The sequence below is a fragment of the Stomatobaculum sp. genome (genome assembly GCF_057248925.1).
This window is the reverse complement of sequence record NZ_DBHIHF010000018.1, coordinates 1-57,671: the sequence shown is the minus strand read 5'-3', so window position 1 is coordinate 57,671 and position 57,671 is coordinate 1. Positions and strand designations below refer to the sequence as shown.

Below are 57,671 nucleotides of genomic sequence, written 5' to 3'. Positions count from 1 at the left end.
CCTATATTCCGAAGGATGCCGAATTACAGGCAAAGCCGATTGCGGAAAAACACTGGACAGTGCCCGAGGAGGAAGGGTACGAACTCTACGGGGCTTACGAACACCGCTGCAAGGACTGCGGCGGAAAGATGCGTGCTTTTTCGATGCAAGATGTTTTGAAAAATAAAGTCGACAAGATATGCCCGCGCTGCAAGACAGCCTTAAAGGTGAATGAATTTTATTGCTGGGATTAAGCGCTTTGCTACGGAGCGTAGCAAGAAAAATCTGAAATGTAAGCCCATGTTTCTTGAGTGCCGCTGCGAGTTTTTTATACTGATGCCATCAAGAAACAGGAGGTCAAAGCATGACAATCGCAGAAACAATTAAAACCCTTCGGAAGACAGCAGGCATGTCACAGGAACAGTTGGCAGAGAAGCTGCATGTTTCGAGACAGGCCGTTACCAAGTGGGAGACCGAGGGCGGCACACCGGACATCGAGAACCTTCGAGCAATCGCAGCTCTGTTTGGAATCACCGTAGACGAACTCCTCTCGGGGGAGACAAAAGTGCAAGCGGCAGCGGCGCATCGCTATGAGAGCGTCACTGAATACGATATCGATGAAGTGAAACACTACGATATGAAGTTCGGCAGCGCAAAAGAAGTATTCCTTTCCGGCCATCGGGGAGAGAAACTGCGCATCCGCCTGGTATCGAATACCCTTGCCTCGCTGCAGAGTGATTTTAAAATCAAACTGGACGATACAAAGCGGCGGCTGGATCTGGAACTGCTCCGAAAGAACGAAATGAGCGAGAGCGCCTCGAAAGAGGGGCTCAGCATCTACGCGGAACTCCCGGCGGCCTATCTCGGAAAAGTGGAGTGTGCGGTCAATGCAGAACTTGTAAGCCTCTGCTCACTGGACTGCGAGCGCATTGAGCTCGGCGGAAGGAATCGGAAATTGCTTCTCGATGCGGTTCCCGGCACCGTGGAAATTGACAGCAATCTTGATATGGAGATTCGCTGCCGAAGCCTGCCGGTTTCGCTGGAACTGAACCAGCTTTCGGCCTGCTCGAGAGTCTATGTCCCGGCGGATGCGGTCTTTTCGGCAAAGGCAAAGGGCATAGGCACACGGATTTCCTATGCGAACGAGGGGAAGGCAACAGAGCCCTTTGATACGCCCGATGCAGAAAAGCGGATTGAACTGAACGGGATTAAGAGTGAGCTGGTGATTAGCAGAGAAGCGTAAGAAAAGGGAAAAGGTAGAAGAGAAGGGCGCCGCTCCGAAGAGAGGGGCGCTCTTTGTATGTGGGTATTTCGATAAAGAGATTGAGCAAACGTGAAAAAAATGAGAGAATAAAGGCAACAAAATCGCAAGGAGGTGGAACTATGGCGAATACCGTAGAAGTTTCGAGTAACATCTGGAACTGGATCAACACATCCGTGCAAGTCCCCACTGCCGTGCGGGAGAAGTTTGAACAGTGGAGGAGCGGGGAAAAAAAGCCCACGTTCTCGCAGCTAGAGGAGTTCAGCCGCAAAATACATGTTCCGATCGGCTATTTCTTTTTGGAAAGGCAGCCGCAGGAGCACTTTAAACTGCTTGAGTTCCGAACGGTGGATAGCAGGCAATTGCAGGACCCAAGCCGTGAGTTGATTGACACACTGCGGCAAATGGAGAGCATTCAGGAGTGGATGCGAGACGATATGATTGCGGGTGAGAATGAAGAAAACCGCTATGTCGGATCGTTACGCGGGAAAAAGGGCATAGCGGAATTGGCTGCGATGGTTCGGGAGACCTTATCCTTACCAAACGATTGGTATGAAACGGTAAAGTCCGCTACAGAGTCGTTTCGACTTCTCAGAGAAGCAATCAGTAGAGTGGGCGTGCTGGTGATGATGAATGGCATTGTCGGGGGAAATACGCACAGAGCACTTGATATTTCGGAGTTTCGCGCATTCACGCTGATTGATGCATACGCGCCGCTGATTTTTATCAATGCCGCAGATTCGGAGAGTGGAAGAGTGTTTTCGCTTTTGCACGAGTTTGTGCATATCGGTCTCGGAAGAAACAGCTTCTTTAATGCGCGAGAGGGCGAGATGGTATTTGTCCGTCCGGAGGAGACACTCTGCAATGCAGTTGCGGCAGAGCTTCTGGTACCGCGCAGAGCTTTTTGCAGTGCGTGGGAGAACACGGAAGGAACGATAGAGCGCAAAGTGCAGGAGCTGAGTAAATATTTTAAATGCAGCCAGTCTGTCATTGCACGCCGTGCTCTGGATGAGGCATACCTCACGGAGGAACAGTACCGAGAACTGATTGCAAAGGCGACCATGTTGGCGAAGAAAGCACGCGGTGGCGGTGATTACTACAGGACGCAGGCTAGCAGAATGGACCATCGTTTTTTACAGGCTTTGGATGCAAGCGTGCAGGAAGGAAAAACGCTGTATACGGAAGCCTTTCGCCTGACGAATACAAATCGAGTTACCTTTGATAAGTTGATCGAGAAGGTGCAAGGTGAGAGCGTATGAAGCGGGAGATTTTTCTGATTGATACGAATGCCTTTATCTCACCGTATCAGGCATACTATCCGTTTGATTTGGCACTGTCTTTCTGGGATTTCTTGGAACAATCCATGGCAACCGGGGACATTGTCCTGTTGGATGTGGTTTATGATGAGGTTACCAAGGGTGATGATACCTTGAGTCAATGGCTTTCCGGCGTGGCACCTCAACGCATGAAACACGGACAAGCAGATATACTGGATGTATATAAGCAAATTTTAAATGATATTCAGCAGGCCAAAACGCACACGGGGCAGCCGCTTTACAATGCGAAGGCATTGAATGAATGGTCACAGAATGACATTGCGGATCCCTGGTTGGTGGCTACCGCAAAAGCCAGGGACTACACATTGGTGAGTTTTGAAAGCCCAAGCGGAGCTCTTGGAGCATCAACACTGGGGCGTGTCAAGATACCGGATGAGGCAAAGAAATTCGGGGTAAAATGCTGTAATCTCTTTGATATGATGCGGGCTTTACACTTTCAATTCAAATGAGTGAAAAAATAAAAAGACCATCTCCGGATGGTCTTTTTTGTCTGTAAAACCCCCTTCCGCTGTGCTATGATGTATAAAATGCGTAAGAAAAACGTAAGAAATGAATTCCGGACTTGGAGAAAATGCTGTAGGGGGGAGTCGGAAACGTGGCTACGTCGGTCAAAGTTCTGAATAATACGACAGAGAAGCTTCTGGATGATTTGAAGGATACCATACGCAAGGGGAGCAAGGTCTCGATTGCGGCTGCCTGCTTTTCCATCTATGCCTATCAGGCCTTGCAGAAAGAACTGGAAGGGGTTGAAGAATTCCGCTTTCTCTACACTGCGCCGAGTTTTGTGGATGACAGCGCGAGAGGGCTGGGAGACAGAGAGAAGCAGAGAAAGGAATTTTATATTCCACAGTTTTCCGGAGAGTCCGGTCTCTACGGGACGAAATTCGAGATTAAACTCCGGAATGAACTCACGCAGCGCGGCATTGCGAGAGAGTGCGCGGCGTGGATTCGGAACAAGGCGAAATTCAAAGCCAATGCGGGGGATGAGGGCATTTCCGGTTTTATGACGATAGAGTCCTCTCTTTCGACAACGGCCTATAACTCCCTTCAGGAATTTACCACCGTTGATTTGGGAGTAGAGCGCGGGAACCGTCTTGTTGAGAACCTAGTCCGCATGGAAGAGGAAGCGGGACAGGAGACCGAACTCACCAAATCCTTTGTCCGGGACTTTGAGTCGCTTTGGAACAATCGGAGCAGAATGCAGGATGTGACCGAGGCGGTCATTCAGAGAATCAGCTCCGTCTATGAGGAGAATGCGCCGGAGTTCATCTATTTTATGACGCTCTACCATGTGTTTCATGAATTTCTGGACGATATCTCCGAGGATGTGCTGCCGAACGAGGCGACCGGATTTAAGCAGAGCAAAATCTGGAGCCTGCTCTATGACTTTCAGCGCGATGCGGTGCTTGCCATCATCAATAAACTTGAGACCTACAATGGCTGTATTCTGGCAGACAGCGTGGGACTCGGAAAAACCTTCACGGCTCTCGCGGTGGTCAAGTACTATGAGAGCCGCAACAAGTCCGTGCTGGTGCTCTGCCCGAAGAAGCTCTCGGAGAACTGGAACACCTATAAGGACAATTATGTCAACAATCCGATTGCATCGGATCGCCTGAACTATGACGTGCTCTTTCATACCGACCTGTCCCGCAGCGGCGGACAGTCAAACGGGCTGGATCTGGATCGCCTGAACTGGGGCAATTACGACTTGCTCGTGATTGATGAATCCCATAATTTCAGGAACGGCATCGGTACCCACAGCAATACCCAGGACAACCGCTATCAAAAACTCATGGAGAAGGTGATACGCGCGGGCGTAAAGACCAAGGTTTTAATGCTCTCTGCGACACCGGTCAATAACAACTTCTCGGATTTAAAGAATCAACTTGCGCTTGCCTACGAGGGCAATGCCGGACAACTCGATCAAAAGTTAAAGACGAAGAAGAGCATTGACGACATCTTCCGCCAAGCCCAGAAGGCCTTTAACAGCTGGAGTAAGGAAGAGCCCGAAGAGCGGAGCACGGAGAAACTGCTCTCCGCCCTGGATTTTGACTTCTTTGAGCTTTTGGATAGTGTGACCATAGCGCGCTCCAGGCGTCACATTGAGAAGTACTACGACACGGCGAAAATCGGAACCTTCCCTGCGCGCTTAAAGCCCGTTTCCGTGCGCCCGGGGCTCACGGATTTGAATCTGGATATCAGCTACCGGAAAATCGCGGAGCAACTCCTGAAGCTTACCCTAAGCATCTATATGCCGTCGAAGTACATTCTCCCCAGTAAGCTCGGGAAATACAGGGACTTAACGCACAATAAGGGAGAGAATCTCACGCAGCGCGGGCGCGAGCAGGGCATTTGTAGGCTCATGAGCATAAATCTCCTAAAGCGTCTCGAGAGCTCGGTACATGCGTTTTGTTTAACCTTGACACGAATCAAGGACACTCTGGATACGACCATTGAGAAAATAGACCGCTATGACAGTACGCGCAGAGACGATAGCGTCGCAGATTCGGTAAACGGCATCGACTTTGATCTCGATGATGAAAACAATGACCTCTTTCAGGTGGGCAAGGAAATACACATTTCGCTTGCGGATATGGACTGGGTCAGCTGGCGGGCGGAGCTCAAAAAAGATCAAGAGATTCTGAATGAGCTCATTCAGCTGATAGCGGCGGTTACGCCCGCACACGACAGCAAGCTGCAGGAGCTCTTTAACCTGCTCTCGGAAAAAATAGAACACCCGATTAATGAAGGCAACAAGAAGGTACTCATCTTCTCGGCATTTTCCGACACCGCGGAGTATCTCTATGAACAAGTCAGTGTCTTTGTGAAAACACGCTACGGACTGGATACCGCCATCATTACGGGAAGTGTAGACGGAAAGAGCACGGTAAAACAGTTTCCGGCAACCCTCAACAATGTACTCACCTGCTTTTCTCCGATTTCCAAGGGCAGAGAACTCCTCATGCCGGACAGCAAGGTGGATATCGATGTTCTGATTGCGACCGACTGTATCTCCGAGGGACAAAACCTGCAGGACTGCGACTATCTGATTAACTACGACATCCACTGGAACCCGGTGCGCATCATCCAGCGCTTTGGGCGCGTGGACCGCATCGGCAGCCGGAATGCCTGCATTCAGCTGGTCAACTTCTGGCCGGATGTATCGCTCGACGAGTACATTAATCTGAAAGCCCGCGTGGAGAGTCGCATGAAGGCGACCATACTGACGGCGACCGGAGACGATGACCTCATCAATGCCGAGGAAAAAGGAGATCTGGCATACCGAAAGGCGCAGCTTCGGCGCATGCAAGAAGAAGTCGTGGACATAGAAGAGAGTTCGAACGGCATCTCGATTATGGACCTCGGGCTCAATGAATATCGTCTGGACTTGATGGAATACATGAAACACGACGGTGCCATCGAGACAAAGCCGCGCGGACTCCATGCGCTGGTGCCCGCAACAGAAGAACTGCCGGCGGGTGTCATTTTTGTGCTCAAAAACATTCAGGACAGTGTGAACATAGACGGGCGAAATCAGATTCACCCGTTCTATTTGGTGTACCTAAGGACAGACGGTAGCGTGGTCTGTGACTACCTGCACCCAAAGCAGTTGCTCGGCGATTTGCGTCTGCTCTGCAAGGGAAGAACAGAACCCCTGCAGGAACTCTGTGCGCGCTTTAACCGGGAAACACAGGACGGACGCGATATGAAAGCAGTCTCAAAGCTGTTGGGACAGGCGATTGATTCCATCTTGCAGGTTAAGGAAGAGAGTGATATCGACAGTCTCTTCACACCCGGCGGCACGACGGCCTTAAAGAGTCAGGTCTCCGGACTCGGCGATTTTGAATTGATTTGTTTCCTGGTAGTCCAATGAGAGAGGTGCGAGTGTGCTGAACCTTCCGAAGTCCACGGAATTGGACATGAAAATCACCAAGCAGAAGTTCTATGACAAGATAGAGATTTCACCGGAGGTCAAGCGGGCTCTTGTGGAACAAATCAAAGAGATTCGCTGGGTCAATAAGCTCTCTCCGGATACACTCAATTTACAGCCGGGAACCAAGGTCACAGAACTCGAAGTGTTTCTCATACATCTAAAGGAGCAGGAACTCGATGAACGGGTACTGCGGCAGATAGACCGGGAACTCCCGTATCATCTCCTGTTTCTGCTGGAATATGAAAAACAGTACAAAGCCGTAATCGGCTACAAAGAAGCGGCAGAGGCAGGCACGGCCGCATTTAAAGTGAACCGCTACTATGCGACCGAATGGGGCAGCGAAACGGAACTTCGCTTGGAACTCTGTGGCCTGGATATCGATGCGGTCTATGAAAATTGTGTGAGGCAAATTGCGGGGGCGGCGCTTACCGGAGCGCAGGGCAGCGATTTGCGGGAGAGCGTAGAGAACGCAGTGCAGCAAGAGAAGTTGGGGCGACAGCTTGCAGCTCTGGATGCAAGGATACGGAAGGAAAAACAGCCGAAGAAGAAGTTTGAATTGGTGCAGGAGAGGAAGGCATTACAGAAATTATTACTTGATTAGAAGTGAGGTGAAGTATATTGAATTTGTTATATAATTTGCTGCTTTCACTTAGCGCAACATTCTGGATGGTTGTCTTGTATGGGATCAAAGAGAAGTGGAGCATAGGAGCACTATCGACGTGGATGGTGGGAGTTCTATTATTGATAGTTCCGATTATTCTTTCAGCGATTTCTCTATGTATCGCAAGAAAGCTTGGAACATATTCTTTGCGAGAGTGTGAGGAAATAACTCTGGCAGATAATGAATTTGTTCCGACATATCTCGGGTATTTCTTTGCGGCGTTGTCAGCACCGGATAGAACAACTATGTCCTTTTTGTTCGGAATTGTGTTTGTGTTTACATTTTTACTTAAAACACAATATTTCAACCCGGTATACTTGCTGTTTGGATATCACTATTATCACATCAAAACGAATAGCGGGACTAAAGTGTTTGCCATTATAAAGGGAAAAGTGATTCGAAATTGCAGCGATGTAAATTTCGAATATTTAAAGCGGATTAATGATTCGACATATTTGGTGACGAGGAGGGACGCATCATGATGACGCATATATTTGCAAAGATACGAGAGAAGGGGAAGGTAAATAAATACCGAATGATACTTTCGGTTGAAGAAGAGATATATCAGCAGGTGAATGTATTAGTACCGAGTACATATCTGTACAGCCCTGAGAGTGTTCTTCAGCCGGATGAGTGGTATCGATTAGAAGGGTTTTCTGAAACGCCTTATGCAATTGATTTAATCAAGAACTCCTTTTCAAGTGTAGACTTTCCTTTATTGCAAAAAAAAGAGTATGATAAGGTAGATTTTCTGTTTGTTGATATCAAGGGCAGCATATTCTTTCAGAGAATTGGAAGAGCAAAGGCTATAAAGAAGAAGGGTGTGCTTTGGTTTGGGGAAGGATATCAATACTCAAATGATGTGGGATTATTTGTACTAAATGAATGCCCGGATGCAATTTACGTAAGAGAAGAAGATGTGCTATATTTCAGAAATCTTGAGAGAATTAACGGGATATTCAAAAGAATTACTGATTTATATAGAGAGGCTACAGAGCAAGAAGTTGAGCAGTTTCTTCAGAATGAATTTCTTGCTATCGAAGAAGGGTTTTCCGTAGCGAATGTTGGAATCACAAGCAGGAAACGCATAGCTTTAGCAACAGACAAACTATCTAAAATTGATGGCTCTAAAAAAATAAAATCACTTTCATATATTCGAGAATACTGCCCGGAACTTGTTACAGACGATCAAAGACTTAGAATTACTTCTGAAGATGATTTGAAGAAGGTGTTATATGGAATAGATGAACGCTTCTATACAACTGAGATAGGGGAGGAAAAGCGTCTTGCGAACTCAGTAATTCCACTTAATCGCTAATAGTATCCTTCATCGGAATAGAGTATAGAATTTCAAAGGAGGCCCCATGACCCATCTAAAACTTCACTCCCTCGACAAAGTCGCCGCGAACATTGACGCCATCGCGGCGCTTTTTCCGAACGCGGTGACCGAGGTGTTGCGCGACGGAAAGACAGAGCGCGCCATTGATTTTGATGTGCTCCGGCAGGAGCTCTCGGACAGCATTGTGGAGGGGCGCGAGGAGCGCTATCAATTCACCTGGCCGGACAAGCGGAAGGCCGTACTTGCGGCAAATGCGCCGATTACCGCCACCCTCCGCCCGATGATTACCGACAGTGTCGGTAAAGACGGCACGCCCGGCGGTTTTGACAGCGAGAACCTCTACATTGAGGGCGACAATCTGGAAGTCCTGAAACTTTTGCAGGAGACTTATCTCGGTAAGGTCAAGATGATATACATTGATCCGCCCTACAATACCGGCAATGATTTTGTCTATGAGGATGACTTTGCGCAGAGCGCAGTCGAGTATCTCGCAGGTAGCGGGCAGTACGATGAAGCCGGGAATCGCATGGTCACGAATACCGAGAGCAACGGTCGTTTCCATACGGACTGGCTCAATATGATATATCCGCGGCTTAAGCTTGCAAAGGGGCTTCTCAGGGACGATGGAGTTATTTTTATTAGTATAGACGAGAATGAAGTAAGTACGTTAAAGCTGATTTGCGATGAGATTTTCGGGGAAAGCAATTTTGTTTCTGAATTAATTTGGTCGGCCGGTAGAAAAAATGACTCTAAGTATATTTCTATTTCTCACGAATATGTATTGTGCTATTTCAAGGATGCGCAGTATATACGAGACAACAGAATTCTATGGAGGGAGAAGAAACAAGGCCTTGATGCTATCTATTCGGAATACGAAGCGTTAAAGAAAACATTCGGATCTGATTGCGAGTTAATTGAGAGGGAATTAAAACGCTGGTATAAAAACTTGCCAGATGGACATCCCGCAAAGGATCACGATCATTATGATAGAGTCGATGAAAAAGGAATTTTCTTTGCGGATAATATTTCATGGCCTGGTGGAGGTGGACCGAAGTATACAGTTTTACACCCCATTACCCAAAAACCTGTTAAAACACCATCGCGCGGATGGCTTACAAATGAAAAGACCATGCAGGAGTGGATCAGTCAAGGCCGAGTTGCATTTGGAAAAGATGAAAATGCAGTACCTACGTTAAAGTCGTATTTAAAGGACAGAGAATATAGTGTTCCTTACAGTGTTTTCTACAAAGACGGAAGGGCAGCATCAAAACGTCTTGCCACGCTATTGGGAGAAAAGGTATTTGAAAATCCTAAGGATGAAGAAGTTATACAGAGAATAATACAGTTTTGCGGTACTGAAGATGGGGATATAGTTGTTGATTTCTTTTCGGGATCAGCAAGCACAGCCCATGCACTATTCCTAGCAAATGTGGAGCAAAGAAAGCACAGAAAATTTATCCTGGTACAAATTCCGGAACAGATTTCGACAGAAAGTGGAGGCTCCGAAAAGGCAAAAAAAGTAGCGAAAAATGCGATTGCACTTCTTGATGCAATTCATGCGCCACATAATATCTGCGAAATCGGCAAGGAGCGCATCCGCCGCGCGGGCAAAAAGATACGCGAGGAGGCGGGAGAGGCAGCTGTCGGGCAGGACTTTGGTTTCCGCTGCCTGCGCCTTGACAGCAGCAATATGGAGGATGTCTACTACGAGCCGGAGAAGCTCGGGCAGCAGGATCTCTTCTCGCAGGTGGACAATGTGAAAGAGGGGCGCACGGCGGAGGATCTATTGTTCCAGGTCATGCTGGATATGGGCATTCCGCTCTCCTCAAAGATTTCGGAGCGCGACATTGCGGGGAAGAAGGTCTTCGATGTGGGAGAGGGCTTCCTGCTTGCCTGCTTTGACAGTGCGGTCACGGAAGAAGTGGTCACGGAAATCGCAAAGCAAAAGCCGCAGTATGCGGTGCTCCGCGACAGTTCCATGGCGTCGGACAGTGTCGCGACCAACTTTGAGCAGATCTTTGCGAGCTACAGTCCGGAGACCGAACGGAAGGTGCTGTGATGATGAAATTTAATTTCAAGATTCAGCAATATCAGACCGACGCGGTGAATGCGGTTGCGGAAGTGTTTCGCGGGCAGCCCTTTGTCAGCGCGGTTTCCTACCGCAGGGATTTGGGAACACTTCCGGTAGCGCAGCAGCAGTTGAGCCTGGTCGGCAGTGCCGATGCGCCGGAGGAGCTCAGCACCGAGGACTTGGAGAACGATGCCGGCTTTAAGAACGAAGAACTGCATCTCACGGACGCGCAGTTACTTGAGAACATTCGCGCGGTGCAGCGCGGCAACGGCCTGCAGGAATCTGCCGTTCTGGCAGCGGCGCAGGGGCGCTTGGGGCTGGACATTGAGATGGAGACCGGCACGGGAAAGACCTATGTTTATATCAAGACCATGTTCGAGTTAAACCGCCTCTACGGTTGGAGTAAATTCGTGGTTGTGGTGCCGAGCATTGCGATCCGCGAGGGTGTAAAAAAGAGCTTTGAAATCACGGCCGAGCACTTTATGGAGTGCTACGGCAAGAAGGCGCGCTTCTTTGTCTACAACAGCTCGAACCTGAATCAGCTGGATGCCTTTTCGAGCAATGCCGGGCTCAACGTGATGATCATCAACACCCAGGCCTTTGCGGCTTCACTGAATGAAGATAAGAATGTGGAGGGCCGGAAGGGCGATGCGGCGGCGCGCATTATTTTTACGGCGAGGGATAGCTTCGGTTCCCGCAAGCCGATTGATGTGATTGCGGCGAACCGCCCGATTTTAATTCTCGATGAGCCGCAGAAGATGGGCAACGAAAAGGATTCGGTCACGCAAAAGGCGCTCCGGAATTTTAAGCCGCTCTTTTCGCTTTACTACTCCGCGACGCATAAAACGAATCACAATGCGGTCTATGCGTTGGATGCCTTGGACGCCTACAACCGGCGTCTGGTCAAGAAGATTGAGGTAAAGGGCTTTGAGGTGAAGAATCTGCCCGGTACGAACCAGTATCTCTATCTCGAGGATCTTGTGTTATCGGCAAAAAAGCCGCCGTGCGCGCGCATCGAACTGGAGGTTCGGCATAAGAATGGGGTGAAGCGGGAGCTGCACCTCTTGGGGCAGGGCGATAACCTCTACTATATTTCCAAGGAGATGGAGCAGTACAAGGGACTGGTGATTTCGGAAATCGATGCGTTTGCCGGAGAAGTGCATTTCACAAACGGCTTGACCCTAAAGAAGGGGAATCTGGTTGGCGACGAGTCAAAAGAACTGCCTCGCCTGCAAATCCGCGAGACCATCATCTCCCACCTGGAAAAGGAGCGGCAGCTGTTTAAACTCGGTATCAAGACCTTGTCCCTCTTCTTCATCGATGAAGTGGCCAAGTATCGGCAGTATGATGAGGCTGGCAATGAAGTCCTGGGCGAGTACGGCCGCATCTTTGAAGAGGAATACCGCGCTTTGCTGCCGCAGTACCGTACGGATTTAGATCCCCCCTATACAGCTTATCTCGATGCGGCGGATGCCGCTTCGGTGCACCGAGGGTATTTCAGCATTGACAAAAAGGGACACTGCGTGGACAGCGCGCTGAAGCGCGGTTCGGACCTCTCGGATGATATTTCCGCTTATGACCTGATTCTAAAGAACAAGGAGCGGCTGCTCTCTTTTGAAGAGCCGACACGCTTTATTTTCTCCCACTCGGCGCTCCGCGAGGGCTGGGACAATCCGAATGTCTTTCAGATTTGCACCTTAAAGCACAGCAATAACACGACAAATAAGCGCCAGGAAGTGGGGCGCGGACTGCGCCTTTCCGTGGATCGGAGCGGCAACCGCATGGATTGGTCTGTACTCGGTGAGAATGTCCAGAAGATTAATCTCCTGACTGTCATTGCGAGCGAGAGCTATGCGGGATTTGTGGACGATTTACAGAAGGAGACCGAGGCAGAGCTTCGGGAGCGTCCCAAGAAGGCGACGCCGTCCTATTTTGCTGGTAGAACGGTGCATGCGGATGGAAAGACAACGAAGCTCAGCGAGGACCAGGCACTGGAGATTTACACCTATCTGGTTCAAAATGCCTATGTTGATAGTCATGCCGGAGTGACAGAAGTTTATCGAAGTACTGCAGAATATGCGCCTCTTCCGGAAGATTTAAAACCGTTTGAGGCAGAGATTCACCGTCTGGTGCATGCGATTTACGATCCGTCGCAGCTGGCTTCGCTCTATACGGACGGCAACAAGACCAAAATCAATGAGAATCCGTTGAACGAGCGCTTCTACAAAGAGGAGTTCCAGAAGCTCTGGACGGCCATTAACCACAAGTACGCCTATACGGTGGACTTTCAGTCCGAGGAGCTGATTCAAAAGGCCATCGCGCACATCGACCGCGAGCTCTATGTGAGCCGCCTGCAGTACACGGTCACCGCGGGCAGTCAGGCGGAGAAAATCACGGCGGAGCAGGTGAAGGAAGGCAGTAGCTTCTTCGCGGCAAAATCGCGCACCGAGACGCTTCGTACGGCGCCGCAGAGCACCCTTCGCTATGATTTAATCGGCGCGGTTGCCAAGGGAACGGTGCTCACCAGACGCACCGTCGCGGCCATTTTGCAGGGCATAGACGCGAGTCGCTTTGCGCTGTACCGGCAGAACCCCGAGGAATTCATTGCAAAGGTCATACGGCTGATCAACGAGCAGAAGGCGACCATGATTGTGGAGCACATCCGCTATGACACGTTGGAGGGAAGGTATGACAGCGATATCTTCACCGCCGAGGCGCACAAGGTGCCGTTAGACCTGGCATTCAAGGCGGACAAGGCCATTCAGGACTATGTCTTTACGGACGGCAGTGCCGAAAAGAGCGTGGAGCGCCGCTTTGCGGAAGAGATGGATAAGGCGGAAGAGGTCAAGATTTATGCAAAGCTCCCGAAGGGATTCCAAATTCCGACCCCGGTCGGCAATTACTCGCCGGACTGGGCCATTGTATTCCGTGAGGGCAGTGTAAAGCACGTGTACTTCATTGCCGAAACCAAGGGCAGCATGAGTAGCCTGGACTTAAGACCCATTGAGAAGGCAAAGATAAGCTGCGCAAAGCGGCTCTTTGAAAAGCTGTCAAACGGAAGCGTGCACTATGAGCATGTGGACAGCTATAAAAGTCTGCATGACATGATTTCGTTCTAAATATGCGACTTTTGTAGTTTGGAAAAAGAAAACAGAACCGGCGTGTTCGATTCGCGCCGGTTCTGTTTCATTTTCCGGTTGCAATTGCAGTCAATCAAGATGATCAAGCTCCTTATGATGCTTTCCCATAGGAATGACCATAGGCGCATCTGAAGTAGGATCTGTAATGACCTTACTATCAAGCCCGTATACATCTTTTATAAGTTTTTCACTAATCACATTTTCGGGTCTTCCTTCGGCATAAAGATTCCCTGATTTGAGGGCAAATATATAGTCTGCGTATCTTACAGAGAGATTGATATCGTGCAGAACCATAATGACGGTAGTCTTCTTAGTCCTGTTTAGCTCTCCAAGCAAATCAAGAATCTCTACCTGATATGCTATGTCAAGAAATGTCGTTGGCTCATCTAAAAATAATATATCAGTCTGCTGAGCAAGTGCGAGTGCTATCCACACCCTTTGACGCTGTCCTCCGGAAAGCTCATCTACCGCTCTGTCTCGAAGCTCGGTTACACCCATAGTCTGCATAGCTTCTTCAATCGCCTTAAAGTCTTTATCATCCAATCCCCGAAATACCTTCCTGTAAGGGAAGCGCCCTCTGCTAATCAAATCATAGACGGTTATTCCCTCGGGTACCAGTGGCGATTGTGGCATCAGGCTGATTATTTTTGATATTTCCTTAGACGAATACTCGGATACAGGCTTATTATCCAGATAAATATCTCCGCTCATGACTTTGTTTAATCTGCAAAAGGTCTTTAGAAGAGTGGATTTGCCACAGCCGTTTGAGCCTATGATCACGGATATTTTTCCTTCAGGTATGGTCAGATTAAGACCATTTATGATTGCCTTCCCATCATAACCGGCCACCAGGTTTTTGGCTTCTAATACGTGGTTTCCCATTAATTCACACCTCTTTTATTCATTCGAATGAGCAGATACAGCATATACGGTGCTCCTAAAAGCCCTGTGATAACACCTACAGGATAGTGTACCGGAAATGCATGAAAAGCCACCAAATCTGCTCCTAAAGTAAGTGTTGTGCCAACCAGTCCCGCAGGAATAAGACTTGATTTCCCCTTTCCTGCAAGGCTTGCGGCAATAGGTCCCGAAAGAAATGCTACAGATGCGATAGGTCCTGTGACAGAGGTTGCAAATGAAACAAGTATAACTGCACCGATTATCATTACCGAATAGGTAAATTTTGTATTTAGCCCAAGTGATACTGCGAAGTTGTCTCCCAGAGGAATGATCTCCATATGTCTTGAAAGTGAAACCAATGCAATGGTGATTGTTGCAACTACCAAAACAAGTGCAGGCACATCTTCCATCTGTACGCCATTTAAGCTTCCGCTCAGCCACTGCATGGTAGTCCCTACATCATACTCCGCAGCTTTTGCCAGTAGATAAGAAGTAACGGCTCTTAAAAGCGCTGAAATTCCTATGCCGATAAGTATCATTCTTCCATAGGTAAAATGCCCTTTAATCACTGAAAGTTTGTAAATAATGAAAGCCGTTGCAATTCCAAATATCATCGCTAACAAGGACACTATGCTTCCCCTAAGTCCAAGCACCAGTATGAGAAACACCGCTGCTGTGCTTGTTCCTGCGGAAATTCCGATTACATCCGGCGAAGCAAGTGGATTGTGTAACAATGTTTGAAATACATAGCCCGCCATTCCAAAGGCAAACCCGGAAAATACAGCTCCCATCATCCTCGGAAGCCTCACATTTTCTACTGCATAAGATACCCCGTCAATTGTTTCGCCAAGTAAAACCCTGATCACATCTCTTATGGGATAGGACACACTTCCAAAGCAAAGTTCACAGGCTGATAGAATAAGGGTAAGGCCAAGAAGGGCAAGTACAACAAGCCTCCATCGAAGAGTCCTTTTCTTATATCCTGCATTCAGTTCTGTCATAGACTCTTTACCCTCCCTTTCCGAATGGCCAGAATGAATACCGGTGCACCAAGGACGGCAGTAATGATACCCACTTCAGTCTCTCCCGGCAAGCTTATTATTCTTCCTATTACGTCTGAAATAAGCATAAGTATAGCTGAGCCTAGAAAAGAAAGAGGCAGCATTTTACTCATTTCACTTCCAAATATCAGCCTTATAATATGGGGAATGATAAGCCCTACAAAGCCTATCGGTCCTGCAAGTGCTGTAGTAGCACCACATAGTAGTACCGATGAAAGTGCGCCTATGGCTCTTGTCATCACTACATTAGTCCCAAGGGCGGTGGCGGCTTCATCCCCCAAAGCCAGATTATTCAAATACCCTGATATAAACATGGATGTGATAAAACCCACTATTAGGAAGGGACTAATGAGCATAATATTTTCCCAGGTCGCACTCCCTATGCTCCCTACCTGCCAGAACCTAAAAGCTTCCATTACCCTGTTATTTGGCAGCATAATGGTACTTACAAGTGAACCTAAGACTATGCTTACAGCCGAACCTGAAAGTGCAAGCTTTAGCGGTGTAGCTCCGTCTTTTCCCATACTTGCCACACTGTATACAAAAACTGCGGTGACGCCTGCTCCTGTTATGCCAAGCCAGATGTATTGATAGGCAACAGTAATATTAAAAAATGCTATACCGGCGACCACGAAGAGTGATGCGCCGGTATTTACACCAAGTATACTTGGATCAGCAATGGGATTCCTTGTTATACTCTGCATAAGAGCCCCTGATATGCCAAGGGCTCCTCCCGCAAGTATGCCAAATACGGTTCTCGGAATTCTTTGCGATATGATAGCAGCCTCAAGGCTATCCGGATCATTTCCGAGGAGAACGTCTACAACCTTAGAAAATGCTATGTTTTTAGCACCCAGCGATATGGAAAATACTGCCATAATAGAAAGCAGGGCTAAGCATAAGATTATAGAAAGTACAAACTTTTTATTTCCCATGTTCACTATGTCTTTTTATTTGACGACTGCATTGATTGCTTCAAGATAGTTCACAAGCTCTGCCTTGATAGAAAGCACCGAAGGATTGCAGGCTGCTGCAAGATTACCGTTGCTGTCAAGCACCACTACCCGGCCTTCTTTGACTGCCGGAATCTTAGAGAAGATTGCGTCTTTTTGCAAGGCGGCAACCGTCTTATCATCACCGTAAGTTATAATGATATCCGTATCACTGAGAGCATCAACTGCCAGTTCAGAAGATATCTGCACGTAAAATGCATTTTTATCTGTTGCCAAGGCCTCTATCTTTTCAGGAAAAGTAAAGCCTAAGTCTGTAAGGTATGCCCCTCTTGGATCTGCAGTTCTATAAACGGAAAAGCTACTGAGGTCAGCTGCATTGATATAACATATTGCTGCACTCTTGTTCGCAAGTTTGGGATATTTTGCGAAGTTTTCTTTTATAAATGCATCTGTATCTGCAACCAGCTTCTCGCCCTCGGCCGTAAGTCCTAAAGCCTCTGCGGCCTCAACGGTCTGTTCTCTCCAGGTAGTCTTCCAAGCTGTTTCTTTGAATGGAAGGGTTGGTGCTATCTCAGAGAGACGCTTATAAGCCTTTTCATCCATTCCTGAGTAAGGAGCTACTATGATATCAGGCTTGGCTGCTGCTACAGCCTCATAGTCATAGCCTTCAAGGTCGTTAAACACGTTTGGATTATCGGTTCCAAGCTCCTTAAACTTCTCTTCGGTCCAAGGTAAAAGCCCCTTATCGGTAACAGGTCCCCAGTTTGCCCTAGCGGTACCCACAGGAACAATTCCAAGGGCCAAAACTGCATCTGCATTATTCCAGTCAAGGGTAACAACCCTTTCAGGCTTTGCATGAATAACAGTTTCTCCATAAGCATGCTTCATTGTTATCGGAAAAGAAGCCGTGCTTACCGCACTTGAAGAAGATGTGTTTGATGAAGACTTAGAAGAAGCTGTCACATCGGCACTCTTTGCCGTGGCAGAACTTTCCTTTCCTCCGCTTTTAGCGCCGCAACCTGTGACTACTGCAACTGCAAGTGCCATAGGTATTGCTACATTTAATAGATTTTTTGCTCTCATAGATCTCCTTTCTCTCATGCATTTTTTACAGAAGTGTCAAAGTAAGCGCAAGAAATAAGCTTGATTACAAGTGAACACTCTCCTGCCGCATCTTAGTTAAACATAACAAACAAGACAAAAGAAATCAATATCGTAAACATACAAATATAAAAATAAGCTTATCCTCATTTGGTGCAATTTTTAACGGCCTTCCCCATAACCTCCGGATTTCCCAATGCCTACCACATTTGTGTATATTGGATACCATACTAAAACTCCTCATGAAAGAGATTGCATCTCATTCACATGTTATAAATTCTTACAGAGTATAGTTTTCAGAGGATACTTTGTTCCGGGAATGCATAACTTCTGTGGTTCGGAAAAAGAAAGCAGAACCGGCGTGTTCGATTCGCGCCGGTTCTTTTTCAGTTCACAAAAAAGGAGCGTGTTTGCACGCATTGGCGAATGAAAGTATAATGACAGTAAAATGATGTTTCATTACAAACCCAAGAGAATGCTATGCTTTTTGTCGCGTTGGTGCTATCCAATGCGGTCAATGTGAATTTCAGAATGGACGCAGAGCTCAAGCGCAATATGGAAGAACTCTGCGATGATCTGGGGATGTCTATGACGACTGCTTTTACGATTTTTGCGAAGCGCATGACTAGGGAGCGGAGAATTCCGTTCGATGTCTCGACGGATCGTTTTTATTCCGAGAGCAATATGAGATATCTGAACGGAATCGCAAACGATGTGAGAGAAGGCAGGGCGCATTTTACAGAGCATGCTCTCCTAGAGGATAAAGATAGCTGAGCTTTCTTTGGGAGGACAGAGCTTGGGCATTATGAAGATTGATTGTCTGAGTGCTGTGTAGCCCGCTATGCTATTTTGTAGCGGAAAGCACGACACGAAGTCGTATAGAGCGCAAAGGAGGTCTCCATGGGCGTTATTTATCTCTGGAAATGTAACAAATGTGAGTATTCGTTTCAGGCTTTCTTAGGATATGGGATGAATGGTGTTTTCCCCGAAGGAGTGACGAAGGCGGCGAGAGAAGGAAGGTACGGAAAAGAACTAAAGACCTTGCTAACGATGTATCCGGGTGCAGTGGTGGACGGAGAAGATGTCATTGTGCAGTGTGAGCACTGTTACCGCTATGAAGTCCGCCCGCTGTTGGCCACCTATCTTCCCGAGATGGAAGGGTGTGAGAGGGAGAAGTATAGTTTCTTTTGGGACAGTTACGGTTGTTTGGCGGAAAGCTACCGTTTTTTTCGTGATTACGAACATCGCTGCCGCTGCGGGCATAGGATGTGGCCCATTTATGAAGAGGAGTGTTTTGCGGGGCTTCCCTGCCCGTACTGCAGCGGAACCCTGAAACCCGAAGAAGCCGGCTACTGGGACTGATTCTCGTCGAAAGGAGAGAAACCGGATGCAAATCGAAACCGAACGCCTGCTGCTCCGCCCCTTTGCGGAGGCGGACGCGGCGGATTTATACAAGTATGCCCGGGACCCGGAAGTCGGCCCGGCAGCAGGCTGGCCGCCGCACGGCAGCGTAGAGGAGAGCCGGAACATCATCCGCCTGGTGCTGAGCGGTCCGGAGAGCTATGCTATCTGCAAAAAAGAAGACGGGAGCGTGATCGGCGCGATTGCCTTGTCGTTGAACAGCGATTCGAGGCTTGCGGAAGAGGAAGATGCGTGTGAGCTCGGCTACTGGATCGGGAAGCCCTTCTGGGGGCAGGGGCTTGTGACAGAGGCTTCGGAAGCCTTGCTTCGCCGTGCGTTTACGGAGCTTGGTATGCGGCGCGTTTGGTGCGCTTACTTCGAGGGCAATGAAAAGTCAAAGCGCGTGCAGGAGAAGCTCGGCTTCCGACACGAGAAGACTCTGCGGGAGGTAGATGTCCCGCTTTTAAAAGAAATACGTACCGAGCATGTGTCGTTACTCAGCCGGGAAGCCTGGCGACAGAAGAATATGTGAAAAAGCGTGCTGTCTCAAACGATTGAGAGACAGCACGCTTTTTTCGTTATTCTGCGTCTGTAATGAGTTCATGCACATGGACATTCTTTCCCGCTTTCATATCGGCAATGCGGCGTTCCAACACGGAGATGTGCTCCGCGCTGTAGAAGGGATCGCCAGATTAGAGTACCATCTGCGAGATGTTCGCGCATATTCGCTTGATGTCCACGTTCGAAGTAAAGTCGAGCTGCAGGTGGGCGCCGTTCGAAAAGGCGAGGAGCAGTTCGCTGTCGATGTCGAGGAATCCTGCGGTCTCCACGCTGAAATACTGAATCTTCGAGTAGGGATAGGAGGTATAAGATACCTTCTTGCCCGTGAGGCCCTGCACGTTTGCGACAATCAGCCGCTTGTTGGTGAAGACCACCTGATCGCGTATGGTCTGGAAGGCCTGGGTGATGTTTTCGCCCGGAATGAGAAACATAGTAAGTTCGGGGCGAATGTTGGCAACGGGGATTTCCCGCAGATTCAGTAGGTTTCCGTCACCGCGGATTCCGGAAGATATACCCGGCATACTACTTTACCTCCTGCTGTTTTGAGACAGCATAGGGCAGGCGTGGAATGGCGTCAAGCTTATTTGATTCCCATGAGCAGTGCGGAGTCGGCAATCATCATCCATCTGGCCTCGCATTTTTTGAAAAAGAGACCGTCCGCGGTGGGAATCAGGCGTACTTCCGCATACCCCTCGTCATGCAGGCTCTTTAAAAAGGCCTGCATGTCGCCGTAGGCAGAGGGATAAAAGATGTCGTGAATCACGAAGCGGCCGCCTTTTTTCAGGACACGGAGGCTCTCGCGGAGCAGGGCCTGACGGTCGCCCGGGATGTTATGGTAGACATAATTGCTGGTTACAAGGTCAAAGCTCTCGTCCGGGAAGGGGAGCTCCCGCGCATCGGCGCGGAGAAAGTGTACGTTTTTGACGCCTTCGGCGCGGGCGTTATCTTCGCATAGTTTTTGACTAAAGGAAGCGTAGTCCTGTCCCCAGCGGTCCACGCCGACAAAGCTTGCCTCCGGATTTCGCTTGGCGGCGGCTATGGTGAGCGCGCCGCTGCCGCAGCCTATGTCCAGTCCCTTGCCGCCTGTGGGAAGCTTTATCCGAGAGGCGACTCCGTCTATGATGTGCTTCGCAAGTTTGCGTTTTCCGTTGTAGGAAAAGATGCGGTAGAGCATCAGCAGGTAGGCGGAACTTAGGAAGCCCACACCCGCGCCGACAAAGCTGAGTGAAGAAAGCAGGCGCAGGGCGCGGCTTTCTTTCTTTTTGCGGCAGAGGAGTCCCACGGCAAGGAAAACAGAGCTGATTCCCGCGTTGCCGTAAATAAGACCCCGCGGCATCCAGTTTTTATAATCGGCTTTCATCTTGATGACCTTCCTTTCTTGCGGATTCGTTTTGAAGTTCCCTTATTTTTTTGCGAGCACCGTGAGCCAGGGCTTGGTTTTGTGGCGGAATATCTGCACCTCCGAGAAGCCCGCGGTCCGGAGCATGGTTTCCAGTTCTTCGGCGGTGTAGCAGTGCATGCCGTCTATGATGCGCTCGTACCGAAGGCTTTCGGCATCCGTCCCGTCTGACTCGTTGCAGATGAGGAAGCTGCCGCCGCATTTTAAGATGCGGTACACTTCAGCAAAGCACGCCGCGGGATCCGGCCAGAAATACACGGTCTCGAAGGCGGTTGCTAAATCAAAGCGGGAAGCCGCGAGGGGCAGAGACTGCACCGAAGCTTTGAGAACACGGCAGCGCCCTTTTACGATGGAGGGCTTATTATAGGCACGGGTGCGGCATACGGCGAGTGGGGAGTAATCGACTGCGTAGAGCTTTGCCATCGGATGGCGGCGCAGCAGTTCCCGCACATTGCGCCCGCCGCCGCAGCCCAGTTCCGCAATGACAAGCGGAGACAGACCCTCGATATGTGAGAGTCCCCAGTCGGAGAGGGCTGCGTGTCCCTGATTCATGGCATTTAACATGAGCTTCCCGAAAAAGCCCTCCGGTTTTCGGGTTTGCCCGATAAAGCGTTTGAATAAGCCCATTGTTTTGTCCTTTCGAAAGATGCTCCATTGTGTTAAATAGAACTAATTCAATTATAGGACGGTCTATTTCGGCTGACAAGACAGAAGATGTCGCAAATGGTATGCTCGACCTTCTGTGAGGAGAAAGTTGCCGGGCTTGCGGTGTTTGGTGTCGTTGCAGCTAAAATAGAACGCATCGAGGGAAATAGCAAATCTCCCATCTGCATGGCAAGAAAAAATCAGTTACAGCTTTATCTTTTTGAAAAACAGAGAAGTTTTAAAGATATAACTGAAGAAAATAGAACAGTCAGCTTGGGACAAAGCTATAACTGAAAGAGAGGAGCACCTTTGCTTCTTAGGCTGGTATACTAAGCACATCGGCAAAATCAAAACAGAGGAGTGTCCACAGGGGAATGAAACGCACATTTTCGTTTGCGGAAGCGAGGGAGTTACTGCAAAAGCACGAGCAGTGGGAAACAGAGCGCGGCATGCTTTCCGAAAAGGCGGAGCATTGTCGTGCGGTGGTAGAGGCGGCTGCGGATGCCTTTGTGGTCACGGAGACCATGAAGACGCTCAGGGATATCCCGGTCGAGGAGCTGAACCGGGCGCGGCGAGGTCTCTGCGTGCGTTTGCTTCGGGAGAGCGGGTATGCGAATTACGAAGATTTGATGCTGGCTTCGGAGCGGCAGCTTGCTGCCTTGAGCGGCATCAGCGAGGACGGCGCGACGCTCATTAAAGATGCGGTGGCGGAGACTGTGAGGCAGCTTAGACCCGGAATTAAGCTTCGGCTGAGCGCGGATAGGCGCACGGAAGAGACGAGCAACATTGTACTGGCGCTGTATCGCTACCGTGCGGCAGAGGGGCTCAGCCGGGATGCGCAGGCGCTCTCGGAGCGCTACGCTGCGGGAATCGGAAAGGCGATGAAAGAGCTGTCCCGCGGCAAGGGCTTTTTCCGTTGGCTCATCACGGGAAGAGCGGAGAAGGATGCCGCGAGCGAGGCTTATGTATATCTCGAGGAACTAGCAAAAGGGGCGTACGGGACAGAGCTCACAAGGCTCGGTGAAGCGCGGCGGGAACTGGAGGCTTCGAGCGCGGAAACGGCTTGGGACTCTTTCCGAACGCAGCCCATTGTATACAGCAATCTCCTCGAAAAGCTGGTGCCTGGTCTACTCGGAAACGGCGATGCGGTCTACGGCTTGCCGGAAGAGTTGGCGCGCGAGGTGGAGGCAGAGAAGCTCTTGCCGGAGGGCCTCTTCTGTGAACTTCGCCGCTATCAGGCGTGGGGGGTTAAGTACATCCTGCATCAGGGCAAGGTGCTGCTCGGCGACGAGATGGGCCTCGGCAAGACTGTGCAGGCCATTGCCGCCATGGTCACAATCCGCAATACGGGGGCCACGCACTTTGTTGTGGTCTGCCCGGCGAGTGTTCTGGTCAACTGGTGCCGGGAAATCACAAAGTTCAGTGACTTAAAGGCAATCAAGGTGCACGGTCCTTTGAGGCAGGCGGCGCTGGAAGACTGGATTACGGCAGGCGGTGTTGCGGTCACGAGCTATGAGACCGTACAACACTGGGAGCTCCCGGAGGACTTTGGCTTTTCCCTGCTCACGGTGGACGAGGCGCATTACATTAAGAATCCGGGGGCACGGCGCACGGTGCATGTGCGGAACTTGGCGCTTCGCGCGGAGCGTCTGCTCTTTATGACGGGCACGGCGCTTGAAAACCGGGTGGATGAAATGGTGGAGCTCATCGCTGTGCTGTGCCCGGAACTTGCGGCAGAAATCGGGGGCATGAAGATGCTGGCCTCCGCGCCCCGTTTTCGCGAATTGGTGGCGCCGGTCTATTACCGACGGAAGCGCGAGCAGGTGCTCACGGAGCTTCCGGAACTGGAAGAGCAGGAGAGTTGGTGTCAGCTTGGGGCTGCGGAACGGGCGCAGTATGAGGCGGATGTGCTCGGAGAAAGCTATCACGCGGCGCGACGGGTTTCCTGGACAGTCGGGGATATGTCGCAGTCTTCAAAGGCGCAGCGCCTCTTGGAAATCACAGAGGAGGCGGCTTCGGAGGGACGTAAAGTACTCATTTTCTCGTTTTACCTCGACACCATAGAGAAGGTGAGGGCGTTACTTAGGGAGCGCGTCATGGAGCCGATTACCGGCGCCATGACGCCCGCAAGGCGGCAGGAGGTGCTGGATGCCTTTGAAGCGGCGGCCCCCGGACAGGTGCTCGCGGCACAGATTGTGGCGGGCGGCACGGGACTCAATATTCAGACGGCGAGCGTGGTGATACTCTGCGAGCCGCAGCTTAAGCCTTCGCTCGAGAGTCAGGCAATCGCGAGAGCCTACCGCATGGGACAGGCGAGGAACGTACTCGTGTACCGTCTTCTCTGCGAGGACAGCATTGATGAGCGCATTATGGAATTGCTCGCGGAAAAGCAGGCGGTGTTCGATGCCTTTGCGGATAAGTCATCGGCTGCAGAGGAGTTTGAGCTCGATACCAAGACTCTCGGCAGGTTGATGGAGGAAGAGATTCGGCGCATCGAGGCCAAGCGGGGAAGCGAGGCGACGGTGCCGAGTGAGGAAGCGAAAGTTGAAACAGTCGAAGCGGAATCATGAATTCAGACACGAAAAAAGTCCCGGGAGCGATTTCGCTCCCGGGACTTTTGTATGAAATCCGATAGGCGAAAACAAAGTGTTGTTTCAGATACTGTCTGTCGCCTGTTTCGTCCGTCTTGCGAGCAGCTCGGCGTCGGCTTTCTCGACGAACTCCTGGTGGCGCGTTGCGAGTGCCTGCAAGTCCTCGCGGAGTCGCGCCTTAATCACGCGGATAATGAGTTCCTCGGACTCGTGGATACCGTAACTCGCCGAGTTGATGCAGAGGTCGTAGTGGACGGCGGAGCCCCACTTAAAGCCGGTGTAGCGGTGGTAGAAATGTTCGTGTGCCTTGTCCTCGCGCTTCACGAGTTTTGCGGCTTCCTTGAAGCTCAGCTCGTGCATTTCCATTAAGCGCTTCACGCGGCTCTCAAACGGCGCCGTGATGAAAATCGAGATGTGAGGGATGCCGGCGTTTTTCAGAATCACATCGGCCGAGCGCCCCATGACGACAAAGTCCTCTTTCCGCGCGAGCTCTTCGATGTACTGGCTCTGGTTGAAGAAGAGCGCATCGGCGGTCGGCAGGCCGTGGAAGCGGTTAAAGTTTGCTGTGAAGAGCTTTAAGCCGTGCGCGTGGCGCATCTCGTGCAGAGTCTCGACGATATCGTGTTTCTCGGTTGCCTCGCGCTTGGCCTGCAGGCGCTCCAGCACATCCTTGAAGATGGTCGCGTCGTAGTAGTTGATGTGCAGATCGTCCGCGAGCTGGAAGCCGATCTCCGTTCCGCCGCTGCCGTAGGAGCGGCCGATGCAGATCACAAGGTGGTCGTCCTTCGAGAAGGGCTTTGCGCCGGTCGCGAACGGATTTAAGAAGACGCGCTTCTGATCGGAAATATCACCCTTCGCGATTTCCTCTTCGAGCGCCTTGAGCGCCACAATAATGTCGTTGTACTCGGTGAGAAGCTGCTTTCTGGCGGCGCCTTCGGGCAGGGTGCGCGCCATGTTTCCGATCAGTGCCATATCGGAAAGAATCAGCTGTCCCTGCGGGCGGAGCGAGAGCTCGTGCTCGAGCACCGAGAGCACTTTTTCGCGGCTTCCGATCAGCGTGCGGCCGAGGGAAGAACCGAGTGTCTTGTAGACATTTTCGTCGAGCGTATAAATTTTTTCTGCCAGTGTGCGGCAGCGTGTTGTCAACTGTTCCATGCGCTACCTCCTTATAAGAAAAACACCAGGGTGTCAATCACGAAGACCGGCACCAGGAACGCGAGTGCCCAGCCGATGTAGCCGAAGAATGAGGGCATGTGAATACCGTTTTCGTCCGAAATCGCTTTGACCATGAAGTTCGGCGCGTTGCCGATGTAGCTGTTTGCCCCCATGAAGACAGCGCCGCAGGAGATGGCCTTCAGGAAAATGACCGGAATCGTGCCGACGGTCGTCGTGAGGCCGCTCGTCATGCCGAGTGTGCCCGCTGTGGTCAGGAAGACCAGGTAAGTCGGCGTGTTGTCGAGGAAGCTTGAGAGCAGGCCGGTCGCCCAGAACATCTGGAAGGGTTCGGTGATGCCGAGCTTCGGGCCCATTTCCTTGAGGATGATGAGCGCGGGCTGCATCGTGACGAAGATGCCGATAAAGAGCTCGGCGACCTCCTGGATAGCGCCCCAGGTAAAGTGGTTCGTGCGGCGAATCTCCTCGGGGGTGGTCTTGAAGGAAAGGAAGGCTGCCGCGAGAATCAGCACAATCTCAATCATGGTCGGGAAACCGAGCACTACCTCGCCGAGAATGTGAATGCCGCGGACGGTTCCCTCTGCGGTCCGGAACATCGGATTGCCGGGCAGTGTGCCGCCGAGCACCACTGCGACAATGATCATCAGCAGGAAGAGAATGTTGTGGGCACCGCGGAGTGAGAGTTCCGTGCCGGGCTTCGAGATGTCCGGGCGGTAGCCGAGCTTCACATCCTTCAGGTAATAGTGTTTGTCAAGCTGCCAGAAGACAGTGAGCAGAATCACCAGGTTGAAGACGAGTATCGGGAGCAGATGCAGGCTCCAGAGGAAGGGGACACCGCGCATAAAGCCCATGAGGAGCGGCGGATCGCCGAGCGGCGTCAGGCTGCCGCCCATGTTCGAAATCAGGAAGATGAAAAAGATCATGATATGCTGTTTCCGGCGTCTCCAGGCGTTAATCTTGATCATCGGGCGGAGCATTAACATCGAAGAGCCTGTGGTGCCGATCAGGCTCGACAGGAAGGTTCCGATCAGCAGGAACAGCGTGTTGACGAGCGGAGAACCGGCGAGATCGCCCTCAAAGGTAATATTACCGGCCACGCAGAAGAGGCCGAAGAGCATCACAATGAAGGAGAGGTAGTCGTTAAAGACGGTCTCCAGCACAGTCTCGGAAGCTTTCAGCGGACCGTACATCGCCGTAAACGGGACAATGAAGAGGAGGGACCAGAAGATGACCGCGTGGACGCGGTGCTTTTCCCACCACTCGCCGGCGACAAGCGGCACAATCGCAATGCTGAGCAACAGTCCCGCGAACGGGACGCACAGCCACAGTGGAATCGAAGTACTCATACACAAAACCCCTCTTTAATCTGTTTTTTTAACATTCAATGCGTATGCTAAAACGAAATCATAAAAAAGGCAAACCCTTTTCGGTGCAAGGGTATCGGCTTTTTGGACTTTGCTATTGCGGTACAATATAAAAGGACGAGATCCGGAAAGTGCCGAATCTCGTCTCATGTCGGTATAGGTTAAAGTCGTCTGCTACATTCCTTCAGGGCAGCAAAAGATTCGGGGCTCAAGTCGTGTTCTACCTTGCAGGCATCCCGCTCGGCAATGTCGGAGGGAACACCGAGTTTTACAAAGAGCTGTGTCAGTGTCTGGTGGCGGTCATAGATGCGGCTTGCAATCGCCTCGCCCTCTTCGGTGAGATAGATGAAGTTTTCGGCATCCATGCGCACCAGACCGTTTTCGCGGAGGTGCTTCATCGCGATGCTGATACTCGGTTTCGAGTATCCCATGGCATTTGCGATTTCGACGGAGCGCACATGTCCGTTCTCCTCGCGGAGCATCAGAATTTTTTCGAGGTAGTCCTCGGCGGATTCATGAATCTGCATGACAAAAGTCCTTTCTCGCGGCGAATTTGCGCTACGTTGTCTGTTCTTTTCTTTTATGAAACAATTATGTTTTTGCGAGTATAACACGCGAGAACAGTTAGAACAAGGAAACTTGTCAGTGAACGAGGCAAAATATTATGAGTTTGCACTAAACAAACGGAGCCGCGGCAAAACGTAGTCTGAATTTAACTCTCGGTTTCCGAAAGTGTGCGGTATTTTCGGATGACCTCCTCCTTGAATTCCTGTTCGAGCGGGGAGAGCACGGTATCCTTCCGGGTGATAATGCCGAAGGAGAGGTGCTCGGAACTCTTCAGAATCGGGACAGAAATCACCTGGTAGAGTTTGCTCTGGTCGGAGAAAGCGGCAATGCCTATGGTATAGAAAGTCGTGGTCTGAATGAGGCGCATCTGCTCCTGGCGATCGCAGACATAGATGATTTTTTGCGATTCGTTCAAGTCGATGAGACCGCTGTCGCTCGCGATGTGATAGATGAAGTCCTCGTACTGTCCCGCGTAGCGCACAAAGCCGTAGTCTTTCAGCTCGCGGATATCGATCGCCGCGGGCACCTTGCCCTGCAACACCGGGTGGTTCTCGGCGAGGCACACATAGGGGCGGAAGGTGGCGAGCGGTGTGAGGCTCAGCTTCTTGTCGGCAAAGCCCTGCAAGGTCATCTCCTGGTTGGTGGTCGAAAAGTGGAGGATGCCGATATCCGACTTGCCCTCTACGACATCGTTCAGAACATTGGAGGCGGAGGCCTCATAGAGATGGTAGTGGATGGAGCTGTCGGCCTGATGTCTGCGACAGATCTCGTTGAAGCACTCGGAGATATGAGAGAAGCGTGTCATGCTGACTTTGAGTCTCGACTGGGCGGAGGCCGCCTGTGCCACATAGCGGTTCAGCTTTGTCATCTCCGCGAGGATAATCTCGCAGTGGTGCAGGTAATCCTCGCCCTCGGGAGTGAGCCGGGTGCCGCGGCTTGTGCGCTGGAACAGCGTGAGGCCGCACTCCTCTTCGGTAATCTTCAGAATATGACTCAGCTGGGGCTGAGAGATGAACATTGCTTTTGCGGCATGGTTGATGGAGCCGTGCTTTGCAATGGCGACAATGTATTTGATATTATTTGCGTCCAAGCCTACCTCCCATTGGTTTTCTTGATAACATTATACAACATAAGACCCAAAAACAGAATGCCCAACAGTTGATATTTCTTTCGTGGATAGCTGTTATCGGTCTGAAAAATTTCCGCTTTACATACTTACATGCTAGACTGTATTAGTAAATGTGCACAAGTTGGGGTGGCGACAAAAAAACAGAATAGGGGGTTTCGCAACATGGTTATGCAGGTTTTGGATGCGATAGACAGCTTTCTGTACTATCCGGTCTTGCTGATTGTCATGGCGGCAGCGGGGCTTTATTTCACGATTCGCATGGGTTTCGTACAGGTGCGGATGTTGCCGGAGGGCTTGCGGGTGATGAAGGCAAAGCCGACGGACGGGAACGGCACTTCGCCTTTCCAGGCGCTGATGATCAGCACCGCGAGCTGCGTCGGAACCGGAAATATCATCGGTGTCTCGACAGCAATCTGCCTCGGCGGCGCGGGTGCGGCATTCTGGATGACAGTCATGGCGCTGATCGGTTGCGCGTCTTCGTTTACCGAGTGCACACTCGCACAGGTCTACAAGAAGAAGGCGGCGGACGGCACGAGCTACGGCGGCCCGGCGTATTATATTGAAGACGCCTTAAAGAGCAAGGGGTTCGCGACGATTTTCGTCGTCTTCCTGCTGCTCACCTACTCCTGTGGCTTTAACCTGCTCTGCTCTTACAATACGCAGTCGACATTCCAGACATACGGCTTCTATATGGCAAATCCGAAGCTCGCGGCGGGCATCATCGGCGCGGTGCTCGCGCTTCTGGTCGGCATCTGCGTGATGGGCGGCGGCAAGCGGATTGAGAAGACGGCGGCTTTCATTGTCCCGTTCATGGGCGTCGCTTACGTGGTGGTCACCCTGGTGGTTCTCCTCATGCATGCCGGCAGGATTCCGGCGGTCTTTGGCCGCATCTTCACCGATGCGTTCAACTTCCGCGCAATCTTCGGCGGCATTGCGGGTTCCTGTCTGGTCTTCGGCATCAAGAGAGGTCTCTACTCGAACGAAGCCGGTGTCGGTTCGGCGCCGAACGCAGCAGCGGCTGCGGTGGTTTCGCATCCGGCCAAGCAGGGCCTTGTGCAGATGCTCTCGGTCTATATCGATACGATTATCCTCTGCAATGCGACGGCGCTCATGTGCCTGGTCTCCGGCGTTGAGCCGACCGCGGAACTCGCGGGTGCGCAGTGGGTGCAGACTTCGCTCAAAGCGGTGCTCGGCGACTTCGGCCCGCTTTTCATCACGGTTGCGATGCTGCTCTTCTCGTTCACGACTTTGATCGGAAATCTTTACTACTGCGACAATGCGCTCGCATACTTAAACCATAAGACCATGCCTAGTCAGGGCTTCCTGAAGGGCTTCCGGATTTACGGCGTGATCGTGATTTTCGTCGGCGCTCTGCTCCCGATGGCAGCTGCCTGGGATATTGCGGACATCATGATGGGCGGCATGTGCTTACTGAACCTGGTGGCCTGCGTGTTGTTAAGCCGCGTCGCAATCGGCACCTATCACGACTATGTGGCACAGCGCAAAGCAGGAAAAGAGCCGGTGTTCCATGCAAAGGATATCGGTCTGAACCCCGATGAGCTGGATTACTGGAAGGATTGAGTTACGACAAGATAAGGGGAAAAATAATGGAACAGGATGTTCAACAGATTCTTGAGGAAGCGCTCGCAGAGGGCCAGAACGTACTGATTGAGGGAAAGGTTGCAAGCTACATTCCGGAGCTCGCAAAAGCGGATTCGTCGAACCTGGGCTGCTGCATTATGAATGCGGACGGCAGCATGTACAAGGCAGGCGACTACAATATTCCGTTTACCATGCAGAGCATCGCGAAGACCTTTTCGCTGATTCTTGCGCTGCAGACTTCGGGCTATGACCACACCTTCTCAAAGGTGGGCATGGAGCCGACCGGCGACCGCTTTGACAGCATACTCCAGCTCGAGTTAAAGGACTGGCGGCCGTTCAACCCGATGATCAATGCGGGTGCGATTGTGACGGCGGACTGCATTGCGGCGGCGGATCCGTTCGGGGAGTTCCTCACGCTGGTCAGAAAGCTCTGCGGCAATCCGAAGATTCAGTTGAACGAGAAGGTGTACCACTCCGAGAAGCGGACGGGCACCAGAAACCGCTCGATTGCCTATCTCTTAAAGAGCGATCACGTGCTGGACGGCGAGCCGGAGGACGTGCTGGATGTCTACTTCCGCATGTGCTCGGTCATGTGCACGGCGAAGGATCTCGCGCATTACGCGATGATTCTCTCGAACAAGGGCATTGATCCGAAGACTGGGGAGCGTCTCCTCGACGCCGATATTGTCCGCATCGTGACGACGCTCATGATGCTCTGCGGCATGTACGACGAGTCGGGTGAGTACGCGGTCAAGGTCGGCCTGCCCTCGAAGAGCGGTGTCGGTGGCGGCATTGTCGCGGTCGGGCAGAACGGCATGGGGATCGGTACCTTCGGGCCGATGCTGAACAAGAAGGGAAACAGCGTGGGCGGCGAGAAAATTTTACAATATCTCTCGGAGCACCTCGGCTACCACATCTTTGCATAAGTTCCGCCAAACAAAATTAAGGCTGTAAAAAATGCATCTTGCATTTTTTACAGCCTTTTCTATCACGGAGAGCTTTGTTATACTGAAATTATGAATACAATTGTCTCTGTTGAACATTTAGAAAAGGTTTATACGGCGCGGAAGCTTTTCGACGACACCGCCTGTTATATCGGGGAGGGCGAAAAGCTGGCGCTGATTGGCGTGAACGGAACCGGAAAATCCACCCTGCTCCGTATTGTGGCGGGGGAGGAGAGTCCGGACGGCGGCGAACTGATTGTACGAAAGGGGCTGCGGATTCGCTTTCTCTCGCAAAACCCGCGGTTTCTTACGGCGGAGACCGCGCTCGCCGCCTGCCTCCGCATTGCGGGGGGCGAGGTGAGCGGAGAAGATACGAGCGCGGCGGCAAAAAAACTGCTCGCCGCGCTCGGTGTCGGCGACGCGGAGGCGGTCTGCGATACGATGTCGGGCGGTGAGAAAAAGCGCGTGGCGCTCGCGGGCGTGCTTCTTCATCCGGCGGATCTTCTGATTCTCGACGAGCCGACCAACCACCTGGACGGCGAGACCGCGGAGTGGCTCGAGAACTACTTAAAGAACTTTCGCGGCGCGCTTCTCATGGTCACGCACGACCGCTACTTTCTCGATTCGGTCTGCACGCGCATTCTGGAGCTGGACCGCGGAAAGCTCTATTCCTATGATACCAATTATGAGGGGTTCCTCGCGCTGAAGGCGGAGCGTCTTGATATCCGACAGGCGAACGAGAGAACCAGACAGAGCATTCTCAGAAAGGAGCTCGCCTGGATGCAGCGCGGTGCGCGCGCCCGCGGCACCAAGTCAAAGGAGCGGATTGCCCGCTACGAAAAGCTCTCGGCGCTCTCCGGACCGGAAGAGGAAGCGGCGCTGCAATTTGCCTCGGCCTACTCGCGGCTCGGGAAGACCACACTCGCGTTTCACGATGTGAGCAAGGCCTACGACGGAAAATGCCTGTTTCGAGATTTCAGCTACCAGTTTCAGAAGAATGACAGGCTCGGTATCATAGGCCGAAACGGCGCGGGCAAGAGTACGCTCTTAAAGCTGATTACGGGGCTTTTGAAGCCGGACAGCGGCGAAGTCGAAATCGGGCAGACCGTGAAGATAGGCTACTTCAGCCAGGAAAACGAGGCACTCCCGGGTGAGCTCACAGTGATCGAGAGCATCAAAGAAATTGCGGAGTTTGTGCCGAGCCCAGAGGGACCGATCAGCGCGGCCAAGATGCTGGAGCGCTTTCTTTTCCCGAGCTCGCAACACTATATGAAGGTCGAGAAGCTCTCGGGCGGCGAGAAGCGGCGGCTGTATCTCTTGAAAGTCTTGATGGGCGCGCCGAATCTTTTGATTCTGGACGAGCCGACCAACGACCTTGATATCCGCACCATGACCGTCTTAGAGGACTATCTGGACAGCTTTGCGGGCATTGTGATCGCGGTGAGCCATGACCGCTACTTCCTGGACCGGACCGTGCACCGCATTCTGGCGCTCGAGGACGGAGTGATTTCGCAGTACGAGGGCGGCTATACGGACTATCAGGTCGAGAAGCTAAGGCGGGAAGCGGCCGGCGGCGAGAGCGGCAGCAGCGCGGAAAGTACGGTGAGCGCCGAAAAAGAGGCGAGCAAGCAGCGCGCCGAGGAGACGAGGCGGCAGAGAGCGCGCCGCATGACCTACCAGGAAAAGCAGGATTTTTTACACATCGAGGATGAGATTGCGGCGCTTGAGGCGCGCATTGCGGAGATTGAGACAGAGTATACCGCTTCGGCGAGTGACTTTCAGCGTCTCACCGCGCTCGATGAGGAGCGCGAAGAGGTAGAGGCAAAACTTCTCGAGCGCATGGAGCGCTGGGAGTTTTTGACGGAACTGCAGGCGGAAATAGAATCGGAAAAGGAAGCAAAGGCATGAGTGAATTGCGGCAGGAAGAAAAGGAACGCTACGCGGCCATTTTGCGGGAGGAGCTGATTCCGGCCATGGGCTGCACCGAGCCGATTGCGATTGCGTATGCGGCTTCGGTCGCGGGCAAAGTGCTCGGCGAGGAGGCACGTCGCATGGAGCTCAGCTGTTCCGGCAACATCATCAAGAACGTAAAGGCGGTCGCGGTGCCGAACGCGGGCGGACAGAAAGGTATTGCGGTCGCGGGTATTCTGGGACTTGTCGGCGGCAACCCGGAGAAGCAGCTCGAGGTCATTGCGGATGTGACGGACAGCGCGCGCGAAAAGACGCGCGAACTTGCGGCGGCGGGCTTCTGTAAGGTGCTCTTTGCGGAGAATGCGCCGAATCTCTACATTGCGGCGAAGGTCTTCGGCGATCATCATACGGCAGAAGTGATAATCGAGAAGAAGCACACCAACATCAGTCATATTTTCCGCGACGAAAAGGAGCTCGAACAGGATGAGGCGTCGCGCGCGGTCGAGGGCAATGTGTACAAGACGCCGCGCGATCACATGAATCTGAAGGGCATCATCGAGTACGCGGAGGAGGCCGATCTCTCGGAAGTTCGCGAGGTGCTGCGGCGTCAGGTGGAGTGCAATCTCGCGATTTCGCAGGAGGGCCTCGACAAGAACTGGGGCGCCAATATCGGCAGCACGATACTCGAGACCTTCGGCAGCGATGTGAAGTGTCGCGCCTGTGCGCGCGCGGCGGCGGGCAGCGATGCGAGAATGAGCGGATGTCCGATGCCGGTCGTCATTAACTCGGGCAGCGGCAACCAGGGGATCACGGTCAGTATGCCGGTTGTCGAGTATGCGCGGGAGCTGCAGGTCTCAGAGGACAGAATGCTCCGCGCGCTGATTGTGAGCAATCTGGTCTCGATTTACATCAAACACTATATCGGCGCCCTGTCCGCGTTTTGCGGTGCGGTTTCGGCGTCCTGCGGCGCGGGGGCCGGCATCAGTTTCCTCTGCGGCGGCGACTACGCGCAGATTTCCCGCACGATTACGAACACACTCGGCAATGTCGGCGGTATTGTTTGCGACGGGGCGAAGCCGAGCTGCGCGGCAAAGATTGCGAGTTCCCTGCACGCGGCGATTCTCGCACATCACATGAGCATGAGTAACCGCTGTTTCCAGGCGGGTGAGGGCATTGTCGAGAGCGATGTCGAGGAGACCATCAAGAACATGGGATATATCGGCAGAGTCGGTATGCGTGACACGGACAAGGAAATTCTGCGCGTCATGACCGACGAGGTCAATGTGGACGATTGCATCTGAGAAAGGAAGTGACAGACATGGAGAAGAGAGCGGTAATCGGTATTTCGACGGGACTTATTACGGACGACGGGGGCATTTTCCCGGGCTATCGCCGCATTTATGTGAATGAGGATTATATCAATGCGATTCTCGCAGCCGGCGGCGTGCCGGTCATGATTCCGATGAACGGCGACCGCGGGGCGCTTTCGGCGGTGGTCGACAAGCTGGACGCGCTGTTAATCACCGGCGGTGATGACATTGACCCGATTTACTACGGCGAGGAGCCGCACCGCGGCCTCGGCAAGATTGTGCCGGAGCGCGACAGCTATGACTTCACGCTCTATGAGCTTGCGAGAGAGCGCCATCTGCCGATTCTCGGTGTGTGCCGCGGCTTCCAGCTCATCAATGTCGCGGAGGGCGGCAGCCTCTGTCAGGATCTCGGCGAGCGTCAGGGGGAGACTCTGAAGCACTCGCAGGGACACAGCCCGCGTCTTGCAACCCACAGCGTGGCGGTAAAGGCAGGCTCGAAGCTCGCGGAGATTCTCGGTGTCACCTCTCACCGCGTGAATTCCTTCCACCACCAGACGGTGAAGAAGGTCGGAGACCCCTTCACCGAGGTCGCGACGGCGGCGGACGGTGTGATCGAGGCAATCGAGCTTCCGGGCGATGATTTTCTGATTGCGGTCCAGTGGCATCCGGAAATGCTTGAGCGTGTGGATCTGGTCATGCGAAAACTTTGGAGTGCATTCATTGCGGCGGGACAGCGGCATCAGACAGCGGAAAACTGAGCGAACGGGAAAGGCGGATTTTGTGAAAGAGAAGAGTCAAAAGTTAGGATTTTGGTCCATTGTTTTACTCACGATTAACGCAGTCATCGGAACCGGCATTTTCCTCTCGCCGGGCAGTGTAGCGAAACAGGTCGGTAGCATGGCGCCGGAGATTTATTTCTGTGCGGCGCTCTTTGCGGCGTGTCTCGCCGTGACCTTTGCGTCGGCTTCCCGCTATGTCGTAAAGAGCGGCGCGGCTTATGCGTACACGGAGGCGGCGTTCGGTGAGAGCGCCGGGTTATATGTCGGCGCAACGCGCTTTGTCTCGGCCAGCATTGCCTGGGGCGTCATGGCGACGGGTGTCGTGAAGACAGCGCTTCAGATTTTGCGCCTCGACACGAGCAAGATTTCCAATGTGACCCTCGGCTTCCTCTGCCTCATGGTCATTTTGCTCATCATCAACATCTGCGGCATGCAGGTGTTCCGCATGGTCTCAAACCTCTCGACCGTCGGTAAGCTCGGCGCGCTGGTGCTCACGGTGGTAGCGGGTCTCTTCCTGATTCTCACGACCGGTGTGAACCGCCTCGCGGAAGTCGAGTTTCTCACGAACGACGCGGGCGAGAAGTTAATCCCGGCGCTCACCACGAGCGGCTTCGTGACGGCTGTCATCTCGGCGTTCTATGCGTTCACGGGCTTTGAGAGTGTCGCGAGCGGCTCGGGAGACATGGAAAATCCGGAGAAGAACCTGCCGCGCGCGCTCCCGCTCGCCATCGGCATCATCGCCCTCATCTACTGCGGCATTGTCTTTGTCGCCATGCGGATTGATCCGGTGTCCCTGGTCACTTCGAAGGATGTCGTGGTGCTTGCGGCGGTCTTCCCGAACCCGCTCTTAAAGGGTCTCATTGTCGGCGGCGCGCTGGTCTCGATGTTCGGCATCAATGTCGCTGCATCCTTCCTGACACCGCGTGTGCTCGAGGCCATGGCTTCGGACGGACTGGTTCCGCCGATTTTCGCAAAGCGCACGGGCAGCGGCGTCCCGATTTATGCCTTCCTGCTCACCGTGGCGCTTGCCATTATCATCCCGATGGCCTTTCGGTATGACATGCGCGGCATCATGATTATCAGCTCGATCAGCCGTTTCGTGCAGTTTGTGCTCGTGCCGCTCGCGGTCATTACCTTCTACTACGGCAAGAACCGCGGCGAGGTGATTCCGAACCCGAAGAAAAACTTTGTGCTGGATGTTCCGTTCTCTCTGCTGTCTCTCGGCCTCACGGTCTTTCTGCTCGCGAAATTCAAGTGGGCGGCGCAGTTCTCGATTGAGGTGGGTGGCAAGACCGTGCCGAACTACTACGCAATCGTTGCCATGCTGATCGGCTATATTTTGCTTCCGGCAGGTGTCTACTTCTACCGCTCCCGCAAGAAGGCTTAATGCCGCGGGATAGGCACTGACAATCAAAAAAAGCTTGACCTCTCCCGCACATGGTGCTATATTCCCTTCAACAAAAGGGGACGCCATACGAGAGAGGTCTTTATTTTATGAGTCAGAAGTTCGCAGTCAACGGCTATTGGTACTTTTACTTTTACGGCTTTACGGTCTGAAAGTAAGAGTGCTTTTTGCTGCGAATTAAATTCCGAAATTTGAATTCGGGATGGGCGTTTTCGGGACGTCCGCGGTGAAAACACTTCACCGCGGACGTCCTTTTTTGTTCGAGTTACCCGCTGAACCAGGTATTGAAACAGAGGAGAGAGAGTATGATTATCATCATCAACAGCAAGACCAAGCCGGAAAAAGTAAACGATCTGGTAAACTGGATTGAGAGAAAGGGTCTCAAGACCCATATCACGGAGGGTGATTATCAGAATATTATCGGCGTCATCGGTGACACCTCCCGCATCGATGAGGATCAGGTGAAGAGCTTTGACATTGTCGAGGCTGTGAAGCGGGTCTCCGAGCCCTTCAAGCAGGCAAACCGCAAGTTCCATCCGCACGACACGGTGGTTGAGGTGACGCCGGAGGTCAAGATAGGCCACGGCAACTTCGGCCTGATTGCGGGTCCCTGCTCGGTGGAGAGCGAGGAGCAGATTATCTTTGTCGCGCAGAGCGTCAAGGCGGCCGGCGCAACCATGCTCCGCGGCGGCGCGTTCAAGCCGCGCACTTCCCCCTACGATTTCCAGGGCTTAAAGGCGGAGGGACTGAAGCTTCTGCTCGAGGCGAAGAAGGCGACTGGGCTTCCGATTGTGACCGAGATTATGAGCGCTGAGCACATCCCGCTCTTTGAGGATGTGGACGTGATTCAGGTCGGTGCGCGGAACATGCAGAACTTTGAACTCTTAAAGGAACTCGGCAAGCTGAATAAGCCGATTCTCTTAAAGCGCGGACTTGCGAATACGATCAAGGAACTCTTAATGAGCGCCGAGTACATTATGAGCTCGGGCAACGAGAACGTGATTCTCTGCGAGCGCGGCATTCGCACCTACGAGACGGCGACCAGAAATACACTGGACCTCTCGGCGGTTCCGGTGTTGCACGAGCTCTCGCACCTTCCGGTGGTTGTAGACCCGAGCCACGCGACGGGTGTGGCGCGCTATGTGAAGCCGATGGCCATGGCAGCGGTCGCTTCCGGCGCGGACGGCCTCATCATTGAGGTACACAACGATCCGCCGCACGCACTCTCGGACGGCGCACAGTCGCTGCGCCCGGAGCAGTTTGCGGATGTGTCCCGCGCGATTTCGCTGATCCGGAAGGCCACGATTGAGGCAAATGCCTGAGCGAAGAGGAGGAACGGTATGGAACAGGTTCTGGTGCGGGCCTCGCGGGTTTACGAGGTAATTATCGGCGCAGGCATGCTCTCGGAGCTCGGGCTTCGGACGGCGGCGCTGATTCGCGGGCGCAGGGCGGTCATTGTGACGGATTCCAATGTGGGACCGCTCTACGGTGAGCAGGCGGCCGAGACGCTCCGGCAGGAGGGCTTTTCGGTCGAGACCTTTACGTTCCCGGCGGGTGAGGCCTCGAAGAATCCGGGAACGCTCCTGGAAGTGCTGACCTTTTTTGCCAAGGCAGAGCTCACGAGACAGGATGTCGTGATTGCGCTCGGCGGCGGTGTGACAGGCGACCTTGCGGGGCTCGCGGCTTCTCTTTATCTCCGCGGTGTTCCTTGCGTTCAGGTTCCGACCTCGCTGCTCGCGATGGTGGACTCCTCGGTCGGCGGCAAGACAGCGGTCGACCTGCCGGAGGGCAAGAACCTGGTCGGAACCTTCACGCAGCCCTACCTTGTGCTCTGTGACAGCAAGGCACTCGACACGCTGGCGCCCGAAGTCTTTGCTGAGGGCATGGCGGAGGTTATCAAGTACGGTATGATACGGAGCCGTGAACTCCTCGACCTTCTGCTGAGCGATGAGGCGGCGGAGAAACTGGAGGACATCATTGCCCAGTGCGTGCGTTTAAAGCGCGATGTGGTCGCGGAGGACGAGCAGGATTTTGGCGAGCGCCAGATTCTGAACTTCGGACACACCCTGGGACATGCCATTGAGCGGGAGATGAACTATAAGCTTTTCCACGGCGACTGTGTCGCAATCGGTATGGCGATTATGACGCGGGCGCTGGTGCGGGACGGCCGCTGCCCGGAGAGCTGTGAGAAGATACTGGAGAAGCTTCTCAAAAAATATAAGCTGCCGAACAGCACGGAGCTGCCGAGCGAGCGCATCCTTGCGGCGGCACGCGCCGACAAGAAGCGCCGGGGCGAGAAGATTACGCTGATTGAGCCGAAAACGCTGGGCAACTGCGTGCTCGTGAAGACGGATTTTGCGGAACTCGCGCGGCTTCTGGAGTTGGGGCGCTGAGACGACAGCGTTTCGCGGGATAGCGGAATGACGGTGATAGCGGAAATAACGGAATACAGATTCAAGCGCAGCCAAAGCGGAGCCATCCGCTTCGGCTGTTTTTATTTTTGAACCGAAAACTTGACAGATACAGGGTGGGGGTATATTATAGCTGTAGTTCAAAGGTACCCCCCAGGGGTATTAATCGGGAGAGGAGGTGCAATGTGGCAGTGAACGAAGAGATGGCCTGTCCCCATTGCAGCGGCATGAAAAAGGTGCGGGACGGAGCTGAGCAGAGACAGCTCTTAAACCGACTGAACCGCATTGAGGGGCAGATACGCGGGGTAAAGAAGATGCTCGAGGAAGATGCCTACTGCATTGACATTCTGAATCAGGTTTCGGCGGCGAACTGCGCGCTGAACAGCTTTACCAAGGTGCTGCTCGCGGCACACCTAAAGTCCTGTGTCGCGGAAGATGTGCGCGAGGGCAACACGGAAAAGCTGGACGAGCTGGTCAGAACTCTGCAAAAGCTGATGAAGTGAGGCGGACGGTACCGGATAGGACAAGCATAAGAAAGAAGGTAAGATGAAGCAATATACAGTCAGCGGAATGAGTTGTGCGGCCTGCCAGGCGCGGGTCGAAAAGGCGGTGTCAAAGCTGCCGGGGGTGAAAAGTTGCTCGGTGAGTCTGCTCACGAACTCCATGGGTGTTGAGGGCGATGTGACGTCAAGCGAGGTCATACAGGCGGTCGAGGCGGCGGGTTACGGCGCGGCCGAGAAGGATGCGGCGGAGCAGAGTCACGGTAGCTATCAAGCAAAGCTTGCGGCCGAGGAGGATGCCTTAAAGGACAGAGAGACGCCGAAGATGAAGCGGCGGCTCATCGCCTCGATTTTATTCCTCCTGCCGCTTCTCTATCTCACGATGGGACATATGATGTGGAAGTGGCCGCTCCCGTCCTTCTTTGACGGGAACCATGTCGCCATGGGACTGCTGCAACTCCTCCTTGCGGCCGCAATCATGGTCGTGAACCAGAAGTTCTTCGTGAACGGTTTTAAGAGCCTGTTCCACGGCGCGCCGAATATGGATGCGCTGATAGCCATCGGCTCTTCGGCGGCCTTCCTCTACTCGACTGTAATTTTGTTTTTGATGACGCGGGCCGTGGTAGACGGCAATCAGGCCAAGGTCACGGAATACATGATGGAGTTTTACTTTGAGACGGCCGCCATGGTACTCGCGCTGATTACAGTCGGCAAGATGCTCGAGGCCTACTCAAAGGGCAAGACGACGAGCGCCTTAAAGTCACTGATGAAGCTCGCGCCAAAGACTGCGAGGGTCCTCCGGAACGGCGAAGAAGTTACGGTTCCGGTCGATGCGGTTCGGGTCGGGGACATCTTCCGCGTGAAGCCCGGCGAGAATATCCCGGTGGACGGTCTTGTGGTCGCGGGAAACAGCGCGGTGAACGAGGCTGCGCTGACCGGCGAGAGCCTACCGGTCGACAAGGCGGTCGGCGACGAAGTGAAGTCCGCGACCTTGAACCAGTCGGGCTTCCTCGAGTGCCGCGCGACCAGAGTCGGTGAGGATTCGACCCTCGCGCAGATCATCAAGATGGTAAGCGATGCGGCGGCGACCAAGGCGCCGGTCGCAAGACTTGCGGATCAAATTTCCGGCGTCTTTGTGCCGGCGGTCATTCTGGTGGCAGTTGTGACCACCGTTATCTGGCTTCTCGCGGGCGGAAGCATCGGCTTTTCGCTGGCGCGCGGCATTGCGGTGCTCGTGGTGAGCTGCCCCTGCGCGCTGGGCCTTGCGACACCGGTCGCCATCATGGTCGGCAACGGTGTCGGCGCGAGACAGGGCATTTTATTCAAGAACGCAGAGGCTCTGCAGGAGACCGGCAATGTGCAGATTGTGGCGCTCGATAAGACCGGAACCATTACAAACGGCACGCCGGTTGTGACGGATGTGCTGCCGAACGGCGACCGGGATAAGCTGTTCCGCGCGGCCTATGCGCTCGAGGCAAAGAGCGAGCACCCGCTCGCGAAGGCGGTCGTTGCCTATGCCAAAGAGCAGGGTATTCCTTTGGAAGAGGTCGATGACTTTGCGGCGCTTCCCGGAAACGGCTTAAGCGCGCGGCAAAACGGCACGCAGCTCTTTGCCGGAAACCTGAGCTTTGTGCGCGGCAAGGTCTCGATTCCGACGGAACTCGAGGCAGCGGCGGATGCGCTCGCGGCGGTGGGAAAGACACCGCTCTATTTTGCGGCGGGACAAGAGCTCCTCGGTGTCATTGCGGTCGCGGACACGATGAAGGAGGACAGCGCGGCGGCAATCGCAGAGCTTAAAAAACTCGGCATCCATGTGGTCATGCTGACCGGGGACAACCAAAAGACAGCCGAGGCCATAGGCAAGCAGGCGGGTGTCAACGAAGTCGTGGCGGGTGTGTTGCCGGACGGCAAGGAGGCCGTGATTCGGGCACTCCGGGAAAAGGGCAAGGTCGCTATGGTCGGCGACGGCATCAACGACGCACCGGCGCTGACGCGTGCCGACATCGGCATTGCAATCGGTGCGGGCGCGGATGTGGCCATCGACGCGGCGGATGTGGTGCTGATGAAGAGCCGACTCACGGATGTCACGGCGGCGATACGCCTGAGTCGCGCGACTTACCGGAACATTCTGGAGAACCTCTTCTGGGCGCTCATCTACAATGTGCTCTTGGTGCCGACAGCGGCGGGCGCTTACCTGCATTTCTTCGGTATCGCGATGAACCCGATGCTTGGCGCGGCGGCAATGAGCCTCTCGAGTGTCTGTGTTGTGAGCAATGCGCTGCGTCTTAACCTGTTCCGCGTGCACGATGCGCGGCACGACCGGCCGCTGCGCCACCATGTTACCGTAAACCAATCGGGGCGGCTTTTGGAAGCCGTAAGCGCCGAAAAAGGCGCGGAAGGAGATCTTATGAAGAAGGAACTTACAATCAAGGGTATGATGTGCGGACACTGCGAGGCGACAGTCAAGAAGGCGCTCGAGGCACTGCTGGGCGTTCAGAGTGCAGCCGTGAGCCACGAGAAGGGCGCTGCGGTCGTGGAGCTGAATGCGGAAGTCAGCGATGAGACGCTGAAGCAGGCCGTGGAAGAGAAGGACTATGAGGTGACCGGCGTTAAGAGTCTCTGAGCCGGAAGCTTGATTTGCAACGCGAGAGCATGACCATGGTCTCCGGGGCGGCGAAAGCCGTACCCGGAGATTTTTTTTTGAAAAGAAACGACTTGCTGCGGCAGAAGAGGGTATTTTGTCTCAGGAAAGAGTTGAAAAAGCTAGACAGTAGCGTGCCGCGGCAAGTGATGTCCGGCGGAAAGCGGTAACGGTTTTACAAAAGTTATTAAAAAGCGCTTTCACGGCTTTTATTTATAAAGGCGAAGTGCTATCCTTAGTAGAGGTTAGGAGTATATAACCCGCCGCAATCAACGGGTGGCGGCGGACGGGGAGCGCCCCGGTCCGCGCAAAGAAAGGGGGAGAAATGTATGGCGGAAGCAAGCAAACAAAATGAGCCGGAAAAAGGGAGAATGGCGGGCTTTTTCTACTATGTGACAAAGTTTGCGGCGGTGAGCAAGGCAAGCTACCAAAAGAGCGTTGTGCTGGCCTGTGTCGGGGTTCTCTGCTCCATGGCGCCGTATTTTGTGATGGGGCACATGGTAAAAGAGCTTCTCCTTGGAGAGCGCGACTATGCCGTGTTTCTTCGAGAGGGAGCTGTGATGGCACTTTTTATTGTGCTCGGTATCGTCTTTCACACACTCTCGACCAACCTGTCACACAAAACGACCTTTGCGTTGATTGCGGGGATACGGACGGCACTCTTAGAAAAGCTTGCACGCCTGCCGCTCGGAACGGTGCGCGAGACGCCGTCCGGCGCGCTCAAAAATATCATGGTCGAGCGAACGGATGCGATTGAGACGACACTTGCGCATGTGGTGCCGGAAGTTACGGCAAACCTGCTTGCGCCGCTCCTCATGTTTTTGTATCTCTGCCGCATCGATTGGCGCATGGCGCTCTTATCGCTCGCGACCCTGCCGCTTACCCTGCTCTGCCTGATGGCGATGTTTCACGACTACGAGCGCCCCTTCCGCAGAACGCAGGAGACCACCAAGGCGCTGAATGATACGGCGGTCGAGTATATCGGCGGCATTGAGGTCATCAAGGCCTTCGGAAAGGCGGAGAGCTCTTATGCCCGCTTTGCGCGCGCGGCCGAGGAGAACGCGAACAGTTTCACCGACTGGATGCAGGCGACCATCGTGCCCTTTTCTCTCGGCATGACGATTGCACCGGCAACCCTGCTTGCGGTGCTTCCGCTCGGCGCGGTGTTTGTGATGCAGGGCACGCTCGCGTTTCATGACTATGTGATGATACTGATTCTCGCCTGCGGTCTGATTACGCCGCTCATTACGGCACTCAGCTTCAGTGACAGCATCGGCAAGGCGACTTCAATCTTCGGTGAGATTGACGCTGTCCTTACGCTTCCGGAACTCTCGCGCCCCGTAGGGAGCCGCGTCATGCCAAAAGGCAGCGAAGTGCGACTTTGCGATGTGCGTTTCGGCTACGGGGAAAAAGAAGTGCTGCACGGCATAAACCTTTGCATTCCGGAGGGAAAGGTGACAGCCCTGGTCGGTCCCTCGGGGAGCGGCAAGTCGACCATCGCAAAACTGGTTGCTTCCCTCTGGGACGTCGGGGACGGCAGCATCACCCTCGGCGGCGTCGATTTAAGAGAGCTTTCGACGGAGGACTATAACCGGCAAGTTGCCTACGTTTCTCAGGACAGCTTTCTCTTTAACACGACGGTGCGGGAAAACATACGCATGGGAAGACCGGGGGCAAGCGATGCGGAAGTCGAACAGGTTGCGCGGGACAGCGGCTGCTATGACTTTATCGCAGAACTCGAGAACGGTTTTGACACCGTGGTCGGCGGGAGCGGGGCGCATTTGTCGGGCGGTGAGCGCCAGCGCATTTCGATTGCCCGCGCGATGATGAAGGATGCGCCGCTCCTCATCTTAGATGAGGCGACCTCCTATGCGGATCCGGAAAATGAGGCGCTGATTCAGCGCTCTGTGGCAAGACTTGCGCAGAATAAAACGCTGCTGGTAATTGCGCACCGGCTCTCGACCATTGTGAATGCGGATCAAATTGTTGTGGTACAGGCCGGGAGGATTGCGGCCTGCGGGACGCACGAGGCGCTGCTAAGAGAGAGTCCGCTCTACCGAAACATGTGGGAGGCGCACAGCAGCGCAAGGGACCGCGCGGAGGAAGGAGGGCTTTCCGAATGATTGCGACACTCAATAAGTTTTTTGCCTTTTGTTCCGCAAAACACCGCCGTATGTTTTATGGGGCGCTTTTACTCGGGGTATTGATTGCTTTTTGCGAAGTGCTGAAATACCCGGCAATCAACCTGATACTCCACGGTTTTTCGGAAAAGAGGATGACGGGTAAGCTGATACTTTTCAGTTTTCTGCTCCTGCTCATCGGCGTACTTGCGGAGGCAGCGTTCCGCGCCAAGCAGGCCATGCTCCAGTGCCGCGCGGGCTACGGGGAGTGCGCGAACAAGCGCATAGAAATTGCGGAAAAGCTGCGCTTTTTGCCCATGGGCTATTTTAACCGCAAGAGCCTCGGTGATATCAGCTCGGTGACCACCAATACCATGGAGCAGCTCGGCGATGTGGCAACCCTCGTGGTCATGCAGACAACCCAGGGGCTTCTCAACACAGCGCTCATTCTGTTGATGCTTTTACTCTTTGATTGGCGTATCGGTCTCATTGCCCTTACCGGCGTGCTGCTCTTTGCCCTGATTAACGCCCGCATGCAGCATGAAAATGAGTCCTTGTCCAAACAAAAAATAGCGAACGACACCAAACTCGTCGAGAATGTGCTCGAGTACATTCAGGGAATTTCCGAGGTGAAGTCCTACGGGCTCAGCGGAGAGTCCGAGCGAAAGCTGAAGGATAGCATTGCGGAATCCGCCCGCGTGATGACCGAGTTGGAGCTTGCGTCAAACCGCTACATGCCGCTCCAAAACGGGGTGCTGAAGCTGACGGGACTCGGGATTTTACTGGTCTCGCTGCGCTTTTATCTGGACGGAAGCATGGACCTCATCACCGCGGTTCTGATGATGGTTATGGCCTTTCATGTTTTCGCGGGACTTTCGAGCATGGGCTCTTATTCGGCTCTGCTTCGCATGGTGGATCTCTGCGTCACGCGGGGGCAGGAGATACTCTCTCTCCCGTCGATGGAAATCGGGGGAGAGGACTATAAGCCGCGGACAGAGGACATCGAACTTGAGACCATAGACTTTGCGTATGGGAGCCGGAAGGTGATAGACGGCATCTCGCTTCACATTCCGTCCGGCACAAGCGCGGCCTTTGTGGGTCCCTCCGGCAGTGGCAAGACCACGCTCTGCCGACTGATGGCCCGCTTCTGGGATGTGCAGCGCGGCGCGGTGCGTCTCGACGGGAAAGACGTGCGGGACTACTCGATCGACTCGCTGATGGAGAACTTCAGCTTCGTGTTCCAATCGGTTTACCTCTTTCACGACACGGTCGCAAACAACATACGCTTCGGAAAGCCGGATGCGACCATGGAGGAAGTCATTGCCGCGGCAAAACAGGCTTGCTGCCACGACTTCATTATGGCGCTCCCGGAGGGCTATGACACCGTAATCGGAGAGAACGGCGCCTCGCTCTCCGGCGGGGAGCGGCAGCGCATCTCGATTGCGCGGGCCATCATGAAGGATGCGCCCGTTATTATCCTCGATGAGGCGACCGCCAACGTGGACCCGGAGAACGAGAAGGAACTCATGGAGGCAATCGCGGCGCTCACCAGGGAGAAGACGGTCTTACTGATAGCGCACCGCCTGAAAACCGTGCGGGACGCAAATTGTATCTTTGTGCTTGACCGCGGGCGCATTGTACAGCGCGGAACCCACGAAGAACTTCTCAGGGAGGACGGCATATACCGAAGATTTGTGGAGGCGAGAAGCGAGGCGCTCAGCTGGAGAGTATGAATTCGAATACGAAAAGAGCCGCGGCGAAAGGGAACTTTCGCCGCGGCTCTTTTTTGTTCGCAGATTTTGTCCGAAACCTGTCATTTGAGAAATACAGCTGTGGTGTGAGCTTTGTTTCCGGCGTGCTACCCTGTTTTTTCGGGAAGAACTGCCATGTTTTTCGGAGGTTTTGCGGATGACAACATTTTGTTCGGCTTTCCGGTACGGGGGAGGGCTATCTGTCGCTTGACAGCCGAAAGCTGTCGGAATATAATAACCTACGATAATTATCTTTGATAATAAAAGGAGGCGCTGTGGAAGCACTGAACGAGCGGAAAATCAAGCGTATGATGGATGCGATGTATCTTGCAAAGCGCATCTGGGAACTGCAGCCGGAGCTGCCGGAGGGCATTAGCAGTACGGAGATGCGCGTTTTGGATGCGGTGGAACAGCTCGCGGCTGCGCAGAAAGCGGTCTATGTGAGCGATATTGCGGCTGCACTGAAGCTTCCCCGCCCGGGGGTCACGCGTGCGGTCAAGGTAATGACCCAGCGCGGTTATTTTGAAAAGGAGACGGACGGCAAGGACAGACGCTATGTGGCCGTGCGCCTCAGCGAAGCGGGGAAGTGCTTTTATGAGAAACACGACCGGGATTACTTTGCGGGGCTCAAGGCGAAACTCGGCGGCATAGAGGCGAGCGATGCGGAGACCATGATTGCCTGCATTGAAAAGGTCTACGCGCTGCTCCACGGGAGTGAAGAAGAGGAGAAGAGATGAGAGAAGGACGCGGAGAAGAAATCAGAGCAGAAATGAAAACAGAGCTGTCAGAACAGGCAGAAAAAGAGAGAGGAGCGGCGCAGGAAGTGAGCGGACGCCTGTCGGAAAACAGCGATTTTACCAGAGGCTCCATACCGAAAAAACTGATTCTCTTCATGCTGCCCGTGCTCGGCGCCTTGATTTTGCAGGCGATGTACGGCGCGGTCGATCTGCTGATCGTGGGGCGCTACGGCAGCACGGCGGGGATATCGGGTGTGTCGACCGGTTCCCAGATTCTGAACCTGATTACCTTCATGGTGAGCGGTTCGGCCATGAGCATCACGGTTTTAATCAGTCGCTATCTCGGTGAGAAAAGGGACAGTGAACTGGGTTCCTTGATCGGCGCTGCGACTGTCATCTTCGTCCTGATTTCGACGGCGCTCTTTGTGCTGATGGTTTTCTTTGCGGAACCGCTTGCCACACTCATGCAGGCGCCTGCGGAGGCAAAGCAGCTCACGGCGGACTATATCCGCATCTGCGGCGCGGGCATTTTCTTCATTGTCGCCTACAATGTGATTGCGGCCATTTACCGCGGACTCGGTGACAGCAATTCGCCCCTCCTCTTCGTCGGCGTAGCCTGCGCGATCAATGTGGTCGGAGATCTCTTCTTTATCGCGGTGCTCGGTATGAACGTGGCGGGCGCGGCGCTCGCAACCGTATTGGCGCAGGCGCTCAGTGTGCTCTTTTCCCTAGTGATGCTTCGAAAAAAGCAGCTCAGCTGCCGCTTTCGGCGGAGCGACTTTCGCTTGAACGAGCAGAGTGCGCGTATTCTAAAAATCGGCTTTCCGCTCGCATTACAGGAGCTGCTGACCCAGAGTTCCTTTGTCGCGATCTGCGCCTTTGTGAACCGCCTTGGGCTTGAGGCCTCCTCGGGTTACGGCGTGGCGAGCAAGTTAATCGGTTTCATCATGCTGGTGCCGAGCGCCCTCATGCAGTCGCTCGCAAGCTTTGTCTCGATGAATGTCGGCGCGGGCGATGAAAAGCGCGCGGAGAGAGCTGCCGTGACCGGTGTGTGGATCTGCGAACTTGTCGGAATCGTGGTCTTCTTCCTAGTGCTCCGCCACGGAGACCTACTCTCGGCTGTCTTTACGGCGGACAGCGCCGTCATAGCCAAGAGCTTTTCTTATCTGAAGGGCTTTGCGCCGGAAGTGCTCTTAACCCCCGTGCTTTTTGCCTTCATCGGTTACTTCAACGGGCACGAGGCGACGCTCTGGTCCATGGAGCAGGGACTCTTGCAGGTCTTTCTGGTTCGCCTGCCCTTCTCTTTCTTCATGAGCATACAGCCGAATGCGAGTCTTCGGCACATTGGCTACGCGGCGCCGCTCGCGACGGCCTTTGGCATTTTGATCAATACCGCGTATCTCTTGTATTACCGAAAGAAGTATTTGACGGAAAAGCGCTGTTAAGGCAGTGTTACAAGCGAAAAGGAATCCCGAAGTTTATCCGGGATTCCTTTTTTTCATGGGGGCGATGCTGCTGCCTTAGGGTCAGTCATAAGGTATCAGGAACGTTGAATCCGATACAGATGCAAAAAACTACTTATTTCTGCTTCTTGGTTTCTGCCGCTTTGAGGAGATTCTGATAGAACGGGAGATAGGCATCCTTGCTGTCTTCGACAATCAGCGCTTCCGGGTGGAACTGCAGTCCCATGAAGTAGGTATTGTCATCCTTCACGACAGCCTCGATGATACCGTCGGCAGACTTGGCGACGACCTTCAGGTGATCGCCGAGTTTGTCCACAGCCTGGTGGTGCCAAGAGTTGACCTCATAGGTACCCGCGCCGCCGAAGGCATCCGCCACAATGTTGTCGCCGTCAACCGTGATGTCGTGGTAGACAAAGACCTTGTGGTTCGGATCGCGGTGAATGATGTCGCTCTCGACTTTGGACGGAAAGTCCTGGTACAGCGTTCCGCCGCAGATGACATTCAGGAACTGCATGCCTCTGCAGGTGCAGAGCGTCGGGATATCCGCCTTGATGGCCGCATTGATCAACGCATAGTCGGAGACATCGCGCGCTTCATTGGTCTTCTCGAGAAGCGGATCCTTGGCCTCGTGATAGTAGGAGGGATCAATGTCCTCGCCGCCGGTCATGACAAGCGCATCCAGATCCTTCAGGGCTGCCGCTGCCTCTTCTTCCGTCTTGAACTGTGCCAGATAGACAGGTTCGCCGCCCGCCTTGATGACGGCATTGCAGTAGTCGTCTTTCGCGGTGTCGAGATTATCCTCCGACCAAGAGATGCCGACCTTCAGCTTCTTGGTCTCCGCCTTCTTTGTGCCGCCACAGGCGCAGAGCGAAACAGCCATTGCCACAGTCAGTACCAGGCTTGCAAACTGCCTCAATTTTTTCATAATAGTCCTCTCTTTTGCAGCAGACACCTCCCCTCTGTACAGGTAAATCTTAACACACACTTGTCGCTTTTTAAACAGATATTCGGGCGATAAAATAAAGATTTACGGTAAAAACGATTCAGAAAAGCAGACAGCACATGTAAAAACATGGAAAAACATTGCTGATTTGGCTGTAAAATGCAAAAATTTATTAAAAATATATAATAACCGGAGCGGAGGGAAGACGGCTGCGTTCTGCCGCGAATTTGCGCACAGATTCTTTGGGGGAACGGCGCCACAGATCCTTTCACCGTCGGCGGACGGTGGTGACTTTGCTATTTTGTTGACAATGTGGGGAGCCGTGTCGACTTTGAAAATCGAGTATCATAATAGTGCACAGAAAAAAACGAAATCAAAGGCTCTGAATTGTCGTGAGACTTGAGAAAGTGCCCGGAATGGACTACACTGGAGCAGGTACAGTTCGGACGGGAGGGAGGAAGATATGCTCTTAAAGAACGGATCCTTTTACTACGAAAAACGCCTGGTGCCGGGAGATCTCCGCGTGACGGGCGAGACCATCGCGGCATTCTCGCCGCAGACCCAAGGAGGCCTCACGCCGCTTGCAAATGAGGAAGTGCTGAACTTAGGAGGCGCGGCGGTCATACCGGCTTTTTTGGACATTCACACGCACGGCGCGGTCGGCGTGGATGCGAATGCGGCGAGCGCCGAGGACTTTGAAAAACTGGCACGCTTTTTTGCGCGTCAGGGGACGGGCAGCTTTCTCTGCTCGATTCTCACCGATACGGAAGAGCAGACGGAGCGTGCCATTCAGGCCTTCCTCGATTGGAAAAAACTGCCGCACGCGGGCGCGGATTTGCTCGGCATACACTTAGAGGGGCCGTTTTTATCCCCGAAGCATAAAGGCGCGATGCCGGAGAGCCTGCTCCGCAAGCCGGACTATGACTTGATTGCCCGCTACCAGGAAAAGGCAGAGGGGCATATTCGCTATATCACCCTTGCGCCCGAGTTGCCGGGTGCCATTGAGCTGATTCCGAAGCTCCGCGCCCTCGGCATTGTCACCGCCCTCGGGCATTCGGACGCGGATTACCGCACCGCAGAGCGCGCCATTTTTGCGGGCGCGCGCGCGGCGACGCACACAGGCAACGCGATGCGGCCGTTTGACCGCCATGAGCCCGCCATCTTCGGTGCTGTGCTCGCCTCGGAAGAGGTCTACTGCGAAATGATTTCGGACGGCCTGCACTTACACCCGGGCAGCATCTGCCTCTATTTGCAGGCGAAGGGACTTGACCGCGCAATCGCAATCACGGACTCCATCATGGCGGCGGGACTGCCGGACGGCGAGTACATGCTCGGTGTTAACGAGGTTGTGGTGAAGAACGGTGACGCGCGCTTAAAGCACGGGGCTGCCCGTGCGGGAAGCACGCTCACGATGGCGCGCGCCTTCCGGAACTTGAGAATGTTTACCGGGCGGCCGACCGCAGAGTTGGTTTCGCTGCTCTCGGAGAACGCAGCGCGCCTTCTCGGGGAGGAGAAGAGAATCGGAAATCTCACCCCGGGCAAGCAGGCGGACCTTTTGGTTTTGAAAGAGGATGAGATTCACCGCGTCATGCTTCGCGGCGCGTTTTGTAACTTTGACTGAGAACAGGGAAAGCAGAGAAGGAGGCATCATGGCAGGAAATTCGTATCATTCTTATTATGAGATCGGCAGAGAAGAACTCGAAAAGGGCGCAAAGATTCCGATTATGGTTTGCAAGGAGCCGGGAGAAGCGTTCTACGAGCTCGCGCTCGAGATGGTAACGGAGATCGAGAAAAACAATGCTGCTGGACGTCGCACGGTGTTCATTTGTCCGGTGGGACCGGTGGGACACTACCCGATTTTTGTGCGCCTGGTGAACGAGAGAAGGGTTTCGTTAAAGGACTGCTGGTTCTTCAACATGGACGAGTACCTGACCGATGAGGGCGAATGGGTTGCCAAGGAGGACAGACTTTCCTTCCGCGGCTTCATGGAGAGAACCGTATACAGCAAGATTGCGCCGGAACTCAACATTCCCGAGGAACAGCGCATTTTCCCGGATCCGCATCACCCGGAGAAGGGCGATGCGCTGCTGGAAGAACTCGGCGGCGCGGATATCTGCTTCGGCGGCATCGGCATCACCGGGCATCTCGCATTCAACGAGCCCCAACCGGAGCTTTCCCCCGAGGAGTTCGCGGCACTCCCGACCCGCGTCCGCACGATTGCGCCGGAGACCCGCGCGGTGAACTCAATCGGTGACCTTCGCGGCGCGCTCGAGGACATGCCTTCGCTCTGTGTGACCATAGGCATGAAGCAGATTCTATCGGCAAAGAAAGTGCGTCTCGGCATGTTCCGCGACTGGCATTACTCGGTGATTCGCCGCGCAGCTTACGGTGAAGTCAGCGCTGCCTTCCCGGTTACGCTCCTGCAGCGCCACCCGGACGCCAAGATGTATATGAGCGAGCGCGTCGCGAGCGGAAATTAACCTTGTAAAAAAATTTTCGGCGGAAAAGCTGGGAAATTTTTATAGGGGATAGTTTTTAGGAGTTAGAGTTTATCTGGCTGGAAAAGGCGGTAGAAGTAGAAAGGAGTCGTTGAGAGCTTATACTTGGCAAGAAAACATTTTTGTTATGTATGGTGAAGTTTAGCGAAGAGTATGGAGGGAAAATAGAGATGATGGAGAGGAGTCAAAACGGGATTAATAAGTATAATAATCTCAATGCGAATTATGTAAACGTATCTAGTGCCAGCCTTTCGGCAGGATGCAATCCTTGCTCACCTGATGAGGTTAGAGATGGAAGCCAGTGCAATCCTTGTCATCCCTGCTATCCGGATCAGATTACAGATGGTGAACAGTGCAATCCCTGCCATCCCTGCTATCCAGATCAGATTACAGATGGTGGTCAGTGCAATCCCTGTCATCCTTGTTATCCGGATCAGATTACAGAAAGTGAACAATGCAATCCTTGCAATCCTTGCTATCCGGATCAGTGGAGAGATGGGGGAAACTCCTCTGGTGGAGGGTGCTTTATCACTTCGGCCTGTGTGGAAACACTGAATTTACCCGATGATTGCGATGAGCTGCAAACCCTGCGCGTTTTACGCGATAAGCGGAAACTGTATGATCAGCAGTTCAGCGCGCTGGTGGACGAATATTATCGGATTGCACCGGCCATTGTTTCCGCGATTGATCATATGCCGGACCGTCTTGCACGTTATCGGGATATCTATGAGCGTATGGTTGTACCTTGTGTTGCAATGGTGAAGCAGAATCGTGAAAATGACGCCGTACAGCTGTATACCGATACGGTATTGGAGTTGAAGCGCCGCTATCTGGAGGAGGCATGAAGTATTATTGCATCTCTGATCACTGTCGTTGGGTCAAAGGTAGCAAGGCCAGCGCAATTTACGATTTGCGGCATGGACAGGTTTACGCTCTGAATGAGGATGCGACACAGCTACTCTCACTGGCTTTGTCCGGTAAAGCTTTACCGGAGGATAGTTCTTTTTTGGATTCTTTGGAAATGGATGGGCTCGTCAATGATCATTCTTGTGCCATTGTAGAACATCGAGTCCGCCCGGTTATCCGTTATGCATGGCTCGAATTGACCAATCGCTGCAATTGCCGCTGCCTGCATTGCTATGGTGCTTTTGGCTTGCCTTGTGAGTCTGAACTGGCAAATGAATTAAGCACAGAGGAATGGAAAAGGGTGCTTGAGCAATTAAAATTCATGGGCTGTGAGGCTTTTCAGTTTATTGGTGGTGAACCGCTCATGCATCCCGGTTTCAGCGAATTGTTGCGCTATGCAGTCGAGCTCGGCATGAAGCGGATTGATATTTTTACCAATGCCTATTTGTTGACAGAGCCGTTGGCAGACCTCATTGCTGAAGTCGGCGCGAGCGTTCGTGTGTCCCTATATGGTCATAATGCAGCATCTCACGATCATATTACCCAGCATAAGGGCAGCTTTGCTCGCCTAGATCACAGTCTTGATTTGCTACATGAGCGGAATGTGCCTGTGAACATTGCCGTAGTGATGATGCGGGAAAACCAGCATCTGCTGCCGAAAATTCGCGGGTATATCGAAGGCAAAGGACTGCGCTTCAACGGCTTCGATACCGTGCGGACAGTGAAACACAGCCCGCAGTCCAGTCATGCGGTCACCGATCCGGAGATTAACGCAAAGCGCATCATAAGCAGACCTAGATTTAAAACCTCTTCGGATGGCTTTGCTGTCAATCATCAGTGGAACAGCTGCTGGTTTGGCAAGTTTTCTATCACAGCTTCCGGAAATGTGATTCCCTGTATTTTTGCGCGTGACTTGTCCTGCGGAAATATCCGAACGGATACCAAGGAAGATATTCGAGAAAAGCTGCTAGGTTATTGGAGAGTCACTAAAGATCAAGTGGATGGATGTCGGGACTGCGAATTTCGCTATGCCTGCGACGACTGCCGACCCTTGGCTATGGGCGATGGGAATGGCCTTTACGGAAAATATCCTCGTTGTATGTATGATCCACAGCAGTGTAGCTGGGAGTAGTGCTGAGATTATTACAGTAGATGATAGCTGGCAGAACTAAGAAGAGGTGGAATTTTAGAGGAGAGTTGTTAGAATACTGGAACAGATGTATTGATGCAATAAGTGCCGTGTGTATCGGATCAACGGAGATGTGATTCAGATTGTCCAGTGCGGTTCTCACTACAGAGATAAGTAAAAAACGGCAAGAAAAAAAGCAGAGCGGAAATTCGGCTAAGCGGACAAAAAGAGTTGGTGCTAGCTCCAGAGTTCGGGGTAGGGAGTCGTCCTATGAAGTTCGCTCCATACGATTGCATCACCCCATGTCGGGATTGAACTTTCTATCTTTTTCTGCGGCGAAAGTCTTTTGTATATCTCCGCGATACTTCCGTCCGTTGGCATTACCTTTAACAGTTCCTTTGCAGAAAGCGGCTCTGGTGAGGATAAGGTATGATAAGTTGCGCAAATTGAAAATCATATAAAGAAGACATGGTTTGCACCCCTCTGGTAGAATGAAGTTGCGAGACAACACTCAGAAAGGAGACAACAAACCATGTCTGATAAGATTGTACAGTTCAACGAGGAAGTTATCAAGGGGCAGCTGAAAGAACTGGTCCGAGGTAGTGTCGAGGAGACTTTAATGACCTCCTGGAAAAAGAAGCCGAAGCTCTTACACAAGCAGCTCGTTATGAGCGCAATGAAGCGCGCCGGGGTTATCGAAGCGGACACTATGATCGAAACCTTACAACGACTTCCGGCGATGTTACGCTACATATGCCACGTTTAAAGGGAATTCCTTTTGAGACTGCTATCATTGAACGCTATCGCCGTCGTGAAAGTAGTGTTGAGGAGGCTCTTATCGAGATGTATCCGGCAGGTGTGTCTGTCCGTCGCGTTGAGGATATCACAGAAGCACTTTGGGGAACTAAAGTCTCTCCGGGAACAATCAGCGAGCTGAATAAGAAGGCCTATGCTCGCATCGAAGTATGGAGAAGCCGCCCTTTGACAGGGAAAGAATACCCATACGTCTATGTCGATGGAATCTATCTTCGTCGCAACTGGGGCGGTGAATACGAAAATGTGGCGATTCTGGTTGCGATTGCAGTCAATCGAGATGGTTTTCGTGAAGTTATTGGCGCTGCTGAGGGAATGAAGGAAGATAAATCCAGCTGGGTCAACTTTTTTCAGTGGTTGCGCGAAAGAGGCTTAAATGGCGTAAAACTCATTGTCGGAGACAAGTGCCTTGGAATGCTTGAAGCTGTAGGTGAAGTGTTTCCTGAGGCCAAGTATCAGCGTTGTACAGTCCATTTTTATCGCAACGTTTTCTCGGTTGTCCCGAGATCTAAGGTAAGTCTTGTGGCAAAAATGTTGAAAGCAATTCGTGCACAAGAGAGTAAAAAGGCTGCGCGAGAAAAAGCTGCAGCTATAGCCGCCGAGCTTCAGGAAATGAAACTGAAAGAAGCCGCTAAGAAGGTCTCTGAGAGTATCGAAGAAACTCTGACTTACTACGATTTTCCAAGCGAACATTGGATGAAGATTCGGACGAATAATACGATTGAGCGTCTGAATCGTGAGATTCGGCGCAGAACCCGTGTTGTGGGAACATTTCCGGATGGAAACTCAGCGCTAATGCTGGTTTGTGCCCGGCTTCGTTATGTTGCAGGAACCCAGTGGGGGAATAAGAAATATATGAATATGATGCACCTGGAGGTGAATGAAGAAAACGCCTCCATTGCAGGCTGACTTCATTTAATCAGAGAATGCAAACTAATTTGCGCATAAATCTTGACGGTACCTGTGTAAACTTGGCCATATCGCCAGAGCTTCGTACTACAAATGGAAAAGCAGATTAGATAATGAAAATGTCGTTCTTAACGGGCGTATAGCCAAAAAAGTGTTGCAGATCCATGAGGAGCATCCAGACATGGGATACAGGCGTATCCGTGACACACTGGAACACGATTATGATATATGTGTCAACGATAAGTGCGTCCTTCGTATTTGCCGGGAAAAGAAAATCCGGTCCATGATAAAACATCGTTATAACTGTTGCACGAAACCAGCATCAGATCCAGCCTATGTAGCAGAAAACGTACTGAACAGGGAATTCCATGCTGACAATCGAACACCGTACCGAAAGGCATTACATACAAAGGAATTATTCAAACGCACTGAGTACTAAATCCCATGAATGTTATAACTCAGCACTAGGAGAAAGAGTATTGCAATTATCAAGACAAAAGCAAAGATTGCACCTGTTTTGTCACCCGAAGAACCAGCAGAGTCGGGTTCATTTTTGAAATCATCACTTCTGTTAATTGCATAAGCGCCCTTTTTGCGCTCGATATCTTTAGATATTGCAGCGTTCGCGCAAATATCTTCGTACTCGAGTTTTTTGACTACTTCTTCAAATCGTGGACCCCATAGTTTTGCTTTTTTTCTTAAATCGTAAAACTGTGAAACCATGGATTTAATATCATTTTCACTAAATACGGAAATATAGTTATAAAAAGAACTTTCACTGCAAGTGTTAATTTTTAAAATCACGAATTCTCTAATGCCAAATTTCTTGGCCATACTGACATTATCTCTGTTTGGAGCTATGTCGAAACAGGCTCTGCAGCTCTTTTGGGACTCGGTTTTGAGGGAACTGCCATTTACCTCAGTCAATACTTTAACGCGTTCACCCGTGAAATACTCTCTCCAAACCCCATTTTCCCTGACGACATACAAATATGGTGCTTTACCAAGATTAGAATCATTTGTTGGAAGGTGTATGTATTCCATTCCAGTGTCAAAGTCTTGAATACCTAGGGAAGGTGCGAAAATGCTGATTCTTTCGGCAAACCTACCATATCCAAGGACATCAGAGACATATGAAAATGCCCCAAATCCATAAGCATCAGCCCATCCATATCCTTCAATTGCCATCTTACTTAACATCCTCTATAAAAAGACTTAAATTCATACCTACAGTTATTGCATTGACAAGGTTGGCTTTTCGAGTTGTTGTCAAAAATCGGTGCTTTAAACAGGATTTTGTGTGCCTGGGCAAAGCATACATAATACTTCAAATCTAAGTTTATGCTATCTGATAAGATGTCCGTTATAGTTGTCTAGTCTGTCCTCTTTCAATCCAATTATTGATTATGCTAATCAATGTTACATTTACCAATTTACAATCTCCTTTCAATTTGTGAACATGCGGGAATTGCCAATATCTTACTATACTATACCACATCATTTTGTCCCATGACTTCAGGATTGCTTTGTGGTATCTTGCATGGTGAGGAGGGGAATTCTGAGCACTAAACAATGCGTCCCTCAGAATTTTTGGGATATTTTGAGGGACGTCTTGTCTTACGAAAACTTTGTGATAGTTCCACCATCCGGCCAGACTACAGCATATAAGCTAAATTTCGTTTTGAGATCGGTCGCTTCAGCGTTGGCAATAGCCTTATATACTATATCACCAAATTCATCGGAACTTTCAATCATAGTCACAAATTTTCCAGTGGCAGAAGCTAGATAAAAGCTATTATCTTCGGTTGTATCATGTTCTGTATGTATTGCAAAATCTCATTTTCGGGAATACGCGATGAAGTTGCACTTATATATCCACCATTGTTGTCCCCAACTGATAGATACTTTGTAACACCCTCATCCGTACTCGTAAGTGCGAAGCAACTATCATCGTGAAGCATAATAGATAGACGTCGAATGATTCCTGCATTTTCAAGTTATCGCTGCGGCAATTACATAAATCCAATCTTACGGTTTCATTGAGGGATCTAAACGCTTTTTGGATACTGTCAAAGTCGAAGTCAAAAAGACTTCTGGTATCTAGCAGCAAGCGACAAAACTGTATACATATAGCATATATAATATCCCAAGAAAGTGGAGGAGTTATGTTCTAAGTATAGTGAATATCAAGAGAAATATCAATGCTTTTGCGACAAATCAATCGTCATTTTTACTGTGGATGATTGTAAGATGAACTAAGACAATAAAAAAGAGCCAATGACGAACTCGTGGTATGATGAAGCTACCACACACCAACACACCAGGAGGTTCG

At 52.4% G+C, this 57,671-nt stretch carries 46 protein-coding genes and 2 pseudogenes (1 of these 48 running past the window's edge); 34 read left to right on the top strand and 14 right to left on the bottom strand.

Annotation, left to right across the window (positions count from 1 at the left end):
- From ACO4XG_RS07840 to ACO4XG_RS07800, 9 genes are all read left to right on the top strand, one after another.
- Nucleotides 1-233, top strand: the end of a protein-coding gene (locus ACO4XG_RS07840; RefSeq protein ID WP_308509619.1) for a hypothetical protein. It extends 241 nt beyond the left edge of the window; the window shows 233 of its 474 coding nt (coding positions 242-474); the start codon falls outside the window, past its left edge; it ends in the stop codon at nucleotides 231-233.
- 110 nt (nucleotides 234-343) lie between these two features.
- Nucleotides 344-1,222: a helix-turn-helix domain-containing protein gene (locus ACO4XG_RS07835; RefSeq protein ID WP_308509618.1), complete on the top strand. Its 879-nt coding sequence runs from the start codon at nucleotides 344-346 to the stop codon at nucleotides 1,220-1,222.
- A gap of 59 nt (nucleotides 1,223-1,281) precedes the next feature.
- The gene (locus ACO4XG_RS07830; RefSeq protein WP_308509626.1) at nucleotides 1,282-2,499 is read left to right on the top strand and encodes an ImmA/IrrE family metallo-endopeptidase; all 1,218 of its coding nucleotides are present in this window, start codon (nucleotides 1,282-1,284) and stop codon (nucleotides 2,497-2,499) included.
- A complete protein-coding gene (locus ACO4XG_RS07825) occupies nucleotides 2,496-3,026 on the top strand; it encodes a DUF4411 family protein (RefSeq protein WP_308509617.1) in 531 nt (176 codons plus the stop codon). The genes ACO4XG_RS07830 and ACO4XG_RS07825 overlap by 4 nt, the downstream gene beginning before the upstream one ends.
- A 146-nt stretch (nucleotides 3,027-3,172) precedes the next feature.
- Nucleotides 3,173-6,451, top strand: coding sequence for a helicase-related protein (locus tag ACO4XG_RS07820; protein WP_308509616.1), 3,279 nt, complete (start codon nucleotides 3,173-3,175; stop codon nucleotides 6,449-6,451).
- Nucleotides 6,452-6,464: 13 nt separating this feature from the next.
- Nucleotides 6,465-7,112 (top strand): DUF4391 domain-containing protein, encoded by a 648-nt coding sequence (locus tag ACO4XG_RS07815; RefSeq protein WP_308509615.1) that lies wholly within the window; start codon nucleotides 6,465-6,467, stop codon nucleotides 7,110-7,112.
- Between the two features lie 538 nt (nucleotides 7,113-7,650).
- A complete protein-coding gene (locus ACO4XG_RS07810; RefSeq protein WP_308509614.1) occupies nucleotides 7,651-8,490 on the top strand; it encodes a hypothetical protein in 840 nt (279 codons plus the stop codon).
- A 46-nt stretch (nucleotides 8,491-8,536) separates the two neighbouring features.
- Entirely contained in the window at nucleotides 8,537-10,570 is a 2,034-nt protein-coding gene (locus ACO4XG_RS07805; RefSeq protein ID WP_308509613.1) for a site-specific DNA-methyltransferase, read from the top strand.
- Nucleotides 10,570-13,701: a type III restriction-modification system endonuclease gene (locus ACO4XG_RS07800; protein WP_330670199.1), complete on the top strand. Its 3,132-nt coding sequence runs from the start codon at nucleotides 10,570-10,572 to the stop codon at nucleotides 13,699-13,701. Before ACO4XG_RS07805 ends, ACO4XG_RS07800 begins: the two co-directional genes overlap by 1 nt.
- Before the next feature lie 90 nt (nucleotides 13,702-13,791).
- On the opposite strand, the gene ACO4XG_RS07795 is transcribed toward ACO4XG_RS07800, so the two are convergent.
- The 4 genes from ACO4XG_RS07795 to ACO4XG_RS07780 are packed head-to-tail and all read right to left on the bottom strand — an operon-like array spanning nucleotide 13,792 to nucleotide 17,719.
- The gene (locus ACO4XG_RS07795; protein WP_308509612.1) at nucleotides 13,792-14,604 is read right to left on the bottom strand and encodes an ABC transporter ATP-binding protein; all 813 of its coding nucleotides are present in this window, start codon (nucleotides 14,602-14,604) and stop codon (nucleotides 13,792-13,794) included.
- Complete coding sequence (locus ACO4XG_RS07790; RefSeq protein ID WP_308509611.1) at nucleotides 14,604-15,623, bottom strand: FecCD family ABC transporter permease; 1,020 nt, start codon at nucleotides 15,621-15,623, stop codon at nucleotides 14,604-14,606. Before ACO4XG_RS07790 ends, ACO4XG_RS07795 begins: the two co-directional genes overlap by 1 nt.
- The gene (locus tag ACO4XG_RS07785; protein WP_308509610.1) at nucleotides 15,620-16,618 is read right to left on the bottom strand and encodes a FecCD family ABC transporter permease; all 999 of its coding nucleotides are present in this window, start codon (nucleotides 16,616-16,618) and stop codon (nucleotides 15,620-15,622) included. Before ACO4XG_RS07785 ends, ACO4XG_RS07790 begins: the two co-directional genes overlap by 4 nt.
- 15 nt (nucleotides 16,619-16,633) lie before the next feature.
- The gene (locus ACO4XG_RS07780) at nucleotides 16,634-17,719 is read right to left on the bottom strand and encodes an iron-siderophore ABC transporter substrate-binding protein (protein ID WP_308509609.1); all 1,086 of its coding nucleotides are present in this window, start codon (nucleotides 17,717-17,719) and stop codon (nucleotides 16,634-16,636) included.
- 498 nt (nucleotides 17,720-18,217) lie between these two features.
- Between ACO4XG_RS07780 and ACO4XG_RS07775 the strand changes: the two genes are divergently transcribed.
- The 3 genes from ACO4XG_RS07775 (at nucleotide 18,218) to ACO4XG_RS07765 (ending at nucleotide 19,670) form a co-directional block, all read left to right on the top strand.
- Nucleotides 18,218-18,511 carry a type II toxin-antitoxin system RelB/DinJ family antitoxin gene (locus ACO4XG_RS07775; protein WP_308509608.1) on the top strand — a complete coding sequence of 98 codons (294 nt, stop codon included), beginning with the start codon at nucleotides 18,218-18,220 and terminating at the stop codon, nucleotides 18,509-18,511.
- A 126-nt stretch (nucleotides 18,512-18,637) separates the two neighbouring features.
- On the top strand, nucleotides 18,638-19,099 hold the full coding sequence (locus ACO4XG_RS07770; RefSeq protein ID WP_308509607.1) for a hypothetical protein: 462 nt from the start codon (nucleotides 18,638-18,640) through the stop codon (nucleotides 19,097-19,099).
- Between the two features lie 25 nt (nucleotides 19,100-19,124).
- Nucleotides 19,125-19,670, top strand: a complete 546-nt coding sequence (locus tag ACO4XG_RS07765) for a GNAT family N-acetyltransferase (protein WP_308509606.1) — start codon at nucleotides 19,125-19,127, stop codon at nucleotides 19,668-19,670.
- Between the two features lie 160 nt (nucleotides 19,671-19,830).
- Here the strand turns inward: ACO4XG_RS07765 and ACO4XG_RS07760 are convergent, their stop codons facing one another.
- Genes ACO4XG_RS07760 through ACO4XG_RS07750 form a run of 3 tightly spaced genes read right to left on the bottom strand, consistent with a single transcriptional unit; the run spans nucleotide 19,831 to nucleotide 21,725 of the window.
- A complete protein-coding gene (locus ACO4XG_RS07760) occupies nucleotides 19,831-20,220 on the bottom strand; it encodes a PH domain-containing protein (protein WP_308509605.1) in 390 nt (129 codons plus the stop codon).
- Between the two features lie 59 nt (nucleotides 20,221-20,279).
- Nucleotides 20,280-21,059: a class I SAM-dependent methyltransferase gene (locus ACO4XG_RS07755; protein WP_308509604.1), complete on the bottom strand. Its 780-nt coding sequence runs from the start codon at nucleotides 21,057-21,059 to the stop codon at nucleotides 20,280-20,282.
- A 42-nt stretch (nucleotides 21,060-21,101) separates the two neighbouring features.
- Nucleotides 21,102-21,725, bottom strand: coding sequence for a class I SAM-dependent methyltransferase (locus ACO4XG_RS07750; protein ID WP_308509603.1), 624 nt, complete (start codon nucleotides 21,723-21,725; stop codon nucleotides 21,102-21,104).
- Between the two features lie 96 nt (nucleotides 21,726-21,821).
- Here ACO4XG_RS07750 and ACO4XG_RS07745 point away from each other — a divergent pair, with 96 nt between their 5' ends.
- Together ACO4XG_RS07745 and ACO4XG_RS07740 are read left to right on the top strand one after the other, a co-directional pair.
- A complete protein-coding gene (locus tag ACO4XG_RS07745; protein ID WP_308509602.1) occupies nucleotides 21,822-22,037 on the top strand; it encodes a hypothetical protein in 216 nt (71 codons plus the stop codon).
- A gap of 80 nt (nucleotides 22,038-22,117) precedes the next feature.
- Nucleotides 22,118-24,313, top strand: a complete 2,196-nt coding sequence (locus tag ACO4XG_RS07740; protein ID WP_308509601.1) for a DEAD/DEAH box helicase — start codon at nucleotides 22,118-22,120, stop codon at nucleotides 24,311-24,313.
- 84 nt (nucleotides 24,314-24,397) lie between these two features.
- Here the strand turns inward: ACO4XG_RS07740 and ACO4XG_RS07735 are convergent, their stop codons facing one another.
- The 4 genes from ACO4XG_RS07735 to ACO4XG_RS07720 all read right to left on the bottom strand — a co-directional run bounded on the left by ACO4XG_RS07735 (nucleotide 24,398) and on the right by ACO4XG_RS07720 (nucleotide 28,528).
- Nucleotides 24,398-25,489: a cytidylate kinase-like family protein gene (locus ACO4XG_RS07735; RefSeq protein ID WP_308509600.1), complete on the bottom strand. Its 1,092-nt coding sequence runs from the start codon at nucleotides 25,487-25,489 to the stop codon at nucleotides 24,398-24,400.
- Between the two features lie 11 nt (nucleotides 25,490-25,500).
- A complete protein-coding gene (locus tag ACO4XG_RS07730; RefSeq protein WP_308509599.1) occupies nucleotides 25,501-26,853 on the bottom strand; it encodes a sodium:proton antiporter in 1,353 nt (450 codons plus the stop codon).
- A 179-nt stretch (nucleotides 26,854-27,032) separates the two neighbouring features.
- Nucleotides 27,033-27,398, bottom strand: coding sequence for a metal-dependent transcriptional regulator (locus ACO4XG_RS07725; RefSeq protein WP_308509598.1), 366 nt, complete (start codon nucleotides 27,396-27,398; stop codon nucleotides 27,033-27,035).
- A gap of 185 nt (nucleotides 27,399-27,583) precedes the next feature.
- Nucleotides 27,584-28,528: a LysR family transcriptional regulator gene (locus ACO4XG_RS07720; RefSeq protein ID WP_308509597.1), complete on the bottom strand. Its 945-nt coding sequence runs from the start codon at nucleotides 28,526-28,528 to the stop codon at nucleotides 27,584-27,586.
- 201 nt (nucleotides 28,529-28,729) lie between these two features.
- Between ACO4XG_RS07720 and ACO4XG_RS07715 the strand changes: the two genes are divergently transcribed.
- The 14 genes from ACO4XG_RS07715 (at nucleotide 28,730) to ACO4XG_RS07650 (ending at nucleotide 48,123) form a co-directional block, all read left to right on the top strand.
- On the top strand, nucleotides 28,730-30,148 hold the full coding sequence (locus ACO4XG_RS07715) for an alanine/glycine:cation symporter family protein (protein WP_308509596.1): 1,419 nt from the start codon (nucleotides 28,730-28,732) through the stop codon (nucleotides 30,146-30,148).
- 26 nt (nucleotides 30,149-30,174) lie between these two features.
- Nucleotides 30,175-31,095, top strand: coding sequence for a glutaminase A (gene glsA / locus ACO4XG_RS07710; protein WP_308509595.1), 921 nt, complete (start codon nucleotides 30,175-30,177; stop codon nucleotides 31,093-31,095).
- A gap of 90 nt (nucleotides 31,096-31,185) precedes the next feature.
- A complete protein-coding gene (locus tag ACO4XG_RS07705) occupies nucleotides 31,186-33,021 on the top strand; it encodes an ABC-F family ATP-binding cassette domain-containing protein (RefSeq protein ID WP_308509594.1) in 1,836 nt (611 codons plus the stop codon).
- Nucleotides 33,018-34,325 carry an L-cysteine desulfidase family protein gene (locus tag ACO4XG_RS07700; protein WP_308509593.1) on the top strand — a complete coding sequence of 436 codons (1,308 nt, stop codon included), beginning with the start codon at nucleotides 33,018-33,020 and terminating at the stop codon, nucleotides 34,323-34,325. The genes ACO4XG_RS07705 and ACO4XG_RS07700 overlap by 4 nt, the downstream gene beginning before the upstream one ends.
- Nucleotides 34,326-34,342: 17 nt before the next feature.
- Nucleotides 34,343-35,092, top strand: a complete 750-nt coding sequence (locus tag ACO4XG_RS07695) for a gamma-glutamyl-gamma-aminobutyrate hydrolase family protein (RefSeq protein ID WP_308509592.1) — start codon at nucleotides 34,343-34,345, stop codon at nucleotides 35,090-35,092.
- A gap of 22 nt (nucleotides 35,093-35,114) precedes the next feature.
- The gene (locus ACO4XG_RS07690; protein WP_308509591.1) at nucleotides 35,115-36,500 is read left to right on the top strand and encodes an APC family permease; all 1,386 of its coding nucleotides are present in this window, start codon (nucleotides 35,115-35,117) and stop codon (nucleotides 36,498-36,500) included.
- A 323-nt stretch (nucleotides 36,501-36,823) separates the two neighbouring features.
- Entirely contained in the window at nucleotides 36,824-37,840 is a 1,017-nt protein-coding gene (aroF, locus tag ACO4XG_RS07685; RefSeq protein ID WP_308509590.1) for a 3-deoxy-7-phosphoheptulonate synthase, read from the top strand.
- Nucleotides 37,841-37,858: 18 nt separating this feature from the next.
- Nucleotides 37,859-38,911 carry a 3-dehydroquinate synthase gene (gene aroB, locus ACO4XG_RS07680; protein WP_308509589.1) on the top strand — a complete coding sequence of 351 codons (1,053 nt, stop codon included), beginning with the start codon at nucleotides 37,859-37,861 and terminating at the stop codon, nucleotides 38,909-38,911.
- Between the two features lie 221 nt (nucleotides 38,912-39,132).
- Complete coding sequence (locus tag ACO4XG_RS07675) at nucleotides 39,133-39,432, top strand: metal-sensing transcriptional repressor (RefSeq protein WP_308509624.1); 300 nt, start codon at nucleotides 39,133-39,135, stop codon at nucleotides 39,430-39,432.
- A 43-nt stretch (nucleotides 39,433-39,475) separates the two neighbouring features.
- Nucleotides 39,476-42,052, top strand: a complete 2,577-nt coding sequence (locus ACO4XG_RS07670) for a heavy metal translocating P-type ATPase (RefSeq protein WP_308509588.1) — start codon at nucleotides 39,476-39,478, stop codon at nucleotides 42,050-42,052.
- Nucleotides 42,053-42,399: 347 nt separating this feature from the next.
- Nucleotides 42,400-44,193: an ABC transporter ATP-binding protein gene (locus ACO4XG_RS07665; protein ID WP_308509587.1), complete on the top strand. Its 1,794-nt coding sequence runs from the start codon at nucleotides 42,400-42,402 to the stop codon at nucleotides 44,191-44,193.
- Nucleotides 44,190-45,923 carry an ABC transporter ATP-binding protein gene (locus tag ACO4XG_RS07660; protein WP_308509586.1) on the top strand — a complete coding sequence of 578 codons (1,734 nt, stop codon included), beginning with the start codon at nucleotides 44,190-44,192 and terminating at the stop codon, nucleotides 45,921-45,923. Before ACO4XG_RS07665 ends, ACO4XG_RS07660 begins: the two co-directional genes overlap by 4 nt.
- Nucleotides 45,924-46,216: 293 nt before the next feature.
- Nucleotides 46,217-46,678 (top strand): MarR family winged helix-turn-helix transcriptional regulator, encoded by a 462-nt coding sequence (locus tag ACO4XG_RS07655; RefSeq protein ID WP_308509585.1) that lies wholly within the window; start codon nucleotides 46,217-46,219, stop codon nucleotides 46,676-46,678.
- On the top strand, nucleotides 46,675-48,123 hold the full coding sequence (locus ACO4XG_RS07650; RefSeq protein ID WP_330670197.1) for an MATE family efflux transporter: 1,449 nt from the start codon (nucleotides 46,675-46,677) through the stop codon (nucleotides 48,121-48,123). Before ACO4XG_RS07655 ends, ACO4XG_RS07650 begins: the two co-directional genes overlap by 4 nt.
- Before the next feature lie 133 nt (nucleotides 48,124-48,256).
- Here the strand turns inward: ACO4XG_RS07650 and ACO4XG_RS07645 are convergent, their stop codons facing one another.
- On the bottom strand, nucleotides 48,257-49,066 hold the full coding sequence (locus ACO4XG_RS07645; protein WP_308509584.1) for a gamma-glutamyl-gamma-aminobutyrate hydrolase family protein: 810 nt from the start codon (nucleotides 49,064-49,066) through the stop codon (nucleotides 48,257-48,259).
- Between the two features lie 481 nt (nucleotides 49,067-49,547).
- Here ACO4XG_RS07645 and nagA point away from each other — a divergent pair, with 481 nt between their 5' ends.
- The 4 genes from nagA to ACO4XG_RS07625 all read left to right on the top strand — a co-directional run bounded on the left by nagA (nucleotide 49,548) and on the right by ACO4XG_RS07625 (nucleotide 53,620).
- Nucleotides 49,548-50,705 (top strand): N-acetylglucosamine-6-phosphate deacetylase, encoded by a 1,158-nt coding sequence (gene nagA, locus ACO4XG_RS07640; RefSeq protein WP_308509583.1) that lies wholly within the window; start codon nucleotides 49,548-49,550, stop codon nucleotides 50,703-50,705.
- A gap of 28 nt (nucleotides 50,706-50,733) precedes the next feature.
- Entirely contained in the window at nucleotides 50,734-51,564 is an 831-nt protein-coding gene (locus ACO4XG_RS07635; RefSeq protein WP_308509582.1) for a sugar phosphate isomerase family, read from the top strand.
- 188 nt (nucleotides 51,565-51,752) lie between these two features.
- Entirely contained in the window at nucleotides 51,753-52,427 is a 675-nt protein-coding gene (locus tag ACO4XG_RS07630; RefSeq protein ID WP_308509581.1) for a hypothetical protein, read from the top strand.
- Nucleotides 52,424-53,620 (top strand): radical SAM/SPASM domain-containing protein, encoded by a 1,197-nt coding sequence (locus tag ACO4XG_RS07625; protein WP_308509580.1) that lies wholly within the window; start codon nucleotides 52,424-52,426, stop codon nucleotides 53,618-53,620. Before ACO4XG_RS07630 ends, ACO4XG_RS07625 begins: the two co-directional genes overlap by 4 nt.
- Before the next feature lie 234 nt (nucleotides 53,621-53,854).
- Here the strand turns inward: ACO4XG_RS07625 and ACO4XG_RS07620 are convergent.
- Nucleotides 53,855-54,052: pseudogene (locus ACO4XG_RS07620) on the bottom strand (IS256 family transposase); the annotation flags it as partial.
- Between the two features lie 97 nt (nucleotides 54,053-54,149).
- On the opposite strand from ACO4XG_RS07620, the pseudogene ACO4XG_RS07615 reads away from it, so the two are divergent.
- Together ACO4XG_RS07615 and ACO4XG_RS07610 are read left to right on the top strand one after the other, a co-directional pair.
- Nucleotides 54,150-55,339, top strand: a pseudogene (locus ACO4XG_RS07615) (IS256 family transposase).
- Nucleotides 55,340-55,391: 52 nt separating this feature from the next.
- Nucleotides 55,392-55,778 carry an IS3 family transposase gene (locus tag ACO4XG_RS07610; RefSeq protein ID WP_485129678.1) on the top strand — a complete coding sequence of 129 codons (387 nt, stop codon included), beginning with the start codon at nucleotides 55,392-55,394 and terminating at the stop codon, nucleotides 55,776-55,778.
- Here ACO4XG_RS07610 and ACO4XG_RS07605 read toward each other — a convergent pair.
- Nucleotides 55,775-56,527: a hypothetical protein gene (locus ACO4XG_RS07605; RefSeq protein ID WP_485129677.1), complete on the bottom strand. Its 753-nt coding sequence runs from the start codon at nucleotides 56,525-56,527 to the stop codon at nucleotides 55,775-55,777. The genes ACO4XG_RS07610 and ACO4XG_RS07605 overlap by 4 nt on opposite strands.
- Between the last annotated feature and the right edge of the window lie 1,144 nt (nucleotides 56,528-57,671).

Excerpts from the sequence above, each read along its gene's own strand:
- ACO4XG_RS07835 (WP_308509618.1), top strand. The coding sequence starts at position 344 with ATGACAATCGCAGAAACAATTAAAACCCTTCGGAAGACAGCAGGCATG.
- ACO4XG_RS07825 (WP_308509617.1), top strand. The coding sequence starts at position 2,496 with ATGAAGCGGGAGATTTTTCTGATTGATACGAATGCCTTTATCTCACCG.
- ACO4XG_RS07810 (WP_308509614.1), top strand. The coding sequence starts at position 7,651 with ATGATGACGCATATATTTGCAAAGATACGAGAGAAGGGGAAGGTAAAT.
- ACO4XG_RS07805 (WP_308509613.1), top strand. The coding sequence starts at position 8,537 with ATGACCCATCTAAAACTTCACTCCCTCGACAAAGTCGCCGCGAACATT.
- ACO4XG_RS07800 (WP_330670199.1), top strand. The coding sequence starts at position 10,570 with ATGATGAAATTTAATTTCAAGATTCAGCAATATCAGACCGACGCGGTG.
- ACO4XG_RS07795 (WP_308509612.1), bottom strand. The coding sequence starts at position 14,604 with ATGGGAAACCACGTATTAGAAGCCAAAAACCTGGTGGCCGGTTATGAT.
- ACO4XG_RS07790 (WP_308509611.1), bottom strand. The coding sequence starts at position 15,623 with ATGACAGAACTGAATGCAGGATATAAGAAAAGGACTCTTCGATGGAGG.
- ACO4XG_RS07785 (WP_308509610.1), bottom strand. The coding sequence starts at position 16,618 with ATGGGAAATAAAAAGTTTGTACTTTCTATAATCTTATGCTTAGCCCTG.
- ACO4XG_RS07780 (WP_308509609.1), bottom strand. The coding sequence starts at position 17,719 with ATGAGAGCAAAAAATCTATTAAATGTAGCAATACCTATGGCACTTGCA.
- ACO4XG_RS07775 (WP_308509608.1), top strand. The coding sequence starts at position 18,218 with ATGCTTTTTGTCGCGTTGGTGCTATCCAATGCGGTCAATGTGAATTTC.
- ACO4XG_RS07770 (WP_308509607.1), top strand. The coding sequence starts at position 18,638 with ATGGGCGTTATTTATCTCTGGAAATGTAACAAATGTGAGTATTCGTTT.
- ACO4XG_RS07765 (WP_308509606.1), top strand. The coding sequence starts at position 19,125 with ATGCAAATCGAAACCGAACGCCTGCTGCTCCGCCCCTTTGCGGAGGCG.
- ACO4XG_RS07760 (WP_308509605.1), bottom strand. The coding sequence starts at position 20,220 with ATGCCGGGTATATCTTCCGGAATCCGCGGTGACGGAAACCTACTGAAT.
- ACO4XG_RS07755 (WP_308509604.1), bottom strand. The coding sequence starts at position 21,059 with ATGAAAGCCGATTATAAAAACTGGATGCCGCGGGGTCTTATTTACGGC.
- ACO4XG_RS07750 (WP_308509603.1), bottom strand. The coding sequence starts at position 21,725 with ATGGGCTTATTCAAACGCTTTATCGGGCAAACCCGAAAACCGGAGGGC.
- ACO4XG_RS07745 (WP_308509602.1), top strand. The coding sequence starts at position 21,822 with ATGGTATGCTCGACCTTCTGTGAGGAGAAAGTTGCCGGGCTTGCGGTG.
- ACO4XG_RS07740 (WP_308509601.1), top strand. The coding sequence starts at position 22,118 with ATGAAACGCACATTTTCGTTTGCGGAAGCGAGGGAGTTACTGCAAAAG.
- ACO4XG_RS07735 (WP_308509600.1), bottom strand. The coding sequence starts at position 25,489 with ATGGAACAGTTGACAACACGCTGCCGCACACTGGCAGAAAAAATTTAT.
- ACO4XG_RS07730 (WP_308509599.1), bottom strand. The coding sequence starts at position 26,853 with ATGAGTACTTCGATTCCACTGTGGCTGTGCGTCCCGTTCGCGGGACTG.
- ACO4XG_RS07725 (WP_308509598.1), bottom strand. The coding sequence starts at position 27,398 with ATGCAGATTCATGAATCCGCCGAGGACTACCTCGAAAAAATTCTGATG.
- ACO4XG_RS07715 (WP_308509596.1), top strand. The coding sequence starts at position 28,730 with ATGGTTATGCAGGTTTTGGATGCGATAGACAGCTTTCTGTACTATCCG.
- glsA (WP_308509595.1), top strand. The coding sequence starts at position 30,175 with ATGGAACAGGATGTTCAACAGATTCTTGAGGAAGCGCTCGCAGAGGGC.
- ACO4XG_RS07705 (WP_308509594.1), top strand. The coding sequence starts at position 31,186 with ATGAATACAATTGTCTCTGTTGAACATTTAGAAAAGGTTTATACGGCG.
- ACO4XG_RS07700 (WP_308509593.1), top strand. The coding sequence starts at position 33,018 with ATGAGTGAATTGCGGCAGGAAGAAAAGGAACGCTACGCGGCCATTTTG.
- ACO4XG_RS07695 (WP_308509592.1), top strand. The coding sequence starts at position 34,343 with ATGGAGAAGAGAGCGGTAATCGGTATTTCGACGGGACTTATTACGGAC.
- aroF (WP_308509590.1), top strand. The coding sequence starts at position 36,824 with ATGATTATCATCATCAACAGCAAGACCAAGCCGGAAAAAGTAAACGAT.
- aroB (WP_308509589.1), top strand. The coding sequence starts at position 37,859 with ATGGAACAGGTTCTGGTGCGGGCCTCGCGGGTTTACGAGGTAATTATC.
- ACO4XG_RS07675 (WP_308509624.1), top strand. The coding sequence starts at position 39,133 with ATGGCCTGTCCCCATTGCAGCGGCATGAAAAAGGTGCGGGACGGAGCT.
- ACO4XG_RS07670 (WP_308509588.1), top strand. The coding sequence starts at position 39,476 with ATGAAGCAATATACAGTCAGCGGAATGAGTTGTGCGGCCTGCCAGGCG.
- ACO4XG_RS07665 (WP_308509587.1), top strand. The coding sequence starts at position 42,400 with ATGGCGGAAGCAAGCAAACAAAATGAGCCGGAAAAAGGGAGAATGGCG.
- ACO4XG_RS07660 (WP_308509586.1), top strand. The coding sequence starts at position 44,190 with ATGATTGCGACACTCAATAAGTTTTTTGCCTTTTGTTCCGCAAAACAC.
- ACO4XG_RS07650 (WP_330670197.1), top strand. The coding sequence starts at position 46,675 with ATGAGAGAAGGACGCGGAGAAGAAATCAGAGCAGAAATGAAAACAGAG.
- ACO4XG_RS07645 (WP_308509584.1), bottom strand. The coding sequence starts at position 49,066 with ATGAAAAAATTGAGGCAGTTTGCAAGCCTGGTACTGACTGTGGCAATG.
- nagA (WP_308509583.1), top strand. The coding sequence starts at position 49,548 with ATGCTCTTAAAGAACGGATCCTTTTACTACGAAAAACGCCTGGTGCCG.
- ACO4XG_RS07635 (WP_308509582.1), top strand. The coding sequence starts at position 50,734 with ATGGCAGGAAATTCGTATCATTCTTATTATGAGATCGGCAGAGAAGAA.
- ACO4XG_RS07630 (WP_308509581.1), top strand. The coding sequence starts at position 51,753 with ATGATGGAGAGGAGTCAAAACGGGATTAATAAGTATAATAATCTCAAT.
- ACO4XG_RS07625 (WP_308509580.1), top strand. The coding sequence starts at position 52,424 with ATGAAGTATTATTGCATCTCTGATCACTGTCGTTGGGTCAAAGGTAGC.
- ACO4XG_RS07605 (WP_485129677.1), bottom strand. The coding sequence starts at position 56,527 with ATGGCAATTGAAGGATATGGATGGGCTGATGCTTATGGATTTGGGGCA.